The sequence below is a fragment of the Ectopseudomonas chengduensis genome, from assembly GCF_900102635.1.
Lineage (GTDB): Bacteria > Pseudomonadota > Gammaproteobacteria > Pseudomonadales > Pseudomonadaceae > Aquipseudomonas > Aquipseudomonas chengduensis.
On the sequence record NZ_FMZQ01000004.1, the window covers coordinates 55,562 to 110,972 of the forward strand.

A 55,411-nucleotide genomic window follows, 5' to 3' on the forward strand; every position below is an offset into this window, starting at 1 on the left:
GCACGAATGCTGAGGCGCTGCTTGGAGTTGCCATCGCCGAGCAGCCGATTGAGCAGCGGCAGGACGAAAGCGGCGGTCTTGCCACTGCCGGTCTGGGCGATCACCCGCAAGTCCTTGCCCTCCAGCGCAGGCGGAATCGCTGCCGCCTGCACCGGAGTCGGCTCGACGAAATTAAGCTCGGCCACGGCTTTGAGCAGGCGTTCATGCAGGGCGAATTGGGCAAACACGGGGGCACTACCTCAAAGAAATCGACAAAACGATGCATAGCCTAACGGTTTCCGCCGTCGGGGCCGAATTTCTTTGCATGAAACTCGCATTCAGGCGACGACGGACGGCTGTCTGGAGTCGCTATCCGGCAGGAGCGGGCCGGAATCGGGAGCGCGCGCCGGATATCCAATTCGCATCACTACCCGAGAGCGCTGCCCATGCCCATCAAACCCCAGACCACTCTCAGTATCGGCCTGTGCGTCCTGTTGGCCGCATCGCCAGTGCTTGCCAACCCGCCTCCCGGCAAAGGCAAACCGGGCCAGCATGATGGCGTCCAGATCGATCTGCGCGGCCCGACCGTGGATGTTGAAAGGGTGCGCATCATCCTCGGCGACAATCGCCAATTGATCGGCCCAACCTCCTCCCTGCCACCGGGCATCGCCAAGAACCTGGCTCGCGGCAAGCCGCTGCCACCGGGTATCGACAAGAACTTCGACAGCCGCCTGATCTCGCGCCTGCCCTATTACGAGGGCTACGAATGGAAGCAGATCGGCCGTGACGTGGTGCTGCTCGCCATCGCGACGGGGATCGTCTAGGAAATTCTGCGCAACGTTCTCGAATGAGAGACTATCGCGCAGCCATCCGACAAGCGGTACGGCGCACGACGAACTTGTCTCGGCGGCGCCACTCCAATGTTCAGATGGCCCGCCCGAGGTGCAATGATGAACCCGTCACTGATCTATCACGTCACTTCGAGCCTCGATGGCTACATCGCTCGCCCCGATGGGCGCATCGACTGGTTCGACTCACTACGCCAGGCCGATGAAGAATATGCCTTTCAGTACTTCTACTCCGGCATCAACGCACTGCTGATGGGCCGAGGCACTTACGAGGCCCTCCTCAAGCGCGGCGGCCCATGGCCCTACCCCGGCAAACCCTGCGTGGTGCTGACTCGCCTCGCCCTGCCGTGCGCGGCTGACGAAATCCAGCTGATCCACTGCACGCCTGCTCAAGCCGTGGCGGCATTGAACGAAGCCGGCTTCCAGCGTATCTGGCTGGTCGGCGGCAGCCTGCTGGCGGGTAACTGCTACACCGCCGGGCTGATCGACGAGGTGGTGATCAACCTGGTGCCGCACCTGCTCGGCGCCGGCATCCCGCTGCTGGCCACGGGCATGGAACGCAGCCTGACCCTGAGCGACCAACGCCGCTTCAACAGTGGCACCCTGCAGGTGCATTATCGGGTGCAGAAGCAGGCCAATATGCGCACGCAGATCCCCGCGCCGCGTATCAACGTGGCCTGATGCTCTCGCGCTGCTGCTTGCGCAGCAGCCGAGCGCTGTCCCAGCCAACCAGCAGCACAGCTCCCCAGATCGGCAGATAGGTCAGCCATTGCCCGCTATCGAAGCGCTCGCCCAGCACCAGCAGCGCCACGGCGAACAACAGCACCGGCTCGACGTAACTGAGAATGCCGAACAACCCCAAGGGCAACAACCGGCTCGATGCCATGTAGGCGGCGAACGCCAGGGTGCCGATCAACGCCATCACCGGTACCAGCAGCCACAGCAAGGGACGATCGCTGAACGCCCCCACCGGCCCGTAAGCGATGATCAGCCAGATCGCCAACGGTGCCAGCACCAGCATCTCCAGCACGAAACCGGACAACGCATCCAGACGCATCCAGCGGCGCAGCATGAAATAAGGCGGGTAACCCAGCGCGGTGATCAGCGTCAGCCAGGAAAACGCCTGGGTACGCCACAACTCGTGCAGCACGCCGAGCATGGCGCAGGTCACCGCCAACTGCTGCAGCGGGCGCAGGCGCTCGCCGTAGAACAGTCGGCCGGTCAGCACCATCGCCAACGGCAGCAGGAAGTAGCCCATGGACACTTCCAGCATGTGCCCGGCCAATGGCGCGCAGAGAAACAGCCCCCACTGCACGCCGATCAGCGCCACTGCCAGCGGGCAGGCGGCCAACAACAGCGGCTCGCGACGCAGACGCACGAAGCTCTCGCGCAGCAAGCTGGTCTGCCGCGCCAGCAGTACCAACAGCAAGACCAGGGGAATCGACCAGAGCACGCGCTGAGCGAATATCTGCACGCCATCGAGCGGCGTCAGCCACTGCACGTAGCCAGGCAACACGGCAAACAGCATCGACGCGCCAACCGATAGCGCCACACCCCGCCCGGACAGTTGCATCAGTGCACCTCGGCAGGCGTACGACGCGTGCGCCCCAGATTGACCAGCGGTAGCGAAGCGGCGATCACCACACCGCCCAGGGCCAGGCGCAGCAGGTCAGCGTCGTGATTCCAGATCAGCAGATTGACCAGCAAGCCGGCAGGCACCAGTGCATTGTTCATCACTGCCAGGGTGCCGCCATCGACCAGGCTGGCGCCTTTGTTCCACCAGTACAGTCCCAATCCGGACGCCGCCACACCAAGCCAGACCAGCACGCTCCACTGCAGTGCGGTGCTCGGCAGTCGCTCGCCGTTGCCCAGCAGCAGGAAGGCCGGCAGCGCGATCAACAGCGCGCCCAGGTAGAAGAAACCAAAGCGCTTGTATTGCGGCTCGGTGGAGGGGTGTTTGAGCAGCAGATGCTTGTACAGCACCTGCCCGGCGGCGAAGGTGAAGTTGGCCACCTGCAGCAACAGGAAACCGAGCAAAAAGCCGCTGCTGATACCGTCATAGCGGATGATCCCGGCGCCCAGCACCGCGACCAGAGCGGCGACCAGCGCCCAGGGGTTGAATCTGCGGTTCAGCGCATCCTCGATCAGCGTCACATGCAGCGGCGTGAGGATGGTGAATAGCAGCACCTCCGGCACCGTGAGCACCGAGAAGCTCAGATACAGGCAGACGTAGGTGATGCCGAACTGCAGGGCGCCGATCAGCAGCATGCCGCGCACGAACGCCGGAGCATGACCGCGCCAACGGGTCAGCGGCACGAACAGCAAGCCGGCAATGACGATGCGCGTCAGCACCGCAAAATAGCTGTCGACCCGACCGGCCAGGTACTCACCGATCAGGCTGAAGGAAAACGCCCACAGCAGGGTCACGATCAACAGATAGCGCATGGTCACCTCAGGAACAGGCGGCGACCTTAGCGCGTTCATCGCGGACGTACAATCGACAGCAGGCGAACCCCACCGGCCTCACGTGCAAGCCGTCGCCACCGGGCAAGAGCGTGTCGCCAGGCCCACGTAAAAAAGCCGGTCATTGCTTGCGCAATGCCCGGCAGAAGCGCCCAGGAGCCCAGGCGCCAGGAGAGTCTCGGATCAGGCCACTTCAGCCAGCTTGGCTTTGGCCTGGGCCAGGCCTTTTTCGCTGAACTCGGCGCCCAGGTTCAGGCCTTCGGCATGGATGAACTGCACGTCATGGATACCGATGAAGGCCAGTGCCTGGCGCAAGTAGGGCTCCTGATGATCCAGCGCGCTCCCGGCGTAGATACCACCACGGGCGGTGAGCACGAAGGCACGCTTGCCGGTCAGCAGGCCCTGGGGGCCGGTTTCGGTGTACTTGAAGGTGACGCCGGCGCGCAGCACGTGATCCAGCCAGGCCTTGAGGGTACTGGGGATGGCGAAGTTGTACATCGGCGCAGCCAGCACCAGCACATCGGCAGCCAGCAACTCATCGGTGAGTTGATTGGAGCGGGCCAGGGCAGCCTTCTCGGCATCGTTCTGCTGCTCGCTCGGAGTCATCCAGCCACCCAGCAGCGTGGCGTCGAGATGCGGTACCGGCTCGGCCGCCAGATCACGCACCTGGACCTGATCAGCCGGGTGCGCAGCCTGCCAGTTGGCGATGAATTGCTGGGTCAGTTCGCGGGAGACCGAACCTTGCTGGCGGGCGCTGCTTTCGATTACGAGAATACGGGACATGTCAGAGGCTCCATCGAGGTGGTTACGAGTCGATGGAACACAGAGTAGAGATACGACTTTCGATTAAAAAGCGCAAATATCCGCTTAAATATATCGACTAAATTGATTTATCGAGCCATCGCATCTAGGCTTTCATCACTTCAGGTTGCAGGTCAGGTTGATCCGCAGGCGAATCACGCTACGGGTGAACTTGACCGTCATGTTGCTGCTGGCGCCAGGCGCCAACACGGTACGCCGGGTACGTGGCGCTTCGGGGCCATTGCGGAACACCGCGCTGCACTCGGCCTCGCTCTGGCCATAGTTGTAGAGCATCAGCGCCGCCATGTTGTGGTCGATTTCCTGAGTGGTCGCGGAGACCTCGGCACCGTTGAACTGTTTTTCCACCTCGATGGGATAGGCATGGGCAGCCAACGGTAGAAAGGCGAACAGCAAGCAGATTATTTTTTTCATCGGTGCTCTCCAACATGGGATCGCCAGTGTAGGTGGAGATCGTCGGCGATAACAGCCGACTCAAGCAGGATGATGTGATGAAAGCTCCTCGTGTAACCCTGGATCAATGGCGCACGCTGCAGGCCGTGGTGGATCAGGGCGGTTTCGCCCAGGCTGCCGACGTACTGCACCGCTCGCAATCCTCGGTCAGCTATACCGTGGCGCGCATGCAGGAACAGCTCGGCGTACCGCTGCTGCGCATCGATGGCCGCAAGGCCGTGCTCACCGAGGCCGGCGACGTGCTGCTGCGCCGCTCGCGGCAACTGGTCAAGCAGGCCAGCCAGCTGGAAGATCTGGCTCACCACATGGAACAGGGCTGGGAAGCCGAGGTGCGCCTGGTGGTGGATGCCGCCTACCCCACCGCCAACCTCGTCCGCGCCCTGACCGCCTTCATGCCGCAGAGCCGCGGCTGCCGTGTGCGCCTGCGTGAGGAGGTGCTGTCCGGGGTCGAGGAAGTGCTGCTCGAAGGCACCGCCGACTTGGCCATCAGCGCGCTGAACATCACTGGCCACCTCGGCATCGAACTGGGTGAAGTGGAATTCGTCGCCGTCGCCAACCCGGAACACCCACTGCACCGCCTGCAACGTGAGCTGAGCTTCCAGGATCTGGAAGGCCAGATGCAGGTGGTCACCCGCGACAGTGGCCGACTGCAGCCGCGCGACGCCGGCTGGCTCGGCGCGGAGCAGCGCTGGACGGTAGGTAGCCTGCCGACCGCACGCACCTTCGTCAGCAGCGGCCTGGGCTTCGCCTGGCTGCCGCGCCATCTGATCGTCCGTGAACTGCAGGATGGTCTGCTGAAACCTCTGCCCCTGACTCAGGGTGCTATCCGCAAACCGCGCTTCTTTCTCTACAGCAACAAGGAACGCGTGCTCGGCCCGGCCACGCAGATTCTCATTGAGCTGATCAAGAACTTCGATGCCGCCCCTCTGGACGCGCCCTTCGCCGCACCACAGTCGACCAACTGAGAGCCCCGCCATGCCCTACTTCGACAACGACGGCTGCCAGCTGCATTACGAGGACTATGGCCACGGCGCGCCGCTGCTGCTGGTGCATGGCCTGGGTTCGAGCACGCGCGACTGGGAATACCAGATTCCCGTGCTCGCCCAGCATTACCGGGTTCTGGCACTGGACGTGCGCGGCCATGGCCGCTCGGACAAACCACGCGAGGCTTATCGCATCGCCGACTTCGCCGAGGATGTCGCCGCCCTGATCGAACACCTGCAACTGCCCCCGGTGCATCTGGTGGGCATCTCCATGGGCGGCATGATCGGCTTCCAGCTTGGCGTCGACCGCCCCGAGCTGTTGCGCAGCCTGACCATCGTCAACAGCGGCCCGGAGGTGAAGGCCAAGAGTGCGCGGGACTGGCTGGAAATTGGCAAGCGCTGGACGCTGTCGCGCCTGCTCAGCCTGGATACCATCGCCAAGGCGCTGGGCAAGTTGCTGTTCCCCAAGCCCGAGCAGGCCGAATTGCGGCGCAAGATCGAAGAACGCTGGCCGCAGAACGACAAGCGTGCCTACCTCGCCAGCCTCGACGCGATCATCGGCTGGGGCGTGCGGGAACGCCTCGATCGCATCACCTGTCCTACCCTGGTGATCAGCGCCGACCACGACTACACGCCTGTTGAACGCAAGCGCGAGTACGTGGCAGAAATGCCCAACGCGCGCCTGCTGGTGATCGAAAATTCGCGCCATGCCACACCACTGGATCAACCGGAACGCTTTAATAACGCCCTGCTCGCCTTTCTCGGCGAGACTGCCAACAAGGAAAACTGACCATCATGCTCAAGCAACTCGTTCTCGCCACCGGCGCCCTGCTGCTGTCGACCAGTCTGCTCGCCGCGGAAAACCCCAAGGTGTTGCTGACCACCAGCCTCGGCGAAGTGGAAATCGAACTGGCCGCCGACAAGGCGCCGATCAGCACGCAGAACTTCCTCAAGTACGTCGACAGTGGCTTCTATGCCGGTACCCAGTTCCATCGGGTAATTCCAGGTTTCATGGTCCAGGGCGGCGGTTTCGATGCCGACATGCGCCAGAAGGACACCGACGCACCGATCAAGAACGAGGCCGACAATGGCCTGCACAACGTCCGTGGCACCCTGGCCATGGCTCGCACGCAGGTACGCGATTCGGCCACCAGCCAGTTCTTCATCAACCACAAGGACAACGCCTTCCTCGACCACGGCTCGCGCGACTTCGGTTACGCAGTGTTCGGCAAGGTGACCCGTGGCATGGACGTGGTGGACAAGATCGCCCAGGTCCCCACCGGCAACCGCGGCATGCACCAGAACGTACCGCGCGAGCCAGTGCTGATCATCGACGCCAAGCGTCTTTAAGACACCGATGTAACCCGTAGCCCGGATGCAATCAGGGAGATTGCTATACGCCCTCCCCGGATTGCATCCGGGCTACGAGCCCCACGAACGACAAAGCCGCCCAATTGGGCGGCTTTTCATTCGATCTCGCGAGCTAGAGTCATGCAATACCGATGGCGGCCCCACAAAAACAGGCGAGAAAGCGGAGTGTGCTGTAGCACATGAGCATGACTCGCTTCGCTCGCCCCTACGGGGCCGCACTAAAGTGCGTTGGCCGCAAGCGGCCTGCCGAGCCTGTTTTTAACGCAGCAGGGCCGACGCGCAGCAGATCGACGGCTTACTTCTCGACGAAGGCACGCTCGATCAGGTAATCCCCCGGCTCACGCATGCGCGGGGAGATCTTAAGACCGAAGCTGTCGAGCACTTCGCTGGTTTCGTCGAGCATGCTCGGGCTGCCACAGATCATGGCGCGGTCGTCCTGCGGGTTGATCGGCGGCAGGCCGATATCGGCGAACAGTTTGCCGCTGCGCATCAGGTCGGTCAGACGGCCCTGGTTCTCGAATGGCTCGCGGGTCACGGTCGGGTAGTAGATCAGCTTGTCCTTCAGGGCATCACCGAAGAATTCGTTCTGCGGCAGGTGCTCAGTGATGAACTCGCGGTAGGCCACTTCGTTCACGTAGCGCACGCCGTGAACCAGGATCACCTTCTCGAAGCGCTCGTAGGTTTCCGGGTCCTGGATCACGCTCATGAACGGTGCCAGACCGGTGCCGGTGCTGAGCAGATAGAGGTGCTTGCCGGGGTTGAGATCATCGAGCACCAGCGTGCCGGTGGGCTTCTTGCTGATGATGATCTCGTCGCCTTCCTTCAGGTGCTGCAGCTGCGAGGTCAGCGGACCGTCCGGCACCTTGATGCTGAAGAATTCCAGATGCTCTTCCCAGTTCGGGCTGGCGATGGAGTAGGCGCGCATCAGCGGGCGGCCATTGTCCTGCTGCAGACCGATCATCACGAACTGACCATTCTCGAAGCGCAGGCCCGGATCACGGGTGCACTTGAAGCTGAACAGCGTATCGTTCCAGTGGTGGACGCTGAGCACGCGCTCGACGTTCATATTGCTCATGATGATTTCCTCGAAGAACTTCAGCGCCAAAGGCGCGATTGCGCGGCATTCTATTCGCGGCAACAATATCTGTTAAGTGGATTATCAAGATATAGGTTATCGGTTATATCGATATGCGATTTACTCTCAGACAACTTCAGGTATTCGTCGCCGTGGCGCAGCATGAAAGCGTCTCGCGCGCCGCGCAATCGCTCGCATTGTCGCAGTCTGCGACCAGCACTTCGCTGACCGAACTGGAACGCCAATCCGACTGCCAGCTGTTCGATCGCGCCGGCAAGCGTCTGGCGCTCAATGCCCTGGGCCGACAGCTACTGCCCGAGGCCGTGGCCCTGATCGACCAGGCGCGCGAAATCGAACGCCTGCTGGGTGGCAAGAGCGGTTATGGCTCGCTGCACGTCGGCGCCACCCTGACCGTGGGCAACTATCTGGCCACCCTGCTGATTGGCAGTTTCATGCAGCACCACCCCGAATGCCGGGTGAAGCTACAGGTGCATAACACCGCTCATGTGGTGCAACAGATAGCTCACTACGAGCTGGACCTGGGCTTGATCGAAGGCGACTGCCAGCACCCGGATATCGAGGTGCAGCCCTGGGTCGAGGACGAACTGGTGGTGTTCTGCGCGCCACAACACCCACTGGCCCAGCGCGGCAGTGCCAGCCTGGAAGAGCTGACGCATGAAGCCTGGATTCTGCGTGAACAGGGCTCGGGCACGCGGCTGACCTTCGACCAAGCCATGCGTCATCACCCGCGCAACCTGAATATCCGCCTGGAGCTGGAACACACCGAGGCGATCAAGCGCGCCGTGGAATCCGGCCTGGGCATCGGCTGCATCTCACGCCTGGCGCTGCGCGATGCCTTTCGTCGCGGCAGCCTGATGCCGGTGGAAACTCCGGAACTGGACCTGCGCCGGCAGTTCTACTTCATCTGGCACAAGCAGAAGTACCAGACAGCAGCGATGCGCGAGTTTCTCGAACAGTGTCGCGCACTGACGGCCGGAGTCAGTCGCAGCGATCAGATCGTCCTACCACCGATCATCTGAGCGTCAGTTCAAGAGGATGATTGCCCACACCGAGGCGATCATGCCCAACGCGACGAACTGCGCGGCGCTGCCCATGTCCTTGGCGTTCTTCGACAGCGGGTGGCGCTCCAGGGAAATGCGATCGATGGCTGCCTCGATGGCCGAATTGAGCAGCTCGACGATCAGTGCCAGCAGACACACGGCCACCATCAACGCGCGCTCGCCACGACTGACGTCGAGCAGGAAAGCCGATGGAATCAGCACCAGATTGAGCAACACCAGCTGGCGAAAGGCTGCCTCGCCGAAGAACGCAGCGCGCAGGCCATCGAGCGAATAGCTGGCGGCATTGAGGATACGTTTCAGGCCGGTTTGGCCCTTGAATGGCGACATGCGCCTCACCCCTACTGGAAGAGGCGCGCAGCTTACTGCATCCGCTGCGCGAGAACCTATCTACGAGATCGCGAGCTAGAGGGATACAAGGCGAGAGCAAGTGAGGCTGCGCAGTTTACTGGCTGCAAATGAGCAAGCCGAGCTTGCTTTCAACGCAGCGCAGCTCACTGCGCGGGGATCGATTCCATCTGCTGCAACAGCAACGCCGCCTGGGTGCGGGTGCGCACGCCCAGCTTGCGGAAAATCGCCGTCACATGCGCCTTGACCGTCGCCTCGGAGACGCTCAACTCGTAGGCAATCTGCTTGTTCAACAGCCCTTCGCAGACCATGGTCAACACACGAAACTGCTGCGGTGTCAGGCTGGCCAGGCCGGCACTGGCCGCCTTGGCCTCGGCGGAAACCGGCGCGCCCTCCTCGGCCAACGGTGGCCACCAGGTGTCACCATCGAGTACATGTCGCACCGCTTGCTGCAAGGTTTCCAGCGGGCTGGATTTGGGGATGAAGCCACTGGCGCCGAACTCACGGGAGCGGTTGACCACGGACGCCTCTTCCTGAGCGGAGATCATCACCACAGGAATCTGCGGGTACTGCCCGCGCAGCAGCACGAGGCCGGAGAAACCATAGGCACCGGGCATGTTGAGATCGAGCAGGACCAGGTCCCAATCACTCTTGGCGGCCAGGTGGCCTTCAAGCTCGGCGATGCTGGCAGCTTCTACCAGACGCACTTCAGGTCCCAAGCCCAGGGTCAATGCTTGTTGTAGCGCGCTGCGAAACAGCGGATGGTCGTCGGCAATCAGGATTTCGTAGGCGGCCATTGGCAGATCCTGTTCTTGTTATAAGTGGCACTGAGGTGAGTATGGCAGTGCTTTTCGCCTGACGACCCGCTCAAGCCTGCTCATTGAGCATCACAGACTCCCCACTCGGACCGACGGCGGCGCTCAGCATGCCGAGCTGTGGCGGGGTGGTCAAGCTCAATGCTTTGCGGCACGATGCGCAGCTTTCCTGCCGAGACGCCCTGATGCGAAGCCAAGCCCTGCGCGCTGACCTGTTGATGCTGATTACCGCGATGATCTGGGGCAGCGCCTTCGTCGCCCAGCGTCTGGGCATGGATAACATCGGCCCCTTCCTTTATACCGGCCTGCGCTTCGCCCTCGCCTGCCTGGTTCTGTTGCCGGTGCTGGCTTTTCTGCAACGTCGCCAGCAGCGCCCCGCTGCACCGCTGAATCGCAACCTGCTGGTGGGTGGCGTGATCATGGGCCTGGCGCTATCGCTAGGGATCAATCTGCAGCAGGTCGGCCTGCTGTTCACAACGGTGACCAACTCAGGCTTCATCACCGGGTTGTACGTGATCGTGGTACCGATTCTCGGCCTGCTGATCGGCCAGCGCAGCAGCGCCGGCATCTGGTTGGGCGCCAGCCTGGCAGTGGTCGGCATGTTCCTGCTCAGCGTCGGCGAAGGCTTCACCGTAGCCTCCGGCGACTGGCTGCAACTGACCGGCGCCTTCGTCTGGGGTATTCACGTATTGCTGGTGGGATTCTTCGCCAGCCGTCACGACCCGCTGCGCCTGGCTTTCATCCAGTTCGCCACCTGCGCGGTGATCAGCCTGATCCTGGCGCTGGTATTCGAGACCGCGACACTGGACGGCATCATTGCCGCCGGGCCGGCCATCCTCTACGGCGGAGTGTTCGGCGTGGCGATCGGTTTCACCCTGCAGGTGGTGGCGCAGCAGCATGCCATCGCCTCGCATGCGGCGATCATCCTCTCGCTGGAAGCCGTGTTCGCCGCCATCGCCGGCGCCCTGTTGCTGAGCGAAGTGCTGGCACCGCGCGGCTATCTGGGTTGTGCGCTGATGTTCGGCGGCATGCTGCTGGCGCAGCTGTGGCCCAAGCCGCTGCCCACCGAACTCAGCGGTACGTCTGCAAACGCTGGTGCAGAGCGTCGTTGAGATCCAGCGGCAGACGCCGTTTGGCAGCCAGGTAGTGCTGGCTGAACACATCGAGATAATCGTCCAGCGCCTCACCGGCACGCAGGTCGCCAGCCAGCTCCAGGCACATGGCGGCCACCTCGGCGGTGCACAGGTGCTCGCCACGAGTGGAGCGACGCAGGCGATAGCGCGATAGTTGCGCCGGCGTCAGGCTCAGCACCGGCAGCGCATCCAGATAGGGGCTCTTGCGAAACATCTTGCGCGCCTCGGTCCAGGTGGCATCGAGCAGCACGAACAGCGGCCGCTTGCCGGGCGCAAGCTGCACCTCCTCCACCACGCGCTGCGGCGCCACGTACTCACCGGGAAACACCAGATAAGGCTGCCACTGCGGATCGGCCAGCAACTCCAGCAGCGCCGGGTCGACGGCAGTACGCGTCCAGCCGAAGGCGTGGGTTTCAGGCACCACATCAGCAATAAGCCAGCCGGTATTGCTCGGTTTCAACGCCTCGATGTCATGCATCACCAGGCACATGGCGGCATTGGCCTCGACCTGCGGGCGCCAGGCGCACAGGCAATGGGTCGGCTGCACCCGGCAGTGCGGGCAGCGCTCGGCGCGCGAACCACGGGCGACGAAGGGTTTGAGGCTACGCGCCAGGCGCTCTGTGCGCAGGCGGGCGACGGCATGTGGGGCTGGACGGGTCATGGCGGGAGCAACAGCGAATGGGGGCGGGATTCTACCACCCCCGTTCGCCGCTCAGATGGATCAGAAGGTATGGTTCAACGCCAGGCCGATGAAGTGGATGTGGGTGTTGTACTCCCCGGTGTAATTGCCACCGTTGCCGGTGCAGCGCACGCCGCTGTCCTGGTACAGCCCGCCGGCGCCCGGCACCCAGCCGGCCGGGGAGCAGCCGTCCTGGTAGTCCATCTTGCCGCTGGAGAACTGCACGTAGCTGTAGGCGAAGTCCAGCGAGGTGTCGCGGGTCACCTTGTAGTTGGCGCCGAGCGAAAGCCAGTAGCGATCCGCATCGGGAAACGCCGGATGACGTAGCTGCGGCGAGTTGACCGGAGAGCGGTCGTAGGCCACGCCGGTACGCAGCAGCAGGTCATCGCTGTACTGGTAGTTCATGCCCAGGGAGATCTTGTAGCTGTCCTTCCAGTCCTGCTTGACGCTCAGGTCGCCCTCGGTAACGCCATTGAAGTAGGGATAGCCGGCCACCTGATCGATGCCGATACGCACTTCGTCGAGCCGCGAGTGACGGGTGAAGGTCAGATCCGCCATCAACGCCACCTTGTCGTTGAGCTGATGAAAGGCGTTGAATGAGAGCATCTCCGGTGTATCGATAGCGGTCTTGGCCTTGGAGTTGGGGTGCAGCCTGGAGCCAGCGAAATCGCCGGGATTGACCCAGTTGCTCGGGTCCAGCACCTGCCCCAATGCATCGGCTGGCGGCAGGGTGATGATGCCGAGATCGATGCCACCGCTCAGATCGGTATCGGGTGAAGGCACGCTGCCGGACACGCCGGCGAAGCTCCACTTGGTCTCACCCTCGAGGGTGTGGCGAATGTTGGAACGATACGACACGCCAAAGCGCGTCGACTCGGTCGGCTCCCACATGTAGCCGATATTCCAGCCAAACCCCCAGTCATCGCCCTTGACCCGGAAGTAACCGTCGCCCTGGACGTTGTCGGCGAAGTTCTTCGCCACACAGTCGACGAAAGCATCATCGGCCTGACCGTCGCAACTGCTGATCTCACTGGGCACATCGATGCCATAGAGCAAGGGAATGGCGAACTGACCAAGCGGTGATGCGGCCAGCTCGGTCAGGTCCTGATTGGCGGTGACAAACTGCCCAGCCAATTGCCGCGAAGCACCTTTGACATCCGCCGCCCCGCGCTGCACCGATTTGATGTACTGCGCCGAAACGCCGAAGCCGATGCTGTGGTGTTCGTTGAAGCGAAAGGCAATGCTCGGGTTGAAGGTCACCGTCTCCAGGCTGGCCGACTGGATGCCGTAGCGCCCGGCCCAGTCCTCCTTGTAGTCGAGCTTGGCGCCGAACGGGGTGAAGATGCCCAGACCGACCGTCACCCGGTCGTTGATCTCGTGGGAAAAATAGAAGTTGGGCGCAGCGGCGGCATCTGGCAGAAACTCGCCGGCATCGCCCGACACCGGATTGCCGAACACATCGCGGCTACCCTTGTCCTCGTAATCGCCATCCGGCAGCAGAATGCTCAGACCGGAAGTCACCTGGGTACCCTTGAGCCGGGCCAGGCCTGCGGGGTTGTAGAAAATGGTCGAAGGGTCGGCCGCCTCGGCACCGTTGGCATGTGCCGAACCCTGCGCCGCCACCGATTGCGAACCGAAGTGATAACCGGATGCCTGCACCTGCGCAACGGGCAAAACCAGTAAACTGCCGACCATCACCCGCGATGGCCAGCGCCGAAAGAGCATTGTCATTGTTATTCTCCTGCACGCTGCTTGAACACCGCGCAGTCCTTCCTGCACCAGCGGCAGACTTCAGGCAGGTCTGTACTGGCGACGTCCGACTGCGACGGCGGCTCAATGTCTGTGACGTGCAGGTTTGGCCGATGATCCCCGGCCTTTGGTCGTGGTGACGGGCGGCGGCCAAAGGCCAGCATGTCCCCATCGGTAACACTTTGTTTCACACGGGCAAATGGCCAGCGGCGCGAACATTCGCTGCGAGGCCCTGTCCAACCCCTCGTCCACGCTTTCAGGAGTCACATGACATGCTGCGTTACATCCTCCCCGCTCTCGCGCTCAGCCTGATGCTTCCCACTGCCCAGGCAGCTTCGCTGAAGGAGATGGAGCTGACTCGCACCCTGGAGCAGGTCGCCCGGCAAAGCAGCGAAGGCACGCCGCGGGCGATCAACGAGGACATTCTCGATCAGGGCTATACCGTGGAAGGTCACACGCTGATCAACCACCTCAGCGTGCGCGAAGCGCATGCCGCGCAGATGCGCGGCAACCCCGATACGGTGCGCAGCCAGCTGGCGGCCAGCGTCTGCCGCAACCCGGGTTATCGCAGCCTGCTGGCGCAGGGCGCGCAGCTGCGTTATCAGTTCAGCGAGTACCGCAGCAACCGTCCGGTTACCGTCGAAGTGTTCGACAAGAGCGACTGCGGCCTCTGATCCACGACCGTCGTCAGCCCCTTTCCGCTCGACGCTGCGCATCATCGGCGCGCAGCTCGGCGAGCAAGGCCTCCATATAGCGTGAACGCCGCGCGCCGCCCTCCAGGCGGCGCAGGCACTCGTCCTCGATGCTCATGTGATTGGTACGCGCAGCCTGTTGCAGCATGCGGTACAGCTCCGTGTTTATCTCCAGCGTCAACCTGGGCATACCTGCCCCTCCCTTCCCGTTGCTCCACTTCGTGGGCTCAACGCAGACAGCGAGGGTCCCCCCTGCCTGCCAGAGCCGCGCGTTCCTCAGCGCTCAACCAGCCATCGGGCGATACGCCCAGCACTTCGGCCACGCTTTGCAGCACATGCGCCCAACTGCAGCCATTGGCGAACAGCATGCCGGCCTCGTCGAAGGTGCCGCCGCGGTTGCGGTAGCCCAACGCCCGACAACTGGCGGCGTCGCCAAGCAGCGGCCAAAGATGGCCCGCGGCTACCTCCGGGCGCATGTGCGTCAGCAGCACGCGACGGCGGCACGCCGCCGGAAACAGCGCTTCACGCTGCTCGGCGCTGGCTACGCTGGCGGCCTCCCAGGCATCGCGCGGTGCCCGAAAACGCCCCGGTTCCTGCAAGTAAATCAGACGCCAGGCCACACCCTTCACGCTCAGACGAACGGCGGCGCGGCGCATCTCGCTCAACTGATAGCTGCCACTGGCGATCAGCAGCACAGGCTCGCCGTCGCCACCTTCATCGACCTGCAGGGCACCGTCGCGCGCCAGCTGCTGTGCCTGTTCGACCGTGAAGAAACAGGGTCGTTCACGCTTGGCCGCCACCAGGCAGGCCAGTTGGCCACGCGCTTGGTAGATCTCCGGCAGCAGGGCCAGCAGCGAGTTGTGATCGGCCGGCAACAGCACGCGCATGACATCGTGCATTTCGCCCAGCAGTGCCTCGCAGAAGGTGGTGTCCTGGTGCGATTGCTGGTTCTTGCCGTTCTCCCAGGTGTGCGAAGTGGCCACCAGCGGCCAGCCCAGCCAGCCGGCTGGACGTCCCGCCTCCTTCTGCTGACGTGCGAAGATCAGACTCTGGCGCACGGCGCCGAGCATCTTCACGCAAAACGCCTCGTAGCTGGCTACCAGATTCAGGCCGCCCTGATTGGCCAGACAGGCAGACACCACGGCCTCCTCGTTGAGTGCGGTGATCACCGCGCCGTGCAGCGACTCCAGCTCGCTCTCGGGTTGGCTGACGCGATGCCTGAGCGCTGCCAGTACCCCACCCAGGCGGTTGCTGGCCAGTTCGTCCGGGTTGCCGACACGCGGCCGCAGTTGCGGGTTGGCGCGCACCAGATCGACGAAATAACGATCCAGCGCACTCATGGGCGAACAGGGCCGATCATGAAAATGCAGCACCGGCTGTACCGGCTGAGGCGGCTGACGCAAGGCCAGCGGGTTGTCCCGCTCCAGCGCGTGCCCCTTGCGACTGGCGAACAGATTGCAGGCGTCGGACAATGTCTGCGGCTCTACCCACAAGGCAGCCGCATGCTGGTTGAACAGCTCGCGCGCCTGCGCGTCGAGAGCCGGGCTGGCCGGTAGCGGCAGGTTATGAGCGGCGTTGCTGCCAGCGCCGAAGAAACCATAGCCCTTGGTGGTTTCGGCAATGCCGTAGGGCATCGGCAAGGGATAACCGATCAGCTCGCGATTGAGTTCATCCACTCGATGCGCCAGGCGCTGCTCCATCTCCCACAACGCACAGACGAAGGCTGCCGGATCACGCCCATCGAAACTCAGGGGATCGAAGCCGCAACCGCGCAGGTGCCGACGAAACCCTTCCAGGCCCTCCAACGTGCCCAACTCGGTACGCTGCTCGATACGCCGGCCATTGGCTATCATCACCGGCAGCGCCACGCCACAATCCTCGGCGCGCCACCAGCGCGGCATCCAGTCACTGCCGCGCTGCTCCTCGGCGGCGCCGTCGGAGAGAAAGGCCACCAGCTTCTCCCCCGGCAATGGCAGATGCGCGTACTGCAGCTCGGCAAAGCCCAGGTAGCCGCCCTCGGCGATACCGCCGGCGGTGTGCGGGTTGACGTGACTGCCCAGCGGCACGCCTGGGCTGCCGTCAACGGACTGGACGTAGCTGTAGAAATCCGCCGCCAGGCGACTCATGCCCGCCTCGTCGCGAGCGTAACGGGCGGCCTGCTCGGGGTGCTGATTGCCGGTCAGCAGGTTCAGCGCCTCGATTGCTGCCACGCAATGACCCTGCCCCATCAGCCAGCCACGCGTCTCGGCGGTCAGGGCATTGAGTGCCAGGTAACCGGCGTAGGCCGGCACCATGTTCAGCGCGCCACCAGTATGACCTTCCGGCACCGGCTTAAAGTCCTCGGCCTGCAGCGGCTGGCCATCTAGCCTCACGCGCTGCGCGTAGGTCATGTGCACCACCAGCCAGAGGCCGGCTGCGGTCAGCGAATCCAGGGCGCGAAACAGGCGGTAGACGCTCGGCAAGTCGGGCTGCAGGCCGCTCTGCACCAGCTGATGGGCCAGACGAAACACGGCGGCGCTGGTCTGCGGGCTATGCTGGATAGGTCCGTGACCGGCTTGCCAGCGGGCAAAGTCGGGGTATTGCTGAGCGTGCTGAGCCAAGGCGACAGCGTCGGGCAATAGCTGGGTCATGAGTGCTCTCCTGAATGTTTCCTGCAGTTTAGGTATCGCTACGCGGCACCCGCTGACCTGCATCAAGACTCGCTCCGGTTCGAAGCGGCAGACTCGTCTCAAGATCACGACAAGGAAAAAACCATGGCCCTGCTCACTTTTCTCGGTGCGATTCAACAGGTCACCGGCTCCTGCTACCTGGTGGAAAGCCGCGATGGCGCCAAGGTGCTGCTCGAATGCGGCATGCATCAGGGACGCCGCCAGGAAGAGGACCTGAACCGCAGTGCGTTTCCTTTCGACCCGAGCAGCCTGGATGCGGTGGTGATCTCCCACGCCCACCTCGATCACAGCGGGCTGCTGCCGCGCCTGGTCGCCGAAGGCTATCGCGGCCCGATCCACGCCACCGAGGCCAGCTGCGAACTGCTCGAGCTGATGCTGCTGGATTCGGCCTTCCTGCAGGAGAAGGACGCCGAATGGGAAAACCGCTGGCGCGCACGCCAGGGCAAGCCGGCGGTTAAACCGCTATACACCATCGCCAATGCCGAGCAGGCGCTCAGCCAGCGCCGCGCGCATGCCTACGGCGTAGCGGTCGAGGTGGCCAAGGGCGTGCAGGTCACCTTCCACAATGCAGGCCATATCCTCGGCTCGGCGATCATCGAAATGCAGGTAGAGGATCACCACCTGCACCGTCATCTGGTGTTCTCCGGCGACCTGGGCAATACCTGCTCGCCACTGATGCAGGCGCCGACCCAACTGAATCAGGCAGACGTGTTGCTGATGGAGTCGACCTACGGCGACCGTGACCATCGCCCCAGCGATGAAACCCTGGAAGAGCTGGCCGACATCCTGCAGCAGGCTCACAAGGAAGGCGGCAACGTGCTGATCCCGTCGTTCGCCGTCGGCCGCACCCAGGACCTGATCTATTACCTTGGCCGCTTCTATCAGGAAGGCCGCCTGCCACAACAGGCGGTGTTCCTCGACAGTCCCATGGCAATCCGCGCCAACGCCATCTACAGCCGCTTTCATGACCAGTTCGCGGCTACCGATCGCGCGGCGCTGGCAGCCAAGGGTATCAAGCGAGTCGAGGACTGGCTGCCAGTGTTGCGCTGCACGCCAACAGCCGAAGAATCGATGGCCATCAACCGGATCAAGAGCGGCGCGATCATCATCGCAGGTGCCGGCATGTGCAATGGCGGGCGTATTGTTCATCACTTCAAGCACAACCTCTGGCGCGAGAACTGCCATCTGGTGTTCCCCGGCTTCCAGGCCAAGGGCACGCTGGGGCGTTTGATCGTCGACGGCGCCGAGACGGTCAAGGTGCTGCACCAGCGCATCGCGGTGAAGGCCAAGGTGCATACCCTGGGCGGTTTCTCCGCGCACGCCGGGCAAACGCAATTGCTCGACTGGGCCAGCCGGTTCGAGCATCACCCCGAGCTGTACCTGGTGCACGGCGAGCTGGAGAAGATGCAGGCCCTGCAAGCCACCCTGCGCGAACGCCTGAACTGGATCGCCAACATTCCCGAACCCGGTGAACAGATCGCCCTGTAACCGGCGCTTACGAAAAGATGGCAACGAAACGGCAGACTGCCTGTGGCAAGCTGCTCAACACTCCATAATCAAGGAACCGGCCACCGCGAGAGGCTACTCGCCTCTCACAGGCCAAGAAGAGGAGAGTTTCCATGCCCTTTGAAGCGGACGACTATCTGTCGCGCCACGTGCAAACCAGCGAGGTCGACCTGAGCAGCAAGGTGGAGGAGCTGGTCGCTCTGGCAACCCCGAGCAACAGCCCCAACCTGGCGTTGTACCGCGAAATGCTCACCACGGTGATCCATATGGCCCAGGCGGATCGTAACCGCTGGGACGCCAAGATCATGATGCAGACCCTGCGTGAGATGGAGCATGCCTTCGGCGTACTGGAACAACTGAAACGGCGGCGCAAGGTCACGGTGTTCGGTTCGGCACGAACGCCACCCGATCATCCCCTGTACAGGCAGGCTCGCGAGCTCGGCGCATTACTGGCACACCGCGATCTGATGGTGGTCACGGGTGCCGGTGGCGGCATCATGGCGGCAGCCCATGAAGGCGCCGGTGCGGAAAGCAGCCTGGGCTTCAATATCACCCTGCCCTTCGAGCAAACCGCCAACGCGACCATGCGCGGCAGCCATCACCTGCTGTCGTTCCACTTCTTCTTTCTACGCAAGCTGTTCTTCGTCAAGGAGGCCGACGGCCTGGTGCTGTGCCCCGGCGGTTTCGGCACCCTCGACGAAGCGCTGGAAGTGCTGACCCTGATCCAGACCGGCAAGAGCCCACTGGTGCCCGTGGTACTGCTCGACCAACCGGGCGGTAGCTACTGGGAAGATGCATTGGGCTTCATCCGTCGTCAGCTTGGCGATAACGGCTATATCCTGCCTACCGATCTCAATCTGATGCACCTGGTCTATAGCGCCGAAGAGGCGGTGGATGAGATCGCCCGCTTCTACCGCAACTTCCACTCCAGCCGCTGGCTCAAGGATCGCTTCGTGATTCGCCTCAATCATCCGCTCAACGAGGCGGCTCTGGCCAAGCTGGACAGCGACTTCGCCAGCCTGTGCAAGGAAGGTGGCTTTACCCAGCAACCCTACTGCGAGCAGGAGCGCGACGAACCGGAACTGTGCCACTTGACCCGTCTGGCCTTCGCCTTCAACGGTCGCGACTATGGCCGCCTGCGCGCGCTGCTCAATGTGGTCAACGAACCGGAGAATTGGGCAACCTGAGCTGATCAGTTGCCGTAGCCCGGATGCAATCCGGGGATATTGGCCTCTCACCATTCCCGGATTGCATCCGGGCTACGTAAAGCAAGAAGCCCAGCATTGGCTGGGCTTCTTTTTACTGCATGCCTATCAGGCGTTACCGGCGACCTTCATCCGCGCCGCCTGGGTGAAATCGAGCATGCGCTTGAGCGGCTTGATCGCTTTGGGAATCAGCGCCGGGTCGACATGAATCTCGCCGGAGCCCTGACGCAAGCCGGTCAGCACGCGCTCCAGGGTGTTCATCGCCATCCACGGGCAGTGCGCGCAGCTGCGGCATGCCGCGCCGTTGCCGGCTGTGGGCGCCTCGATGAAGGTCTTGTCCGGGCACAGCTGCTGCATCTTGTAGAAGATGCCGCGGTCGGTGGCGACGATGAAGGTGGAATTCGGCAGGGTCTGCGCCGCCTTGATCAGCTGGCTGGTGGAGCCCACGGCGTCAGCCAGCTCGACCACGTTCTGCGGCGATTCCGGGTGCACCAGAATGGCAGCGTCTGGGTAAAGCGCCTTCATGTCCAGCAGCTGCTTGGACTTGAACTCCTCGTGCACGATGCAGGCGCCGTCCCACAGCAGCATGTCGGCGCCGGTCTCGCGCTGGATGTAGTTGCCCAGATGCTTGTCCGGCGCCCAGATGATGGTCTCGCCGTTGTCCATCAGGCTCTCGACGATCTCCAGCGCGCAGCTGGAGGTCACCACCCAGTCGGCACGCGCCTTCACCGCCGCCGAGGTGTTGGCATACACCACCACGGTGCGCTCGAGGTGCTGATCGCAAAAGGCCGAGAACTCATCCACCGGGCAGCCCAGATCCAGCGAACAGGTCGCCTCCAGCGTCGGCATCAGCACGCGCTTTTCCGGATTGAGGATCTTCGCCGTCTCGCCCATGAACTTGACCCCGGCCACCACCACGGTCTGCGCCGGGTGTTGATTGCCGAAGCGGGCCATTTCCAGGGAGTCGGAAACGCAACCGCCGGTTTCCTCGGCCAGCGCCTGGATCACCGGATCGCAGTAGTAGTGCGCCACCAGCACCGCGTTCTGCTTCTTCAGCTCAGCGGCGATTTCGCGGCGATAGAAGGCCTCCTCCTCGGCGGTCAGCGGCTTGGGCTGCTTGGCATCGAGGTGGGCTTGAACCAGAAGGCGTTCGGAAATCTGCGTCATATCATCGAACCTGCGGCGCTCTTGAGCGAGCTGCGAGTATACCCTCTGGCTGCCCATCGCCACAGGCAGGGCAGCATCGGGCCAGAGGGCTTTTCCGAGAGCAAAAAAAAGCCAGTCTCACGACTGGCTTTTGCGATCTGGTGGGTCGTGTAGGATTCGAACCTACGACCAATTGGTTAAAAGCCAACTGCTCTACCAACTGAGCTAACGACCCAACGCGAGGCGCATGATACTGATTTAATTCAGGAAATCAACACTTCGCGAAAACTTTTTCAGCAGTAGCGCGTCGCATCAGGCACACCGGCAGCGGCGAAACCGGCTGCACGCAGGCGGCAGCTGTCGCACTTGCCACAGGCGCGGCCGTCATCATCGGCCTGGTAGCAGGAGACAGTGAGTGCGTAATCCACGCCCAGGCGCATACCGGCCTGGATGATCTCGCCCTTGCTCATCTGCTGTAGCGGTGCGCGGATAACAAAGCCCTGCCCCTCCACACCCGCCTTGGTCGCCAGGTTAGCCATACGCTCGAAGGCGGCGACGAACTCGGGACGGCAATCCGGGTAGCCCGAGTAATCCACCGCGTTGACGCCAATGAAGATATCGCGCGCCCCCAGCACCTCGGCCCAGCCCAAGGCCAGCGCCAGAAACACCGTGTTGCGTGCTGGCACGTAGGTGGCGGGAATACCTTCAGTGGGCGATTCGGGCACGGCGATGCTGCTGTCGGTCAACGCCGAACCGCCGATGCCGTTGAGGTTCAGGCCAATCACCTTGTGCTCGACCACGCCCAGTTGCCGGGCGACGCGCTCGGCCGCCTGCAGCTCGGCGCGATGGCGCTGGCCATAATCGAAACTCATGCTGTAGCAGGCGTAGCCCTCTGCCTTGGCCATGGCCACCACAGTGGCCGAGTCCAGGCCGCCGGAAAGGAGGATGACCGCTTTATTGTCGTTCATGTTCAGTGTCCCGGCTCGTCGTTCCAGAGAATCTTGTGCAACTGCAATTGCAGACGTACGGGCAGGTTGTCGGCCACGATCCAGTCGGCCAGGGCACGTGCATCGACCTGTTTGTGACTGGGCGAGAACAGCACTTCGCCGGCTCGAGCAGCCAGGTCATATTCGATCAATTTGGATACTGCCCAGTCGTAGTCTTCACGCGAGCAGATGACGAACTTGACCTGATCGTTGCGTGTCAGCCACTGGACGTTCTCGTAGCGATTGCGCTGCACTTCGGCAGATCCAGGCGTCTTCAGATCGAGCACCTTGCTGACCCGTGCATCAACCGCTGAGACGTCGAGCGCACCACTGGTTTCCAGCGACACCTCGTAACCGGCATCGCACAGACGCGCAAGCAGAGGGATGCAGTTGGGTTGAGCCAGCGGCTCGCCGCCGGTGACGCAGACGTAGCGCGGCCGATAGGCGGCCACCTGGTCGAGGATACTGTCCAGCGTGACGATCTCGCCGCCACTGAAGGCATAGGCGGTGTCACAGTACTGACAGCGCAGGGGGCAGCCGGTAAGGCGCACAAATATCGTCGGCAAGCCGGCGGTACGCGTCTCCCCCTGCAACGAGTAGAAAATCTCGGTGATACGCAGAGTTTCTTGCATGGTAGCCACGAGCGTGATGACGAAACAGGCCATCCGCTTCCGTTGCGTGAAAAGACAGGAACGCCGGCAGTGGCCGACATTCGACAAGGCATGGCGACAAGGACATCAGCCGAGCTGAAACCCCGCCTCGCATGCGAGCGCTCATTCTAATGGATCACGCGAGGCCAGATAAGAAAAACCCGCGACGAGCGCGGGTTTTCGTCAATTGCTGGCTTACAGCCGCTGCAGATCGCGCTGGGCCAGTTGGGCGGCCGAGCTACCCGGGTACTGCGCGATGACTTGCTGAAGGATGCCACGGGCCTTGTCGTTGTGACCCAGGCGACGTTCGACATCGGCCAGCTTGAACAGCGAATCCGGCACCTTGGGGTGACTCGGGTAGGCCTGGCTGACCTTGGCAAAGGCTTGACCGGCTGCTTGCAGATCACCCTTGGCCAGATTCACTTCGCCCAGCCAATACTGCGCGTTACCCGCGTACTGGCTGTTGGGATAACGATTGAGAAAGGCGCTGAACGCCTGCGACGCCTTGTCGAAGTCCTTGGCCTTGATCAGGTCGAAGGCAGCGTCGTAATAGAGTTTTTCCTTGGCCGGATCACCCGGCTCGGCGCTGGCCTGCTGCTGTGCGGCAGGTGGCGTCGGGGTGCCATTGGCGTTTACCGCGCCATCGGCTGAATTCTGTGCGGGAGCTCCACCGGCAGCGGCGCCAGAGGAAATGCGTTGGTCCAGATCCTGGTAACGCTCCAGGCCTTCCTGCTTGAGGCGCTGGATTTCATTCTGCTGCTCTTCGACCATGCCCCGCAGTTGCGCAATTTCCTGCTGCATCTGCTCGAGCTGATTGAACAGCATACCCTGCGCAGAAGCGGGTGCTTGCGCACCCGCTCCGGCGTAGGTGCCGGCCGTACCATAACCCGCCGGTGGATAGCTGCTGCCCTGTTGCATGGAGCTGCTTTCCAGTACGGGAACCTCCGCCATCGCCGCAAGCGGCAAGGCGAGTGCCAGAAGGGTCAGGATACGGCGGCAATCTCGCATGGCAGCTTACTTACGCAGCTCTACGCGACGGTTCTGAGCCCAGGACTGCTCGTCGTTGCCAGTGGCAACCGGACGCTCTTCGCCGTAGGAAACCAGTTCCAGCTGAGCCGGGGAGACGCCCTGCAGAACCAGGTAGCGTTGAACGGCCTTGGCACGACGCTCGCCCAGAGCCATGTTGTACTCACGGGTACCGCGCTCGTCAGCGTGGCCTTCCAGAACGACGCGAGCGCCGTTGCCTTTCAGGTCCTTGGCGTGTACGTCAAGAGCGCGCATGGCTTCGGCCTTCAGGTCGGAGCTGTCGTACTCGAAGTAGAAGGTGGTGATAGCGCGCAGAGCAGCTTCTTCGCTCAGGCTGCCATCAACAGCGCCAGTGTTGGCACCGTAGCCAGCGTTCGGGTCAACTGCGCCTTCACCAGCAGCGTCGCCGCCTTTGGAGGAGCAACCTACAGCAACGGCGAGAGCCAGGGACAGTGCAGCGAACTTACCGAATTTCAGCATTTCCATCATGTAACTCCTAATGAACCCCAGTTGTGTTAAGCAAAAAGGTGTAGCACCGCATCAGTTCAGGTAAGGGGACCAAGAAGGCTCTCGAACTTCGCCTTGAGCGGTAGGAAGAGGGAGCCTCACGCGTCCATTGGTGGACGCCAACATCAAGACTCCCCGGCCCTGCTGGCGGGTGGCGTAGATTAGCATGGTGCCATTGGGCGCAACAGTGGGCGACTCATCCAAACTTGTGTCTGAAAGTATGCGCAAACGGTTGGTTTCCAGATCCTGTGCAGCCACCTTGAACACGGTGAAGCCATCCTGACGATGAATCATCACCAGGGTCTTCTCATCAGCCGACAATTTCGGGTTGGCGTTGTAGTTACCGACGAAGGTCACTCGCTCCACAGCCCCGCTATTGATGTTGGTCTTGTAGATCTGCGGACGACCCGCACGATCCGAGGTGAAGTAAAGGGTCTGACCATCCTTACCCCAGAAGGGTTCGGTATCGATGGCGTAATGGTTGGTAATGCGCCGCATCTGCCGGCTGCCCATGTCCATCACGTAGATTTCCGGGTTGCCATCGCGCGACAGCACGAAGGCCAGACGGTTGCCATCCGGCGACCAGGCCGGCGCGCCATTGAGGCCTTCGAAGTTGGTGATCTGCTCGCGACGCCCGGTGTCGATGTGCTGCACGAAGATGCGCGGGCGACGCTGCTCGAACGACACGTAAGCGATACGGCGGCCATCCGGCGCGAACGACGGCGACAGGATCGGCTCGCGCGATTGCAGCAAGGTCACCGCACGGGCACCGTCGTAGTCGGAGCGCTGCAGGGTGTAACGGGTGTTGCTGGTGCCCATGCGCTCGGCAGTGACATACAGCAGGCGCGTAGAGAATGCCCCCTTGACGCCGGTGAGCTTCTCGAACGACTGGTCGGCGATATGGTGAGCCATGTCGCGCAACTGATCGGTGCCACCACCGACATTGCCGGTCATGACCTGCTGCTCGGTACTGACGTTGAACAGCGCGTACTGAATCTGCAAGCGGCCACCATTGGGCACGATGTTGCCGACCAGCACGTACTGCGCGCCGAGCGCTTTCCAGTCGCGGTAGATGACTTCGCTGGCCTGGGTCGGCAGGCTGATCATGTTCTGCCGCGGGATCGGTTCGAAGTAGCCGGAGTTGCGCAGGTCGTTGCCGATGATCTGCGACATGTCTTCAGGCAGTATCGAACCACCCTGCCAGCCGAACGGCACGACAGCAATGGGTGTGGCGCGGTCAGCGCCCTGGGAGATCACCAGCGGGTCGGCCGCCTGGACGCTACCGACCAGCATGACCAGCCCCAACAGGGCGATACGAATCAGGTTGTTCACAGAGCTCAATCCTCCGGTTTGAAAATAACGCGTCGCTGCCTGTACATACGGTCGAAGGTAGCGCGATCCAATTGTTGCATCTCGGGAATACGCCCGACGTTACGTACAGCTGCAACGGCCGAGTTGTCGAACGGTGCATCGCCACTGGAGCGCGATACGCTGGCGTTGGTCACGGTGCCATCGGGCAGCATCTGAATCAGCAACTCGACGCTCATGCCTCGACGCGCCGACATCGGCCGCTGCCAGTTCTCGGTAATCAGCTTGATGATCAGATCATCGAGGTTGCCGGCAACCTGGTCACCATGGGTCTCGGCCAGCGCCTGCTGGTTCTGCACATTGTCCGACAGCAGTTCGGCCAGCGCTGCCGCCTTCTGATCCTCGGCGGCCTTGCGCCGTGCATCCTCGGCGGCTTTCTTCTTCGCAGCTTCGGCGGCTGCCGCTTTTTTCTTGGCCTCTTCTGCAGCGGCCTTCTTCTTGGCCTCTTCAGCGGCTTTCTTCTTCGCCTCTTCCTCGGCGCGCTTCTTGGCGATATCCGCCTGACGTTTCTGCTCGGCGGCCTTATCGGCCTCGGCTTTCTTCGCCGCCTCGGCCTTTCGAGCCTCTTCGGCCTGCTTTTGTTCCTCGGCTTTCTTGGCTGCGGCTACCTTCTGCGCTTCGGCCTGGGCCTGCTTCTGCTCCTCGGCTTTCTTCTGTTCCAGCCTTTCGGTCTCGAACTGTGGCGCCGAGGTCTTCTGCGCCTCGCCTGCAACCTTTTGCGTAGTCTGCGTAGTGGCCTGGCTCTGTGACTGCAACTGATACAGCGTAGCCTGCACCACTGGACGCGCCGGTGGCAGCTCCGGGGTGAAGGCGAAGCTGACGAACAGCATGGCGAACATCAGGACATGCAGACCCACCGCCCAAACCACGGGCCAGAAGTAGCTTTCCGATTGCGAACGCTCGGTTTGCTGCATCAGGGAGCCTCGGTAATCAGTCCGACGTTACCCACGTCGGCCTGCTGCAGACCGCCCATGGCCGACATCACGGTGCCGTAATCGACCGTGCGATCACCGCGCACGAACACCTGCACCTGCTTACCCTGACGACGGTTCTCGGCAATGATCGCCGACACGGCCTGAGTCATCTGCTCGAGGGTCGAGGCCCGCTCCTGCTCGGTGTCGACGTCGACCTCGCTGCCCATGTTCCAGTAGTAGGTCTTGTCGGCCTTGATGGAGATGGTCAGTACCTGCGCGTCGTTGTCCTGCGGCAGCGCTTCACTGCTGACCTTGGGCAGATCGACCTTGACGCCCTGATTGAGCATCGGCGCGGTGACCATGAAGATGACCAGCAGTACCAACATCACGTCGATGTAGGGCACCACGTTCATCTCGGCGACCGGTTTGCGTCTGTTGCGAATTCTCGCCATGGTTAAAACCTGTCCTCTTCGCTCGCCTTAGTCTTCCGAGGTGTGCACTTTGCGGTGCAGGATGGCCTGGAACTCGTCGGCGAAGGTGTAGTAACGACCGATCAGCATCTCGCTGCGGGCAGAGAAACGGTTGTAGGCGATGACCGCCGGAATCGCCGCAAACAGGCCGATGGCAGTAGCGATCAGCGCTTCGGCAATACCCGGTGCCACGGTAGCCAGCGTGGCTTGCTGCACCTGGGCCAAGCCGCGGAAGGAGTTCATGATGCCCCATACGGTACCGAACAGGCCGATGTACGGGCTGGTGGAGCCGACGGTGGCGAGAAACGGCAGCGCGGTTTCCAGCTTCTCTTCCTCGCGGGAAATGGCCACGCGCATGGCACGCGCCACGCCGTCCATCACCGCATCCGGGTCGACGCCCTGCTGCTGACGCAGACGGGAGAATTCCTTGAAGCCGGCACGGAAGATCTGCTCCAGACCGGAATCCGGATCGGGGTTGCTGCCGGCCTGGCGATACAGTTTGGACAGGTCGATGCCGGACCAGAAGCGATCTTCGAAGTTGTCCAGCGCACGCTTGGCGGCGCGAATGGCATTGCTGCGCTGGAAGATCATCACCCAGGAAATGACCGAGGCGGCCACCAGGGTCAGCATCACCAACTGAACCAACAGACTGGCGCTACTGATCAGACTCCACATCGACATATGGTCAACGGCGTTAGCTTCCACGCTTACTCTCCTGCTGCAATTAGACCCGGCGCCTGCGTCCCAGCGAACGCGTGTCGCAGGGTTTCGGGGATAGCCCGGGGTTTCAAGTTGTCGGCGCGCACACAGGCCACCAGAAACTGCCCTTCGCAGAGCAGCACATCATCCGTAGCCCGCCTGACCTGTTGACGAAAGCGCAGGCTGGCACGGTTCAATTCGATCACATCGGCGCTGATCACCAGTTCGTCATCCAGGCGCGCCGGCGCGTGATAACGCGCCTCAGCAGAATGCACGACGAACAACAGGCCCTCACCGGCAAGCGTCGACTGGGCATAACCCAGCTCACGCAGACGCTCGGTGCGAGCCCGCTCCATGAATTTGAGGTAGTTGACGTAGTAGACGATGCCGCCCGCATCGGTATCTTCGTAATAGACCCGGCAGTGGTGGCTGAACGGCTGGACTCCGTTTTGCGCGCGCATACTCTAGTCCCCGGCCTGCTGCTTGCCAATCCGGGCTGGTAACAATTTTTTCGTCATTCGTCACCTGCCGCGAAAAGATCGCCAGCGACCTGCTCGCCAGCGCGCTTGGGAATATTCAGCCCGAAGTGCAGGTAGGCATGGCGAGTGACCACACGTCCGCGCGGCGTGCGCATCATGTAACCCTGCTGAATCAGATACGGCTCGAGCACATCCTCGATGGTATGGCGCTCCTCACCTATCGCCGCCGCCAGGCTGTCGAGCCCTACCGGGCCGCCATCAAACTTCTCGATCATGGCTAGCAGCAGGCGGCGGTCGGAATGATCGAAACCGCGCTCGTCGACATCCAGCAGATTCAACGCCTGATCGGCGGTCAGCTGCGTGATATGGCCGTTACCGCGCACTTCGGCAAAGTCGCGCACACGACGCAACAGGCGGTTGGCAATACGCGGCGTACCACGCGCACGACGGGCAATCTCAAAAGCACCCTTGGCCTCGATGGGCAGGCCGAGAATCCCAGCTGAGCGCGAGACGATGGTGGCCAGGTCGTCGATACCGTAGAACTCCAGGCGCTGGACGATACCGAAGCGGTCGCGCAGCGGATTGGTCAGCATGCCGGCACGGGTGGTGGCGCCAACCAGGGTGAAGGGTGGCAGATCCAGCTTGATCGAGCGGGCCGCCGGGCCCTCGCCGATCATGATGTCGAGCTGGAAGTCTTCCATGGCCGGATACAGGACTTCCTCGACTACCGGCGAAAGACGGTGAATTTCGTCGATGAACAGTACATCGCCGCTTTCCAGGTTGGTCAGCAGCGCAGCCAGATCACCCGGTCGCTCAAGCACCGGGCCGGAAGTGCTCTTGATCGAGCTGCCCATTTCTTCGGCGATGATATGGGCCAGGGTGGTCTTACCCAGGCCCGGTGGGCCGAAGATCAGCGTATGGTCGAGTGCTTCCACCCTGCCCCGCGCAGCCTGGATGAACAGCGCCATCTGTTCGCGCACGACGGGCTGACCGATGTAGTCGGCCAGCCGCAACGGGCGAATGGCCCGGTCCTGCTGCTCGTCGCGCTCACGTGGGCTGGCGGTAATCAGGCGATCGGCTTCGATCATCAATAAGGTTCCACTAAACCATGCCGCGCAGCGCGCGTCGGATCAAATCTTCACTGCTCATACCATCCTCCTTGACGGCGGCAACTGCTCGGCTGGCCTCCTGCGGCTTGTAGCCAAGGGATATCAGGGCACTGACGGCATCATTCTCCGCGCTTGAGACTGCCTGAGCCAGTTGAGGTTCCACCACCAAAGGCGCAATGGACGGTATCGACTCCCAGGCCTTGAAACGATCCTTGAGCTCGACCAGCAGACGCTCGGCGGTTTTCTTGCCCACTCCAGGTACCTTGACCAGCGCCGCCGTGTCCTGGGCCTGCACGCAGCGCACCAGCTCATCGACCTCCAGCCCCGACATCAGCGCCAACGCCAGCTTGGGGCCGACGCCATTGAGGCGAATCAGCTCGCGAAACAGTTCACGCTCGCGCTTTTCGAAGAAGCCATACAGCAGATGCGCATCTTCACGCACCACCAAGTGAGCGTGCAGGGTTACCGGTTCGCCCACCGCAGGCAGACGATAAAGGGTCGTCATCGGTACTTCCAGCTCATAACCGACGCCATTCACATCCAGAAGCAAATGCGGCGGCTGCTTCTCCGCCAGAGTGCCGCGCAAACGTCCGATCACCACTGTTTTCCTTTAATCCGATTACAAACGAAGACGGCCGCCACGCCGCTTGGCGCCGGCAAGCCCGTGGGGAATGAGACTCTGCCTGTGATGGGCATGACACAGAGCGATGCCCAGGGCGTCGGAGGCGTCGATCTGCGGTTTCTGCACCAGCTTGAGCAGATGCATGACCATCATCTGTACCTGCTGCTTGTCCGCCGCACCGGTGCCGACCACGGCCTGCTTGACCTGGGTCGCGGTGTACTCGCTGACTTCCAGCCCCGCCTCCACCGCTGCGACGATGGCCGCGCCACGCGCCTGCCCCAGCTTGAGCGCCGAATCGGCATTGCGCGCCATGAACACCTGCTCGATACCCATGGTCACCGGACCATGGGTGCGAATCACCTCGCTGACTCCGCGAAAGACGATTTGCAGACGCTCGGCCAAAGGACCGTTGCCGGTACGAATGCAGCCCGAGGCCACGTACTCGCAACCGCGCCCGGTATCACGCACCACGCCATAGCCGGTAATACGCGAACCCGGGTCGATGCCTAGAATCAGGGTCATATCAGCAACTGTCTATTTATCCAGTTGGCGAGTATACGGGGCGCCCTCGTCGACGTCATCCGCCAGCCGGTCAGCCTGACGAAAAAAGCCGGAAGCGCTGTGCAGCGCTTCCGGCCTTCTCATTCGTAGGGCAGGTGCAACCCGCCATCATAAGCTTGGCGGGGTTCCCCCGCCCTACAAAACCGCCCCATATTGGATGGGGCTACAGCCTCAGCCGAGCTGTTCCATGATCTCGTCAGCGACTTCAGCGTTGTGATAGACGTTCTGCACGTCATCCAGGTCTTCGAGCATATCGATCAGTTTGAACACCTTCTGCGCCGTTTCCAGATCGGCAATCGGCGCGCTGATCGAGGGGATCATGGCGATTTCCGCTTCCTCGGCCTTGAAACCAGCAGCGCTCAGTGCTTCGTTGACGGCATGGAACTCGGTGAAGCTGGTCGACACCAGGGCCGAACCGTCCTCTCCCATTTCCACATCGTCGGCACCGGCTTCCAGCGCTGCCTCCATCAGGGCATCTTCATCGACACCCGGCGCGAAGCTGATCTGCCCCTTGCGCTCGAACATGTAGGCAACCGAACCATCGGTGCCGAGGTTGCCGCCGCACTTGGTGAAGGCATGACGCACTTCGGCTGCGGTACGGTTGCGGTTGTCGGTCATCACCTCGACGATGATCGCCACGCCGCTCGGCGCATAGCCTTCGTAGCTGAACTCGACGACGTTGTCGGCTTCGTTGTTGCCGGCGCCGCGGGCGATGGCGCGGTCGATCACGTCACGCGACATGTTGTTGGTCAGTGCCTTGTCCACGGCCAGGCGCAGACGCGGGTTGTCCGCCGAAACCGGACCACCATGCTTGGCCGCGACCGTCAGCTCACGGATCAGCTTGGTGAAGATCTTGCCGCGCTTGGCGTCCTGACGCCCCTTGCGGTGCTTGATGTTGGCCCATTTGGAATGACCAGCCATAACTCACTCCATCTATAAGGTTTCACAATTGCAGGGGCGTAAGCACTTGAGTCTCTCCACCCCATAACGAAGAAGCCTGGGATCTCCAGGCTTCTTTTGCAGGCTTATTCGGCCTTGGGTTGCTCGCGCAGGCGGATGTGCAGCTCGCGCAGCGACTTGGCGTCCACCACACCCGGCGCCTGAGTCATGACGCAGGCCGCGCTCTGGGTTTTCGGGAAGGCGATCACTTCTCGGATCGACGAAGCACCGGTCATCAGCATCACCAGACGATCGAGGCCGAAGGCCAGGCCACCATGGGGCGGCGCGCCGTATTTCAGCGCATCGAGCAGGAAGCCGAACTTCTCCTGCTGCTCTTCTTCGCTGATGCCGAGCACACGGAAAACGGTCTGCTGCATGGCCTTGTCGTGAATACGGATCGAACCGCCACCCAGTTCGGTGCCGTTGAGCACCATGTCATAGGCGCGCGACAGCGCGGCAGCCGGGTTGGCCTCCAGCTCTTCGGGGCTGCAGCTCGGCGAAGTGAACGGGTGGTGCATGGCGGTCAGGCTGCCGTCGTCGTTCTCCTCGAACATCGGGAAGTCGACGACCCACAGCGGTGCCCACTCGCAAGTCAGCAGGTTGAGGTCATGGCCCAGCTTGATGCGCAGCGCGCCCAGGGCCTCGCTGACGATCTTGGCCTTGTCGGCGCCGAAGAACACGATATCGCCGTCGACAGCGCCAACGCGGTCGAGGATGACGTTGATGTTGTCCAGCGGGATGTTCTTGACGATCGGCGACTGCAAACCATCAACGCCGGCAGCACGCTCGTTGACCTTGATATAGGCCAGGCCCTTGGCACCGTAGATGCCGACGAACTTGGTGTAGTCGTCGATCTGCTTGCGCGGCATGCTCGCCCCGCCCGGCACGCGCAGCGCGGTCACGCGGCATTTCGGGTCGTTGGCAGGTCCCGCGAAGACCTTGAATTCGACGTCCTTGAGCTGATCTTCCACATCGACCAGCTCCAGCGGGATACGCAGGTCCGGCTTGTCCGAACCGAAGCGGCGCATGGCTTCGGCCAGGGTCATGTGCGGCAGTTCGCCGAACTCGACATCGAGCACTTCCTTGAACAGGTTGCGCACCATGGTCTCGGTGATGTCCATGATGTCTTTTTCATCGAGGAAGCTGGTCTCGATGTCGATCTGGGTGAACTCCGGCTGACGGTCGGCGCGCAGGTCCTCGTCGCGGAAGCACTTGGCGATCTGGTAGTAGCGGTCGAAGCCGGCGACCATCAGCAGTTGCTTGAACAGCTGCGGCGACTGCGGCAGGGCGAAGAAGCTGCCAGCGTGGGTGCGGCTCGGCACCAGATAGTCGCGCGCACCTTCCGGGGTGGCGCGGGTCAGGATTGGGGTTTCCACGTCGAGGAAACCGTTGTCGTCGAGGTAGCGACGGATACTGCTGGTGATGCGCGAACGCAGTTTCAGCTTCTCGGCCATTTCCGGGCGACGCAGGTCGATGAAGCGATAGCGCAGGCGGGTTTCTTCACCAACGTCGGTGTATTCATTGAGCGGGAACGGTGGGGTTTCCGCTTCGTTGAGCACTTCCAGTTCATAGCCCAGCACTTCGATGGCACCGGACGCCATGTTCGGGTTGACCGCACCGGCCGGACGCAGGCGAACCTTGCCGGTGATCTTCACCACGTATTCGCTGCGCACGCGGTCGGCCTTGGCGAAGGTCTCGGCACGATCAGGATCGAATACCACCTGGGCCAGGCCTTCACGATCACGGATATCGAGGAAGATCACCCCGCCATGGTCACGGCGACGATGTACCCAGCCGCAAAGGGTGATTTCCTGGCCATCCAGGCTCTCGTTCAACTGGCCGCAATAGTGGCTGCGCATCATGATCGTGTTTCGCTTCTCTAAGGTCTTGGATAGGTCAGGCAGCCCCCAACGCCCTGGGCAGGAGCCACACCACAGCGAACGTCCAACCGTACGCCGCGCTTCGATAAAGAGCGGGATTATATAGCGTAAATCGTCATGACGCAGCCGCTCGGCAGATGCCTTCTATAATGAACAGCGCCTCCTGCCTGGAGAACGACCATGGCCCAACCCCATCGCAGCGACCTGTCCAGCGATCTGCTGGAAGATTTCCGCCTCGACGCCGCCGAGCAGTTTCCCCGCTGCGAGCAACTGCTGATCGAACTGGAACGAGCGCCAAAGAGCTCGGAACGGCTGCGCGAGCTGTTTCGCCTGATCCATACGCTCAAGGGCAATCTTAGTTACGTCGGGCTCAACGAACTGATGCCGTTGCCACAAGCCATGGAGGACGTACTCGACGCCCTGCGCTCGGGGCACCTGACCTTCGACAGCCTGCTCGGAGACATACTGCTGCTCAGCCTCGACCATCTGCGCGCCCAGATCGCTCAGGCACTGGGTGGCGCCGACCCAGCCCCGGATAGCACGCAGGTCAGCCAGCTGTGCAACGCGCTGCAGGCGCTGGCCATAACGCCGAATGAGCGACAGACCAAGGTACGACTCGAGCTGCTGCAGCAGATGGACCCCAGCACTCGCCTGCAACTCACCGAAGAAGCGCAACCAAGCCGCATCGAAGCGCTGCTGGCACGCCACGCGATCGTGGTCCAGCCCGATCTGCAGTTCTTTTGTGCACTGACCGAGGCCGCCGAACAGCGCTCCCCCTACTGGCGAGGCCGCAACCTGCGCCTGCTGGAACTGGCACTGAGCATCAATGCAGCGGGCGGCTACGCGGAACAGCCGGAGCAACTGGCGGCCGCAGTCTGCCTGCATGACCTCGGCATGGCCTTCCTGCCGCTGGAGCTTCTGCACAAGCAAAGCCATTTCAGCCGCGAAGAACGCCGCATGATGCAAGGCCACCCGCGCCTGGCCAGCGACCTGCTCAAACGCATGCCTGACTGGTCGGCGGCGATGGAGATCATCATGCAGCACCAGGAACATGCCGATGGCTCTGGCTACCCCAAAGGCCTGAGCGAAAGGGAGATAGCCCCAGGCGCACTGATCCTGCATATCGTCGACACCTTTGACGCAAGGACCCATGAACGCGCGCATCAGACATTGAGCAAACGCCCATTGCTACGCGCCATCCTTGAAATCAACAACCTTGCCGGCCAGCAATTCAGCGCCCATTGGGTGGAGGTATTCAATCGCACCCTGCAGCAGCAGCCGGGACTGGCGCACGGCTGAGCGGGCATTGCACCACGCACCGGACTGACGCCGCGCCAGGGCCGGGATTTATTGGCCGCAAATGAACCGTCCGCTATCAATAGCCTCTAAACATCGCTTTCATTGATATAAGCCAGGATCATCCCGACGCCCTGCGTGTTAGGCTCTCACCAACACTGCGGGATAAACACCCTGGGCTCACCTGAAAGGAGAAAAACCATGGAAATCAATATCGGAATCGCCGAACAGGATCGCGCCACCATCGCCGAAGGCCTCTCGCGCCTTCTGGCCGACACCTACACCCTGTACCTGAAGACCCATAACTTCCACTGGAACGTCACCGGTCCGATGTTCAACACCCTGCACCTGATGTTCGAAGGCCAGTACACCGAACTGGCGCTGGCGGTTGATGCAATCGCCGAACGAATCCGTGCACTGGGCTTCCCGGCGCCAGGCACCTACGCCGCCTACGCCCGCCTGTCCTCGATCAAGGAAGAGGAAGGCGTACCCAGCGCCGACGAAATGATCAAACTACTGGTGCAAGGCCAAGAGGCCGTCGTACGCACTGCGCGCGGTATTTTCCCGCTGCTGGACAAGGTCAGCGACGAGCCGACTGCCGACCTGCTGACCCAACGCATGCAGGTGCACGAGAAAACCGCCTGGATGCTGCGTAGCCTGCTCGCTGTTTGAGACGCTCAGAGGCCCGGTGATCCGGGCCTTTCCATTAGGCATGCAGCCTCGCCCTGATCTATGCTCTGGCCATTCGCCATTGAGTTTCCGACACCCATGAGTCAGCCAGCCAAACCGCCCAGCATCATCGACCTGTACCCGGAGGAAACCCGCGAGGCGGCCGAGCTCCTGAAGCAAGCCGTGCCACTGATGATGCGTCACGATATCCCACCAAACCCGGTGCACTATGCACTCTGGTACACCTACAGCAGAGGCAGCGAACCAGAGCTCAACCGCCGCCTGGACAAGGTGGTCGAGGACTTTGACGTATTCCCGCTGGAAACCGCCAGCCGGCTGTTTCGCGATTACATCATCCGCGGCGAGCTGGAAGAAGCTCGCGCCGGCCAGCAGCAGGTAATCGAGCTGGTCGATGATATCGAAGGCGACGTCTCACGCAGCGTGATTGGCGGCCAGTACTACCAGCAGAGCCTGAGCCAGGGTCTCAGCGCACTGCAGGAACCCATCGTCGACGATCTACCCAGCGTGCTCAGCGATCTGCAGGAAAGCACCCAGCTGATGCAGGATCAGCAGGAAAAATTCCTTTACCGCCTGCGCGCCGCGCAGCAAGAGATCACGCACCTGCGCAGCCAGTTGGAGCGTGCACATCTGGCAGCAACGCTCGACAGCCTGACCCGCGTATTCAACCGCCATGCCTTTACCCGTTTGCTGGAGCGCGCCCTGAACGAGTCACAACAGGGCCTGGCGCTGGTGATTCTGGATATCGACCACTTCAAGCAGTTCAACGACCAATACGGCCATCCACTGGGTGACCGCGTACTGCAACACGTCGGGCAACTATTGCGTGACCTGCTGCCACCGGAGGCCTTTGCTGCGCGCTACGGCGGCGAAGAGTTCTGTGTGGTACTGCGTAACTGCGCCAACCTCAACGGAGTCCTCGATTTCGCCGAACAACTGCGCCACAAGATCCAGTCACTGAGGGTCAAGGTAAGGCGCACGGACCAGATTCTGGACAGCATTACCGCGTCCTTCGGCTGCGCCATGGCCGAAGAAGGCGACACATTCGAATCTCTGCTCACGCGGGCTGATGACGCGCTTTATCAAGCCAAACGCGCCGGGCGCAATCAGGTCCACCCCATTACCAGCGAAACGATGCTAAGCGCTTGATTTGAGAAGCCCCCGCCTTTGCTGTTAAATAGTCTCGCACGCCGCATTACCATTCTGCGGCGTCGCCAACCTTGTATACCGGCGCGCGTCGTTGCCGTTCAACTGGCAACCCTTGAAGCGCGCTCTCTCCGCAACACCTTGAGTCATCATTCAATCAGTGAGTTCATCGAAGATGTTGAAGATTGCCCATCTCGTGACAGGGTTTGCCGCCCTGCTGCTGTCTGCCGTACCCGGTTTTTCCACTTCGTTCCTGACCACCCCGGATGCCATTTATCTGGCCCTGATCGGCCTGTTCAACCTGCTTGCCGCAGCGCAACAACAGAACGCCCACCCCGCGCGCCAACAACTGCTGGGGCTGTCATCGGCTCTATTGATACTGGCTGCCGTGGTACAGAGCCTGATCCTGCTTGCCCCGCTGCCCAGCATCGGTAGCCAACCCGCCATCTGGTTACCGCTTCTGGCCTTGGTCGTTGCCGTGGCGCTGAGCCTCGCAGCACAGCTGGGCACGCAGCCGCGCAGCGCAGATCGACGCCCGCCCGTACAACAAGCCAGTGCCAGCACCAGCGTGACTCCAGATGATCGCGAGACTGGTACGGTCAAGTGGTTCAATACGTCCAAGGGGTTCGGCTTCATTTCCCGCGACTCGGGTGACGATATCTTCGTGCACTTTCGCGCCATTCGCGGCGAGGGCCACCGCGTACTGATCGAAGGTCAACGCGTGGAGTTCTCGGTCATGCAGCGTGACAAAGGCCTGCAGGCGGAGGACGTGATCGCAGCAGCCCCTTCACGGCGCTGAGCAGCACGTAAAGAAAAGCCCGGGAACCCGGGCTTTTTCATATCAGTAATGAGGTGGCGGCGCTTCGTCTTCGGCAATACCCGCCTGACCGCTCAACTCCTCCTGGCGCCGCGCCAGAACCGTCAATTGCAGCTGCATCCGCTCGATGCGCCTGTTCTGTTCGACCAGCTCATCGCTGAGCGCCTGAATGGTGTCATCCTGAAAAGCCAGGCGGCTTTCCAGCTCCATGATCCGCGACTCGAGGCTCATGCTGGCTCTCCGGCAAACTGAAAATCCTCGGTCAGCACCAGGCGCAGCTTGTCGATGACCTGTCCCACCTGCTGCCGTGCGTAAGGCTGCGCCGGATGCCGCCCCCAGACCGGTGCGGGCCAGGCGACATCGTCACGTCGGCGCACGATCACATGCATATGCAGCTGACTGACGACATTGCCGAGCGTGGCCACGTTCATCTTGTCGGCGGCAAAAGTGTCCTTGAGGATCTCGGCCAGCAGCGTGGTCTCCTGCCACAGTTGACGCTGATCGTCAGCGTCGAGCTGGAACAACTCGCTGACCTCCTCACGCCGAGGCACGAGGATGAACCAGGGGTAATTGGAGTCATTCATCAGCAGCAAACGACACAGGGGAAAATCCCCGACCAGCAGGCAGTCCTGCTGCAGACGCGAATCCAGAGCGAACATGACGGCTCTCCTCCTTATAAAGGGATCAATCAAGCGTAGCCCCCAGCAAGGGCCAAACGATGGCGCGCAGCATACGCTGGCTCAGTCGAGACTTCATCCGGCGGCTACGCACCAACGCAAGGCAGCCAGGACGCACACGCACCGCAGACGTGCACCATTTTGTTTCTTCCCGTAATAGACAGTGCCAAGCGTTACCGGAGCAGCGATATGAACGCAGGCGATATCGCCTGCCGCTGGCCAGACACGAAGAACTTACCTCGCTCAGGCAAACCCGCGCCGCACGCGGCATCAGCGTCGCTACTCGACGCACCGCATGCCAGAAAATCAAGGTTTTAGCGGTGCATCCAGGTTTTGAGCACGACTTTTGCTATCTGTGAAAGCAATGCTCGGCGAGCCGTGCAGTCGATCAATAACAGTGGCCCCAGGCACCTCAGAGCCGCGAAAGCGTTGGCATAACGAAACGCAAGGACAGAGCTACAGATTTGCGACATTCCTCCTAATGCGATGCGACACCAGCATGAACGAGGTCGTAATGAATAGACTGCAACTATCGCCAATATTGGCTGCGTGCTATAAGTTACCGCCGACACAAAAAGAAAGAGCCGCCCATATAACAAAACAGTGGGCAGCGCAACTCTTCTAAACCAAAGGAGCAATCACGATGCAAGTGATGAAGTGGAGCGTAATCGCCCTGGCAGTAGCCGCGGGCACCAGCCAAATGGCAGTGGCTTCCAGCCAGTCCGAGTCCAACGGCTTTATCGAAGACAGCAGTTTCAATATCTTCAATCGCGTTCTGTACATGAACCGCGATTTCAAGAATGGTGCCTCGAACGGCGCAAGCACCTCCGCCAACCCGGCTGGCTACCGTGAAGAAACTGGCCTGGGTATCCGCCTGCTGTACGAATCCGGCTTCACCCAAGGTACCGTTGGTGTCGGCTTTGACGCGCACTCCCTGAGCAGCATCAAGCTCGACAGCGGTCGTGGCCGCTACGGCACAGGTCAGTTCGCACAGACCGATGACGGTCGTGGCGACGACACTCAGACCGAAGTTGGTGGCGCTGTCAAGCTCCGTATTTCCGACACTGTTCTGAAGTATGGCAGTCAGTTCACCGCCAGCCCGGTGTTCTCCACCGACGATAGCCGCATCCTGCCAGAGGTCACCACCGGTACTTACTTGGTAAGTAACGAAATCGAAGGTCTGGAACTGAGCGCCGGTCGCTTCACCGCCATGAGCAGCCAAACTGGCACCAGCCGTGATGACATCAACGGCAAAGGTGAAGCTGGCCTGAAGTACGCCAATATCGTGGGTGCTTCCTACTCGTTCACCGATGACCTGAGTACAGCATTCCACGCCTCCGATGTAGAAGACTACTGGAAGAAGTACTACGGCAACGTCAACTACAACCTGTCGCTGGCCGAAGAGCAGGCTCTGAACTTCGATTTCAACGTCTACAAGACCGACTACGACAAGACCTACACCAATACTGTTAGTGACGAAGACAACACCATCTGGAGTCTTGCAGTTGCCTACTCGCTGGGCGCTCACACTTTCACCCTGGCCCACCAACGCTCGAGCGGTGATCGTGGCTATGAATACGGTGTAGACGGCGGCGGTACCGTCTGGCTGGCCAACTCCGTGCAATACTCCGACTTCAATGGCAAGGACGAACGCTCCTGGCAGGCTCGCTACGACCTGAACATGGCCGAGTATGGCGTACCGGGTCTGAGCTTCATGACTCGCTACATCTATGGCGACAATATCGACGTTGCAGGTTTCGCTGAGGAAGGTAAAGAACACGAGTTCAACTTCGAAACCAAATACGTCGTTCAGGATGGTGCCGCCAAAGACCTGTCGTTCCGCCTTCGTAGCGCCATCTGGCGTGCCAACAGTGCGTACAACTCGGTAAACGGTTCAGACAACAACGACCTGCGCCTGATCGTCGAATACCCGCTGAGCGTTCTGTAACTTCAGCGCTACTCGATAGCGGTATAAAAGAAACCCGGCCTTGGCCGGGTTTCTCTATTTCTGGCTCAGTGCTCTAAAGGGGCAAAGCATAAGTCCCCGTCACATGCGCCACCAATTCATTCTCATTCCCAGCCGAATATAACGAAACCTCACAAACTGCCTGACGCCGACTCAAGCGTAATATGTGCGCCTCGGCCAACAAGTCCACCGGCTTGGGTTTGACCAGAAAGTTGATATTGAGATTGGACGTCACTGCCATTTCCACCCGGCCGAGACGCCCCAACACCACGGCATACATCGCCGCATCCCCCAGCGCCATGATGGTCGGGCCAGAGAGGGTGCCGCCCGGACGCACCAATTTGGCGTGAAAAGGCACACGCGCCAACACACCTTCTTCATCGAGGCGGTCGATCCGCAGATCGATATCCTCGGCCATCGGTAGCCCAGCTCGAATCAGGCTCTGAACCTCAAGCGCAGTCAATCCCACTCTTTAATCCTCCCGGCACGTGCAGTAGCACTTTTGCGCCTGCACCCGTCCTGTACGCCACTGTATAGGCACCGTACAATGCCGGCCTATTCCAAGCCCTAGCAACCGACAGAACGGCCAAACATGCGTACCAGTCAGTTCCTGCTCTCGACCCTGAAAGAAACCCCTTCCGATGCCGTGGTGATCAGCCACCAGCTGATGCTGCGTGCCGGCATGATCCGCAAGCTGGCCTCCGGCCTGTACACCTGGCTGCCGATGGGCCTGCGCGTGCTGCGCAAGGTCGAGACCGTGGTGCGCGAAGAAATGAATGCCGCAGGAGCACTGGAAGTGCTGATGCCAGCCATTCAGCCGGCCGAGCTGTGGCAGGAGTCCGGTCGCTGGGTGCAATACGGCCCCGAGCTGCTGCGGGTCAAGGACCGTCATGATCGCGAATTCTGCGTCGGCCCGACTCATGAAGAAGTGATCACCGATCTGGCCCGCAACGAGCTGAACAGCTACAAGCAGCTACCGATCAACATGTATCAGATCCAGACCAAGTTCCGTGACGAGATCCGTCCGCGCTTCGGTTTGATGCGTGGCCGCGAGTTCATCATGAAGGACGCCTATTCCTTCCATGCCGACCAGGCGTCCCTGCAGGAAACCTATGACCGCATGCACCAGGCCTACTGCAACGTGTTCAGTCGCCTGGGCCTGAACTTCCGCCCGGTGCAGGCCGATACCGGCTCCATCGGCGGCACCGGCTCGCACGAATTCCACGTGCTGGCCGATTCCGGTGAAGACGATATCGCCTTCAGCAATGTCTCCGACTACGCCGCCAATATCGAGAAGGCCGAAGCCATTCCTCGCGAGAAAGAGCGCCTTGCAGCGACCGAAGCGATGCGCCTGGTCGATACGCCCGACACCAAGACCATCGACGCACTGGTGCAGGGTTTCGGCCTGGCCATCGAGAAGACCATCAAGACCCTGGTGGTGCACGCTGCCGAGGAAGGCAAGCTGATCGCCCTGATCGTCCGTGGCGACCACGAGCTGAACGAGATCAAGGCTGCTAACCTGGAGCTGGTTGCCAGCCCGCTGCAGATGGCCAATGAAGCCGAGATTCGCGCTGCCATCGGCGCAGGCCCCGGCTCACTGGGCCCGGTCAACCTGCCGATCCCCTGCATCATCGACCGCAGCGTGGCGCTGATGAGCGATTTCGCTGCCGGTGCCAACATCGAGGACAAACACTATTTCGGCGTCAACTGGGAGCGCGACCTGCCGCTGCCAGAGGTTGCCGACCTGCGCAATGTCGTCGCCGGCGACCCCAGTCCGGATGGCCAGGGCACCCTGGAAATCAAACGCGGCATCGAAGTCGGCCACATCTTCCAGCTCGGCACCAAGTACAGCGAGGCGATGAACTGCCAGGTGCTCGGTGAGAACGGCAAGCCGGTCACCCTGACCATGGGCTGCTACGGCATCGGCGTATCGCGCGTGGTGGCTGCGGCCATCGAGCAGAACTTCGACGAGCGCGGCATCCGCTGGAACGACGCCCTGGCACCGTTCCAGATCGCCCTGGTACCGCTACGCTACGAAACCGAGCAGGTGCGCGAGGCCACCGACAAGCTGTATGCCGAGCTGACCGCCGCTGGTTACGAAGTACTGCTGGATGACCGTGACAAGAAAACCAGTCCCGGCATCAAGTTCGCCGACATGGAGCTGATAGGCATTCCGCATCGCGTGGTCGTCAGCGACCGTGGCCTGGCCGAGGGTAACCTCGAGTACAAGAGCCGTGCCGAAACCGATGCGCAAGCCGTGCCGCTGGCCGATATCCTGTCCTTCCTGCAAGCCCGTATCAGCCGCTGATCGCGCCCTACCGAGACATCATGCACACGAGCAACAACCTTCGCCTGACCGGCGCCGCCTTGTGCGGCGCCCTCTTGATCAGCGGCTGCGCCAATCAGCTGCCGCAACGCAGCGAGCATGAGGAGCGCATCGAACGCAAACTGCTGGATCACCAGCTGCAGATCGATGCTGGCGAACCCAAGGTGCTGGAGCTACCGCAACGCCGCGTGCGCGTGCATGACCAGAAAAGCTACGAGGTCACCGCTTTCGAGGTGACTCGTCGCTACGACCGCTACACCCCCTACCAGCCCTGGCGCGAGATCTATGAAGTACCGATGGGCGCGGTCGCGGTGGTAGCCGGCGTGGGCGCCAACGTACTCAACGTCGTACTGCTCGGCAGCCTGCCGGAAACCGCTACCCGTGGCTGGATCAGTTACGGCATGGCCGGCCTGAACCCCTTCATGAACGTCGAGTCGAACGGCCGCGCCGAGCAGAACCTGGCCAGTATCGAGGAACTGCAGCGCGACCGTCGCATGGAGTACACCAATCTGCCCTGGTCCGAGCGCCCGGTACAGGTCAAGGCTGGCGACCAGCAATTCGAACTGCTCACCGACAGCAGCGGTGTGCTGCGCCTCAACCTGCTCGACAGCCCGTTCAGCGAACAGGACATCGCGCGCCTGAACATGCTGCAACTGAGCGTCGAAGATCGCCTGGGCGACGATGTCGCGCGTGCGGAAACGACCCTCATGGTCAGCCATACCCTACGCGGCAAGCTGCGTGAAGCGCATGACCTGATCTTCGACGACCTCGAAGGTGGCGATGTTGACCAGTGGGTACACCGGGTCAAACGCCTTTCCGATCTAGGTCTGGAAGAAGAGGCAAGCGAGCTGGAGCAGAGCCTGATCGAGCTGACCCGCAACGATCCCGAACTGCAGGATGCCTTCCTCAAGGCACTGCTCAAGGATGCCGGACGCCTGGCTGCCGATCCGGCCAACTGACCTTATTTGCCGTTTTCTCGCGGTACCGATATGGCGCGGTATCGGAGGTCCGGCGCAGCCGGTTGCACGTGTCGCACCCACCCTAAGCCGGGCAATGCAGGCTAAACCATCTCCAGCGGCCGCTTGTTCTGCGGCGGAGCAAAGGCCGTGTCCAGCAAAGCCAGATCATCCGCACTCAAGGCAATGGAAGTTGCCGCAGCGTTATCGCGCAGATGCGCGCTGCTCACGGCCTTGGGGATGGCAATCACACCCTCCTGCCTGAGCACCCAAGCAAGTGCGACCTGAGCCGGCTTGACCCCATGACGTTGGGCCACCTCGAGCAATGCCGGCTCGTGCAGCAGCGCACCAGCCTGGCTAAGTGGACAGTAGGCCATCAGCGGCATACCGGCGCGCTGATGCCAGGGCAGCAGGTCATACTCGATGCCTCGTGCCTGCAGGTTGTACAACACCTGATTGGTCCGGCAAGCCGGCTGATCCAGTTCGAGTAGATCGCCCAGATCGAAGTTGGAGACGCCCCAGGCGCCAATCTTGCCCTGCTCGCGCAGCCGCTCGAAGCCTTCGACGGTCTCCTCCAGCGGATAGCGCCCGCGCCAATGCAGCAAGTAGAGATCGATACGCTCGCAACCCAGTCTCTTCAGACTGCGCTCACAGGCCGCCTGAACGCCATCCCGACTGGCGTTGTGCGGATACACCTTGCTGACCAGAAACACCTCGTCGCGGCGCCCGGCGATGGCCTCGCCCACCACCAGTTCTGCACCACCCTCGCCGTACATCTCGGCGGTATCGATCAGACTCAGGCCCAGATCCAGCCCCTCACGCAGCGCCGCAACCTCACGCGAGCGTTGGCGATCATCTTCCCCCATGCGCCAGGTTCCCTGGCCTATCACCGGTACCTGCACGCCGGCCAATTCAATTCTGCGCATCGATTTCTCCCGTGTGGGTGGTGACCAGGTCGTACCCCTCTCCGAGCCACTGCACGAAGCACAGCCCGTGGCCAAAGGGATCGCTCAGCGTTACCAGGCGTCCCCAGTCATATTCGTGGATGTCACCTTCCTGCCGAGCGCCGGCAGCGACTGCCCGCTCCAATGCAGCATCCAAATCATCGACGACCATATCCAGATGCAGCGGCATCCAGTGGCGGCGGTAATCACGTTGCACGCCCGCCTCGGGGCAGGGTCGAGTGGCCGCAGCCTTGTGCAGCAGATAGAGCGGTATAGCCGCGCCGAGCATCTCGACAACCGTACCGTCGAACAGCACACGCCCGACACTGAACCCGAGCGCTTGCTGGTAGAACTCAACCGCCGCCGCCAGATCGGGAACGTCGAGATTGAGCAGCAGTTGCATGATCAGAGCGGCTTGAGCAACAGCAGCAGGGACACCGGCTGAACACTCTCGGGATGCAGCGGCTCCTGCAGCCACTCCAGGCGCCAGCCGGTTTCACCGATGAGCGTCAGCCAGGATTGCAGGGTGCGGAAGAACCAGGGCATCGGTGCCTGGAAACCCTCGCCGAAACCGACGAAATCCTCGACCCGCCAACCGTCCTGATAAGGCTCGCCATGACTGGCCCGCCAGGGATGCAGGGTCTGGATCAGCAGACTGCCCCCAGGTGCCAGCAAGCCGTGTAGGCTGCGCAGAATCGGCTGCAAAGGTTCTTCAAGCAGGGCGAAGTTGCAGACCAGCACCTCGAAACGCCCGAGTTGCTCGGCATGCTCCTCTAGCTCGGCATAGCCACAGACCCGATACTGACTGCGCCCGTCGCACGCGGCGCGAGCCGCCTCGATCAGCGGCGCGGAGGCATCCACCCCGACCGGTTCGATACCGTGCTCGGCCAGGCCCCGACACAGCCAGCCCTCGCCGCAGCCGATGTCCAGGACCCGCTTGGGTTGCAGCGCCAAGACGGCCTGGATGATCGCGGCATCGGTGACCAGGCGCCGACTTTCGATGCGCTGCTCACGCACCGCAGCAGCCCAGGCGTCGGCATTGGCCTGCCAGCTTTGCTGAAGCTGTTCTCGGTGGTCGCGCTGCATGCTGATTCCCTGCATTTGTGCGTTGCAGCGAGTCTAGCGCCAATGAGCCAGCCCGACACGCTTTGCGTCAAAAGCGCCAGCCAGCCCCGTTCACAGCAGCTAAGCTGATAATAAGCAGACGAGGCGCCAGCGGCCGTCTCGTGTTTTCCGTGGAGCAGATAGGCCAAGCCGGTGGACTATGGGCGCGTTATGGCAATCGGATCCTCAGCACCGCGAACTTGCGTCGAACGTCTTGCCGGCGGTCGACGACAAGCCAGCCCCGCGGCCACGCCGCTGGCGCCTGGTGCTTTACCTGCTACTGGCATCAGCGGTGGCAACTGCAACCGCGCTGCTGTTTTTCGAACTGCGCAGCGCGCACTTCCAGGCCCGCGAATTGAGCCGCTATGCCGCTACCCTCACTTACCGCGTCGAGCCTGGGCCCAGCCCGGATATTCTCTACCCGGCTGACGGCCCCTTCGACAAACGTCAGGGTTACGCCTACCTGCCACTGATGCTGGAGCGCCTGCAGCAACGCGACTTCCTGATCAGCGAGCAGGCCCGCTTCTCTCCGGCACTGATGGCCTACAGCCGTCGCGGCCTGTTCCCGCCCTTCATCGAGAAAAGCCAAACCGGCCTCAGCATCAGCGATTGCCGTGGCACGCCCTTCTATGAGTTCCGCTATCCACAACAGGGTTATGCCGATTTCGCCAGCATTCCGCCGCTGGTAGTCAGCAGCCTGCTGTTCATCGAGAACCGTCACCTGCTGGATAGCGATCAGCCACTGGCCAACCCCGCGGTAGACTGGCCACGATTCACCATGGCCGCGCTGTCGCAGATCGGCAAGCTGCTCGATGTGCAAGATCAGTCCGCCGGTGGCAGCACCCTGGCGACCCAGCTGGAGAAATACCGGCACTCTCCCGATGGCCTGACGCTGTCGGCGAAAGAAAAGCTGCGGCAGATGATCTCCGCCAGCGTGCGTGCCTACCAGCAGGGACCGCAGACCCTGGAAGCACGCCAGACCATCGTGCGCGACTACCTCAACAGCGTACCGCTGTCAGCCGCCCCGGGACATGGCGAGGTCCATGGCCTGGCTGACGGCCTGCGCATCTGGTACGGCGCGGATTTCGAGCGCAGCAATGCGCTGCTCGACCCAACCCGCACGCCCGACGCCAGCATGGCTGAGCGTGGCCTGGCTCTGCGCCAGATGCTGTCACTGATGATCGCCCAACGCCGTCCCTCCTACTATCTGGCACAAGGGCGCAAGGAGATGGAAGCACTGACGGAGAGTCATATCCGCCTGCTGGCGGCAGGAGGGTTGATCGACGCAGAGCTGCGTGACGCGGCGCTGACGCAGAAGCTGCAATACCGCGACTGGCAACAGGAGCCCAATCTACGGCCGGTGGAAAACGACAAGGGCATCAGCGTCGCCCGTTCACGCCTGTCCAACCTGCTGGGCATGCCCCTGTATGATCTGGACCGCCTCGATCTGGCCGCACGCAGCACCCTGCAACGCGATCTGCAGCAGGAGACCAGCCTCTACCTGCAACGCCTGGCCGACCCGGAATTCGCCGGCAAGATCGGCCTGTTCGGCGAGCGCCTGCTGTCCCCGGAAAAGACCGCCGAGGTGCGCTACAGCTTCACCCTGTTCGAGCGCACGGCCACCGGTAGTCGGGTACGCGTGCAGACCGACAGCACCGACCAGCCTTTCGACATCAACGAAGGCAGCAAGCTGGAACTGGGCTCCACCGCCAAGCTACGGGTGCTGGCGACTTATCTGGAGATCATCGCCGAGCTGCATCAGCGCCACGCCAACAAGAACGCGGCCGAGCTGCGTAACGTCGATATCGCCGAGCAGGACTACCTCAGCCGCTGGGCAGTCGCCTATCTGCTGGCCAACCCCGGCGCCGATCTGGCCAGCATGCTGGAAGCTGCGCTGGAACGACGCTATTCGGCCAGCCCGCACGAACGCTTCTTTACCGGCGGCGGCCTGCATACCTTCGGTAACTTCCGCCGCGAGGACAACGGCCGCAACCCGACCCTGCGTGAATCCCTGCGCGAGTCGATCAACCTGCCCTTCGTCCGCCTGATGCGCGACTTGGTGCGCTACAGCACCTATCAGAACAGCGCCGAACTGCTCAAGGACGACAAGGACCCACGCCGCCAGGAATATCTGCAACGCTTCGCTGACCAGGAGGGGCGCACCTTCCTGCTGCGCTTCTGGCGCAAGTACCAGGGCCAGCCGCAGCAGCAGCGCCTGGAGACCTTCATCAGCGGCTTGCGCCAGACCTCTGTGCGCCTGGGCGCCGTGCACCGCTACCTGCTGCCGCAGGCCGATGAAGAAACCTTCGCCGCTTTTCTGCGGACGCAACTGCCACAGGAAAAACTCACCGATCAACGCATCGCGCGTCTGTACAAGGACTACGGCCCTGGCGCCTACAGCCTGCCGGATCAGGGCTATATCGCTCGCGTGCATCCGCTGGAACTGTGGTTGCTGGGCTATCTGATCGACAACCCGCAGGCCACCTTCAGCGACGCCGTGGCAGCCAGCGTCGACGAGCGCCAGGAAGTCTATGGCTGGCTGCTGCGCACCCGGCACAAGAGTGCCCGCGACAGCCGCATCCGCATCATGCTGGAGGTGGAGGCCTTCTCCGACATTCACCGACGCTGGAAGAACCTCGGCTATCCCTTCCAGCACCTGGTGCCCTCCCTGGCCACTGCCCTGGGCAGTTCCGGTGACCGGCCGGCAGCGCTGGCCGAGCTGATGGGCATCATCCAGAACGACGGCATTCGCCAGCCGGTACTGCGCATCGACGAACTGCACTTCGCCGCCGATACGCCCTACGAGACACGGGTCGAGCGCAATACCCGCGGCGCCAAGCGGGTAATGCCCTCGGAAGTTGCGGCCGCACTGCGCAATGCACTTTCCCAAGTGGTCGAAGGCGGTACCGCAAGGCGCTTGCAGGGCACCTTCCAGCTGCAGGACGGGCGTGATCTGACCCTGGGCGGCAAGACCGGTACCGGCGACAACCGCATGGAAAGCGTCGGTGCAGGCGGACGGGTGATCAGTTCACGGGCGATGAACCGCACGGCCACCTTCGTGTTCTTCCTCGGCCCGCGTCACTACGGCACACTGACCGCATTCGTACCAGGACGCGAGGCAGAACGCTTCACCTTCACCTCGGCCCTGCCGGTACAGGTGCTCAAGGGCATGGCGCCGATACTTACGCCCTACCTGGAACCCGGTAGCGTCACCCTTTGCCAAGCGCCTCAGAGCGCGCCGCAGATCAGTTGGCGGTAACACGCGGTAACCACGGCGACCAGTGACTGGCGAAACCCGGCACCGGATATGCAGTCCATGGCAGCATCATCCGTTGCCGTTCATGAGTATCGCCAATGCCCTCATCCTGGTTTGCCCTGCTCCGCCGCCGTCGCCTGAGCCTGATTGTGATGGCCTGCCTGCTGGTGCTGCTACCGATTGGCTGCGCCAAACTGGAGCAGACCGAGCGCGAGCTGGTGTTTCGCATCGAACCCGGCACTGCCCGCTGGTTCAGCGGCCTGCCCGCAGGCATCGAGGACGTGCAACTGCAGTCACCGGACCTGACGGCCGATGAAAGCCTGCATGCCTGGTGGTGGCCAGCCGCGCGCAAGGATGCCCCGGCACTGCTCTACCTGCACGGCTCACGCTGGAACCTGACAGGCCAGCTGTTTCGCATCGAACAACTGCATGCCATGGGCTTCTCGGTACTGGCGGTGGACTACCGCGGCTTTGGCGAAAGCCGTGGCGCCCTGCCCTCCGAGCGCAGCGTCTATCAGGACGCCCTGATCGCCTGGCAGCATCTGGTGCGCCTGCAGCCAGAGGCGGACAAGCGCTTCATCTACGGTCATTCCCTGGGCGGCGCCGTGGCGGTCAACCTGGCGCACGAGCTGGCGGGCGAAGATGAAGCAGCGCAGGCCGCCGGTCTGATCGTCGAGTCCAGCTTCACCAACCTGGGTGATGTGGCGGCCGCGGTGACCAATACCTCGTTACCGGTGCGCTGGCTGCTGTCGCAGGAGTTCGATTCGCTGGGCAAGATCGGTGAGGTGGGTATCCCTGTATTGATCGCCCACGGGCGCGACGACCGCTACGTGCCGTCACGCTTCAGCGAGGCGCTGTTCGCCGCCGCCAACGAACCCAAGCAATTGCTGCTGATCGACGGAGCTAACCACAACAACGGCCTGCGCATGGCGGGCAACAGCTATCGGCAGGCGTTGCAGGCGCTGGGGCTCGAACTCAACTGATGGGGGTGAACGACCTCAGGACTTGAACTGCTGCAGATAGAGTTCCTCGACCTTGGCCCGCGCCCAGGGCGTCTTGCGCAGAAAGGTCAGGCTCGATTTGATGCTCGGCTCGTGCTTGAAACAGCGAACATCGACCTGACGGGCCAACCCCTCCCAGCCGATGCGCTCCACCAGAGCGGTGAGAATCGCCTGCAGGGTCAGGCCGTGGAGCGGGTCGTTGCTGGTCATGGAAGCATCCGTCGAAAAAGGGTGGGCATATCTTAGGGCTCCAACAACGAAAAAGGCGATGACTGCCAAGCAGTCATCGCCTTTGGGTCAGGCAGGCACGGTTATGCCGACTTGTATTCGCTCTCGGCCTTGTCGAAGCGGCTCAGCATCGACTGGCTCGGAGCCTGACCGATACGGCTGAAGATGACGATGGCCAGGGTAGCGAGGATGAAGCCCGGAATGATCTCGTACAGACCCAGACCAATCCAGTTTTTCCACACGATCACGGTGGCGGCACCAACCAGCATGCCAGCCAGGGCGCCATTGCGGGTCATGCCCTTCCACAGCAGAGACAGAATGACCACCGGACCGAACGCAGCGCCGAAGCCGGCCCAGGCATAGGACACCAGACCCAGTACGCGGTTTTCCGGGTTGGCCGCCAGGGCGATGGCGATGAACGCGACCAGCAGCACCATGGCGCGACCGACCCAGACCAGCTCGGTCTGCGAGGCGTCCTTACGCAGGAAAGCCTTGTAGAAGTCTTCGGTCAGCGCACTAGAGCACACCAGCAGCTGGCAGCTCAGGGTGCTCATCACCGCAGCCAGGATGGCGGACAGCAGGATACCGGCGATCCAGGGGTTGAACAGCAGCTTGGCCAGCTCGATGAACACGCGCTCCGGGTTCTCGGCGACCGGGCCCGCCACTTCTGGGTGTGCCGCGAAGTAGGCGATACCGAAGAAACCTACGGCAACGGCACCCGCCAGGGTCAGGATCATCCAGGTCATGGAGATACGGCGGGCAGCCGGGATCGACTTGACCGAATCGGCGGCCATGAAGCGCGCCAGAATGTGCGGCTGGCCGAAGTAGCCCAGCCCCCAGGCCATCAGCGAGATCACACCAACGAAGGTAACGCCCTTGAGCATATCGAAGTTGGTGGCGTCGACCGCCTCGATGGCGACCATGGCCGGGTCGAAGCCACCGGTGGCGATCATCACCACGATCGGGGTCAGGATCAGCGCGAAGATCATCAGCGTGGCCTGCACGGTGTCGGTCCAGCTCACTGCCAGGAAGCCACCGATGAAGGTGTAGGCGATGGTCGCCGCGGCGCCGGCCCACAGCGCGGTCTCGTAGGACATGCCGAAGGTGCTTTCGAACAGGCGAGCACCGGCCACCACGCCAGAAGCGCAGTAGATGGTGAAGAACACCAGGATCACCAGTGCCGAGAAGATGCGCAGGATGCGGCTGTTGTCTTCGAAGCGATTGGTGAAGTAGTCAGGCAGGGTCAGGGCGTTGCCGTTGTGCTCGGTCTGCACGCGCAGACGGCCGGCGACGAACAACCAGTTGAGGTAGGCGCCGATCACCAGACCGATGGCGATCCAGCTTTCCGAGATGCCGGCGACGAAGATCGCGCCCGGCAAGCCCATGAGCAGCCAGCCACTCATGTCGGAGGCGCCGGCGGACAATGCGGTAACGAAGCTACCGAGGCTACGGCCACCGAGGATGTAGTCGGAAAGGTTCTTGGTACGAAGATAGGCGATCAGGCCGATCAGCACCATGGCTGCGATGTACACCACGAAGGTGACGAGCATTGGAGTATTAGCTGTCATTTTGGGGGGCTCCCCTCTCGTTTGTTGTTCTCGGGCACCGTGCCCTGATTGGCAAAGTGCACCCGCTTTTGCGGATGCGGGGCTCCGGTCTCTTCCTCGTCACACCGATATCGAGTGGGCACGATCAAGGCAGATACCGGTGCAGTGAAACCTCCACCACCTCGTCACTGCATCGGCAAGTGCCTGGGCACTTTCCCTGACCTCCCTGGCTTGCGCCTGCGGCCACCGAATCGCGTTACCATCACAGTTCGACTGCATGAACCTCTCTTATCGGTCTAGCCCAGCAATGCTGGTCTGACCAATAGACGCAGACAAAAACGGTCGTAACGAAAGTGAAGGGCGGAATTTAGTGGCAGAAGCGAGCGGGCTTCTTGCTGAAAGCTCTGGAGTTTTTACAGAAATCTCCGACTTGGGGAACTTCCGGCAAACAGCTGTTTCGGCCCTTCGCCGATAACCTGATCGCTCGATCAGCCGTTGTCAGGCTGGCGAAAAGGCAGATAGCTCCGCGCCTCTTGCGCGTAAACCCGCACGCCAGAGCGCTCCTGCTCGAGAAAGTCGGCAACGGCAGCATGCAGTCCCGGGTGACGGAGATAGTGCCAAGAGCGGGTGAGAACCGGCTCGAAGCCTCGGATCAGTTTGTGCTCGCCCTGCGCCCCGGCATCGAAGCGCTGCAGACCTTCGGAGATGGCCAGCTCCATGCCCTGATAGAAGCAGGTTTCGAAATGCAGCCGATCGAATTCGGCCAGACAACCCCAGTAGCGGCCATAGAAGGTATCGCCATCGACCAGGCTGAAGGCCATGGCCAGCGCGCGGCCATGCTGCGTCGCGAACACCACCCGAATCATCTCGGGCATACGCTCAGCCAGCAGGCTGAAAAAGTCCCGCGTCAGATAGGGCGCCTGGCCACGCACGTGGTAGGTGTTGGCGTAGCAGTGATAGACGAAATCCCAGTCCGCCTCGCTCAATTCGCGGCCCAGACGCCTGTCGAACTCGATGCCCTGCCCCGCCACCTGTTCACGTTCCTTGCGCATCTGCTTACGTTTGCGCGAGCTGAGCGCATCGAGAAAGTCCTGGAAATCCCGGTAACCCCGATTGTGCCAATGGAACTGGCAACCCAAGCGCTCCAGCCACCCCGGTCGTCGCATCATGACGGCATCACAGGCCGGACTGGTGAAGTTGATATGCAGGCTCGACAACTCTTCCTCGCTCAAACCGGCCGTCAGCGCGTCGAGCAACTGCCCGGCCGCATGGGCATCCCCCAGCAAGCGCGCCCCGCTCACCGGCGAGAACGGCACGGCGCCCAACAGCTTGGGGTAGTAACCGATTCCGGCACGGCGACAGGCGTCAGCCCAGCCGTGATCGAACACGTATTCGCCGTAGGAGTGCTGCTTCAGATAAGCCGGTAGCGCCGCCTGCACGTTGTCGTGCTCATCGCACCAAAGCCGGTGTGAGGGCTGCCAACCACTGCGGCCGCCAACGCTGCCGCTGTCCTCCAGCGCACTGAGAAAGGCATGACGCAGAAAGGGTTGTGGCTGCGCCAGCAGTCCGTCCCATACGTCCGCGGATACAGCATGAAGCGAGTCGATGATGGTGAGGGGCATGACCTGAGTCCCAGAAGCCAGACTGCAATATATCTCTAACAATGCACCCGCAATATGAGGAGGCCAACCCTTATAACCTTGAGCTCTGTATAGGAGTTATCCATGCAAAAGTCCCTTCTCGCCCTCGGAGTCGCGTTGTTGCTCGGCAGTGGCACTGCCCTCGCCCAGAAGTCGATCACTCATCCCTTTCACGCGAGTCAGGCAGAAGACGCACCGAACAACGTTCACATGGCGGTGGAAATCCCGGCAGGCAGCTTCATCAAATATGAAATCAACGAAGAAGGTCTGGTCTTCGTCGATCGCTTCCAGTCCATGCCTGTTGTCTACCCTGCCAACTACGGCTCGCTGTCTCGCACACTAGGCGGCGACAACGACCCATTGGACGGTCTGGTGCTAACTCGCGAGCCTCTTCATCCAGGCGTCCTCATCAAGTTCCGTCCGATCGGCTATCTGAAGATGATCGACGGCGGTGAAGCGGACGAGAAAATCATTGGCGTGCCCAGCAGTGATATCGATCCGACTTACGACAACATCAAGGATATTGATGACCTGCCCTTGATCGAGCGCCAGCGCATCGAGGCTTTCTTCCGCGTTTACAAGCAACTGCCAGAAGGCCGCAAGAAAGTCGAACTCAATGGCTATGGCAACGCCGCCGAAGCCCGCCAGATGATCCAGAAGGCGCTGGACAACTACAAGAACAACTGAGTAACCGCTAAAAAAGGCCCGGCCAAGTGCTGGGCCTTTTCAATTACAGCCTTCAACTTTCCCCGGCTAGAGCCTTCTTGTAGCTGGTGGCATAGTTCAGCTTGCGACCGGCTACTTTGTTCAGCTCCTTGCGATCCATCGACGAATAACCACCCAGTTCACGGGCCTTGAATCCACTGTTGCCGACTTCGTCTTCCGGCGCGAGCGCCACCATCTTCTTCGCAGCAATTTCGACCGCATCGCGGTAATCGCCACGGTCACTTAGGTCATATGTATCCAGCGACATCACCGAACGCAGCCAGTTGCCCCAATAGAACTCCAGAAACTCAGGGGCCACTTCGCCAGAACGCGGCTTGTCGTAACCCACCTCGCGAGTGAAGTACACCAGCGCTCGATAGGGGTCGTTGGCCAGATGCTGCAAACCGAGCTGGCTCGGTATCTGTTGAGGATCAATGGCCTGGCCGTTGCCGTCCTTGAGCCAGACCTTGCGCGCCTGCGCCATGCGTTGCCAGAAGCTGGCCATGTCAGCGCTGTCACTGAAGTTGTCAGTCACCCGCACCCACATGTTCAGATTTTCACCGCCCTTGGGATGCTCCATAAGCACGGTGAAAGTGTGATGACCATCGGTAAGGAACAACTTGCCTTCGGGGCCGATGACCACGGTTTTCATCTCGCTGCTACGAGCACCGACCTTATCCTGGCAGGTGAAACTTTCCGGTTTCCGCAGGTCGGCGTCACCCGGCACATTGGCACTCTCGCCCTGCCCGTTGGCCTCGCAATATTCGTCGAACAGTTTATTGCGCTCTTGCGCGAAGCGGCCGAGCTTGTAGTAGATCTGGTCATACCCAACCGCAGCCTGGGTCGGGTGCAACGCTTGCAGCGGCACCTGAAGCAACTCACCGGGCTTGGCTGCACTGTAATCCTGGGCCAGGACGGTCGAACTCAGGCCGAGCGCAACCAGTATCAAAGTGATTTGACGCATCGAAACATCTCCAAAGGACTTGGCGATAAAAAAGCCCCGCCATTGGCGGGGCTCAATCAGGAGCAACGGATGAAGGTATTGCTTAGAACACGTACTGCAGGCGACCTACGATTGCCTTGCCGTCATCCTGCACGCTCTTGCCACCGACCTGGTTGGAGGTGTTGATGTTGTCCACCTGGTAATCGACGTAGTTCAGGCTGGTACGGACGGACGGGGTAACGAAGTAGTTCACACCCACCACCATGGCCTTGGTCTCGAACTCATCGTTCACGTCGTCAGCCACGATACCGGCCAGACCCAGGTTGCCCGGAATGGCGCCCGCATCGGAATCGATTGTGGTGCTTTCGTAACGGGCGAAGACTTCCCAGGAACCTTTCATGTTGTCCGGCTTGTCCCACTTACCGTCAGCAGCCTTGTACTGGCGCACGCCGTTGAACATGTAGGAAACCTGAGCGTAGTAACCGCTGAGGTCGACGTCGGATTTCGCACCGGCCAGAGTTTCACCACTGATCTGACGCTGGAAGTACTCAGCCTGCGCACGGAAAGAGCCGAACTGAGCACCGGACTCCAGCACCCATTCAACGTCCTTGTCAGCCACGCGCACGTCGCCAAAGGTCAGGCGGAAGTCGTTGTCGCTACGGATACCCATGCGGGTGCGAGCGCGAGCACGGTTATCGTCGGACTCGCTGTTGTGGTAGTTGGCAGCGAGGTGAATGACGTCAGTGCCATTGAGGTACGGAGCCCAGTGAGCGCGAAGGGTATAGCCGTACAGCTCGTCGTTGTCCTCGCTCTTGTAGTTGTTGTCACCTTCGTAGGTGGCAACCTGAGCCATCAGGCCGTAGTTGTCACCGGAGTGTTTGAAGTTGACGCCGAACTGAGTGTCCTCATCACCATTGAGGAAGTCGTACATGAACGGACGTTCGATGGCG

Annotated in this window: 58 protein-coding genes and 1 tRNA gene (2 of these 59 cut by a window edge); 20 read left to right on the forward strand and 39 right to left on the reverse strand. The window is 61.8% G+C overall.

The genetic code is table 11. The features are described 5' to 3' along the window. Positions 1-227 carry the start of a DEAD/DEAH box helicase gene (locus BLS08_RS08525; protein ID WP_004423534.1) on the reverse strand. The gene continues 1,099 nt to the left of window position 1, outside the view, so the window shows 227 of its 1,326 coding nt (coding positions 1-227); it begins with the start codon at positions 225-227; the stop codon falls past the left edge of the window. Between the two features lie 198 nt (positions 228-425). On the opposite strand from BLS08_RS08525, the gene BLS08_RS08530 reads away from it, so the two are divergent. Both BLS08_RS08530 and BLS08_RS08535 read left to right on the forward strand, forming a co-directional pair. Beyond that, positions 426-803: an anti-virulence regulator CigR family protein gene (locus tag BLS08_RS08530; protein WP_090336371.1), complete on the forward strand. Its 378-nt coding sequence runs from the start codon at positions 426-428 to the stop codon at positions 801-803. Between the two features lie 126 nt (positions 804-929). Next, positions 930-1,508: a dihydrofolate reductase family protein gene (locus BLS08_RS08535; RefSeq protein ID WP_090336445.1), complete on the forward strand. Its 579-nt coding sequence runs from the start codon at positions 930-932 to the stop codon at positions 1,506-1,508. Here the strand turns inward: BLS08_RS08535 and rarD are convergent. The 4 genes from rarD to BLS08_RS08555 all read right to left on the reverse strand — a co-directional run bounded on the left by rarD (position 1,495) and on the right by BLS08_RS08555 (position 4,523). Further along, on the reverse strand, positions 1,495-2,400 hold the full coding sequence (gene rarD, locus BLS08_RS08540) for an EamA family transporter RarD (RefSeq protein WP_090336373.1): 906 nt from the start codon (positions 2,398-2,400) through the stop codon (positions 1,495-1,497). The genes BLS08_RS08535 and rarD overlap by 14 nt on opposite strands. After that, positions 2,400-3,272, reverse strand: a complete 873-nt coding sequence (locus tag BLS08_RS08545) for a carboxylate/amino acid/amine transporter (RefSeq protein ID WP_075746037.1) — start codon at positions 3,270-3,272, stop codon at positions 2,400-2,402. Before BLS08_RS08545 ends, rarD begins: the two co-directional genes overlap by 1 nt. Before the next feature lie 201 nt (positions 3,273-3,473). Further along, positions 3,474-4,073: an FMN-dependent NADH-azoreductase gene (locus BLS08_RS08550; RefSeq protein ID WP_017677933.1), complete on the reverse strand. Its 600-nt coding sequence runs from the start codon at positions 4,071-4,073 to the stop codon at positions 3,474-3,476. A 135-nt stretch (positions 4,074-4,208) separates the two neighbouring features. Beyond that, positions 4,209-4,523 (reverse strand): 3-phosphoglycerate kinase, encoded by a 315-nt coding sequence (locus BLS08_RS08555; protein ID WP_090336375.1) that lies wholly within the window; start codon positions 4,521-4,523, stop codon positions 4,209-4,211. Positions 4,524-4,600: 77 nt separating this feature from the next. Here BLS08_RS08555 and BLS08_RS08560 point away from each other — a divergent pair, with 77 nt between their 5' ends. The 3 genes from BLS08_RS08560 to BLS08_RS08570 are packed head-to-tail and all read left to right on the forward strand — an operon-like array spanning position 4,601 to position 6,895. Next, positions 4,601-5,527, forward strand: coding sequence for a LysR family transcriptional regulator (locus BLS08_RS08560; protein ID WP_017677935.1), 927 nt, complete (start codon positions 4,601-4,603; stop codon positions 5,525-5,527). Positions 5,528-5,537: 10 nt separating this feature from the next. Next, positions 5,538-6,335, forward strand: coding sequence for an alpha/beta fold hydrolase (locus tag BLS08_RS08565; protein WP_017677936.1), 798 nt, complete (start codon positions 5,538-5,540; stop codon positions 6,333-6,335). Positions 6,336-6,340: 5 nt separating this feature from the next. After that, positions 6,341-6,895 (forward strand): peptidylprolyl isomerase A, encoded by a 555-nt coding sequence (locus tag BLS08_RS08570; RefSeq protein WP_017677937.1) that lies wholly within the window; start codon positions 6,341-6,343, stop codon positions 6,893-6,895. A 316-nt stretch (positions 6,896-7,211) separates the two neighbouring features. Here the strand turns inward: BLS08_RS08570 and fpr are convergent, their stop codons facing one another. Further along, complete coding sequence (gene fpr, locus BLS08_RS08575) at positions 7,212-7,991, reverse strand: ferredoxin-NADP reductase (protein WP_026041990.1); 780 nt, start codon at positions 7,989-7,991, stop codon at positions 7,212-7,214. A 113-nt stretch (positions 7,992-8,104) separates the two neighbouring features. Between fpr and BLS08_RS08580 the strand changes: the two genes are divergently transcribed. Next, positions 8,105-9,031: a LysR family transcriptional regulator gene (locus BLS08_RS08580; RefSeq protein ID WP_026088664.1), complete on the forward strand. Its 927-nt coding sequence runs from the start codon at positions 8,105-8,107 to the stop codon at positions 9,029-9,031. Positions 9,032-9,034: 3 nt separating this feature from the next. On the opposite strand, the gene BLS08_RS08585 is transcribed toward BLS08_RS08580, so the two are convergent. Beyond that, the gene (locus tag BLS08_RS08585; protein WP_017677939.1) at positions 9,035-9,400 is read right to left on the reverse strand and encodes a diacylglycerol kinase; all 366 of its coding nucleotides are present in this window, start codon (positions 9,398-9,400) and stop codon (positions 9,035-9,037) included. 164 nt (positions 9,401-9,564) lie between these two features. After that, the gene (gene erdR, locus BLS08_RS08590) at positions 9,565-10,215 is read right to left on the reverse strand and encodes a response regulator transcription factor ErdR (RefSeq protein WP_017677940.1); all 651 of its coding nucleotides are present in this window, start codon (positions 10,213-10,215) and stop codon (positions 9,565-9,567) included. 203 nt (positions 10,216-10,418) lie between these two features. On the opposite strand from erdR, the gene BLS08_RS08595 reads away from it, so the two are divergent. Then, on the forward strand, positions 10,419-11,345 hold the full coding sequence (locus BLS08_RS08595; RefSeq protein ID WP_090336446.1) for a DMT family transporter: 927 nt from the start codon (positions 10,419-10,421) through the stop codon (positions 11,343-11,345). On the opposite strand, the gene BLS08_RS08600 is transcribed toward BLS08_RS08595, so the two are convergent. Together BLS08_RS08600 and BLS08_RS08605 are read right to left on the reverse strand one after the other, a co-directional pair. Next, positions 11,305-12,027, reverse strand: a complete 723-nt coding sequence (locus BLS08_RS08600; protein WP_021488360.1) for a tRNA-uridine aminocarboxypropyltransferase — start codon at positions 12,025-12,027, stop codon at positions 11,305-11,307. The genes BLS08_RS08595 and BLS08_RS08600 overlap by 41 nt on opposite strands. Before the next feature lie 60 nt (positions 12,028-12,087). Beyond that, entirely contained in the window at positions 12,088-13,776 is a 1,689-nt protein-coding gene (locus BLS08_RS08605) for an OmpP1/FadL family transporter (RefSeq protein WP_031306454.1), read from the reverse strand. A 290-nt stretch (positions 13,777-14,066) separates the two neighbouring features. On the opposite strand from BLS08_RS08605, the gene BLS08_RS08610 reads away from it, so the two are divergent. After that, positions 14,067-14,468: a quorum-sensing-regulated virulence factor family protein gene (locus BLS08_RS08610; RefSeq protein WP_021488358.1), complete on the forward strand. Its 402-nt coding sequence runs from the start codon at positions 14,067-14,069 to the stop codon at positions 14,466-14,468. A gap of 13 nt (positions 14,469-14,481) precedes the next feature. On the opposite strand, the gene BLS08_RS08615 is transcribed toward BLS08_RS08610, so the two are convergent. After that, complete coding sequence (locus tag BLS08_RS08615) at positions 14,482-14,676, reverse strand: hypothetical protein (protein WP_021488357.1); 195 nt, start codon at positions 14,674-14,676, stop codon at positions 14,482-14,484. A 37-nt stretch (positions 14,677-14,713) separates the two neighbouring features. After that, positions 14,714-17,116: a phosphoketolase family protein gene (locus tag BLS08_RS08620; protein WP_090336377.1), complete on the reverse strand. Its 2,403-nt coding sequence runs from the start codon at positions 17,114-17,116 to the stop codon at positions 14,714-14,716. 123 nt (positions 17,117-17,239) lie between these two features. On the opposite strand from BLS08_RS08620, the gene BLS08_RS08625 reads away from it, so the two are divergent. Next, entirely contained in the window at positions 17,240-18,643 is a 1,404-nt protein-coding gene (locus tag BLS08_RS08625) for an MBL fold metallo-hydrolase RNA specificity domain-containing protein (RefSeq protein WP_055985458.1), read from the forward strand. A gap of 131 nt (positions 18,644-18,774) precedes the next feature. Beyond that, positions 18,775-19,848 carry an LOG family protein gene (locus BLS08_RS08630; RefSeq protein ID WP_055985455.1) on the forward strand — a complete coding sequence of 358 codons (1,074 nt, stop codon included), beginning with the start codon at positions 18,775-18,777 and terminating at the stop codon, positions 19,846-19,848. A 126-nt stretch (positions 19,849-19,974) separates the two neighbouring features. Here the strand turns inward: BLS08_RS08630 and nadA are convergent, their stop codons facing one another. The 16 genes from nadA to aspS form a co-directional block, all read right to left on the reverse strand. Next, positions 19,975-21,033 (reverse strand): quinolinate synthase NadA, encoded by a 1,059-nt coding sequence (nadA, locus tag BLS08_RS08635; protein WP_090336379.1) that lies wholly within the window; start codon positions 21,031-21,033, stop codon positions 19,975-19,977. Positions 21,034-21,171: 138 nt separating this feature from the next. After that, positions 21,172-21,247, reverse strand: a tRNA-Lys gene (locus BLS08_RS08640). Between the two features lie 58 nt (positions 21,248-21,305). Further along, positions 21,306-21,980, reverse strand: coding sequence for a 7-cyano-7-deazaguanine synthase QueC (queC, locus tag BLS08_RS08645; RefSeq protein ID WP_055983683.1), 675 nt, complete (start codon positions 21,978-21,980; stop codon positions 21,306-21,308). 2 nt (positions 21,981-21,982) lie between these two features. Continuing rightward, positions 21,983-22,630 (reverse strand): 7-carboxy-7-deazaguanine synthase QueE, encoded by a 648-nt coding sequence (gene queE / locus BLS08_RS08650; protein WP_055984706.1) that lies wholly within the window; start codon positions 22,628-22,630, stop codon positions 21,983-21,985. A 213-nt stretch (positions 22,631-22,843) separates the two neighbouring features. Then, positions 22,844-23,656: a tol-pal system protein YbgF gene (gene ybgF / locus BLS08_RS08655; RefSeq protein ID WP_031306452.1), complete on the reverse strand. Its 813-nt coding sequence runs from the start codon at positions 23,654-23,656 to the stop codon at positions 22,844-22,846. Positions 23,657-23,662: 6 nt separating this feature from the next. Beyond that, complete coding sequence (gene pal / locus BLS08_RS08660; protein WP_003241687.1) at positions 23,663-24,160, reverse strand: peptidoglycan-associated lipoprotein Pal; 498 nt, start codon at positions 24,158-24,160, stop codon at positions 23,663-23,665. A gap of 54 nt (positions 24,161-24,214) precedes the next feature. Beyond that, positions 24,215-25,513: a Tol-Pal system beta propeller repeat protein TolB gene (gene tolB, locus BLS08_RS08665; RefSeq protein ID WP_055983686.1), complete on the reverse strand. Its 1,299-nt coding sequence runs from the start codon at positions 25,511-25,513 to the stop codon at positions 24,215-24,217. A 5-nt stretch (positions 25,514-25,518) separates the two neighbouring features. Beyond that, the gene (gene tolA / locus BLS08_RS08670) at positions 25,519-26,466 is read right to left on the reverse strand and encodes a cell envelope integrity protein TolA (RefSeq protein ID WP_031306451.1); all 948 of its coding nucleotides are present in this window, start codon (positions 26,464-26,466) and stop codon (positions 25,519-25,521) included. After that, positions 26,463-26,915, reverse strand: coding sequence for a protein TolR (gene tolR / locus BLS08_RS08675; protein WP_021488348.1), 453 nt, complete (start codon positions 26,913-26,915; stop codon positions 26,463-26,465). Before tolR ends, tolA begins: the two co-directional genes overlap by 4 nt. A gap of 27 nt (positions 26,916-26,942) precedes the next feature. Then, positions 26,943-27,638 (reverse strand): protein TolQ, encoded by a 696-nt coding sequence (gene tolQ, locus BLS08_RS08680; RefSeq protein ID WP_021488347.1) that lies wholly within the window; start codon positions 27,636-27,638, stop codon positions 26,943-26,945. A gap of 2 nt (positions 27,639-27,640) precedes the next feature. Next, positions 27,641-28,093, reverse strand: coding sequence for a tol-pal system-associated acyl-CoA thioesterase (gene ybgC / locus BLS08_RS08685; RefSeq protein ID WP_055983695.1), 453 nt, complete (start codon positions 28,091-28,093; stop codon positions 27,641-27,643). A 53-nt stretch (positions 28,094-28,146) separates the two neighbouring features. After that, a complete protein-coding gene (gene ruvB / locus BLS08_RS08690; protein ID WP_017677958.1) occupies positions 28,147-29,199 on the reverse strand; it encodes a Holliday junction branch migration DNA helicase RuvB in 1,053 nt (350 codons plus the stop codon). 13 nt (positions 29,200-29,212) lie between these two features. Beyond that, entirely contained in the window at positions 29,213-29,818 is a 606-nt protein-coding gene (ruvA, locus tag BLS08_RS08695; RefSeq protein WP_017677959.1) for a Holliday junction branch migration protein RuvA, read from the reverse strand. A 21-nt stretch (positions 29,819-29,839) separates the two neighbouring features. Then, positions 29,840-30,364, reverse strand: a complete 525-nt coding sequence (gene ruvC, locus BLS08_RS08700) for a crossover junction endodeoxyribonuclease RuvC (RefSeq protein WP_017361755.1) — start codon at positions 30,362-30,364, stop codon at positions 29,840-29,842. Positions 30,365-30,574: 210 nt separating this feature from the next. Then, the gene (locus tag BLS08_RS08705; RefSeq protein WP_017677960.1) at positions 30,575-31,324 is read right to left on the reverse strand and encodes a YebC/PmpR family DNA-binding transcriptional regulator; all 750 of its coding nucleotides are present in this window, start codon (positions 31,322-31,324) and stop codon (positions 30,575-30,577) included. 104 nt (positions 31,325-31,428) lie between these two features. Further along, positions 31,429-33,204, reverse strand: coding sequence for an aspartate--tRNA ligase (aspS, locus tag BLS08_RS08710; RefSeq protein WP_017677961.1), 1,776 nt, complete (start codon positions 33,202-33,204; stop codon positions 31,429-31,431). 198 nt (positions 33,205-33,402) lie between these two features. Here aspS and BLS08_RS08715 point away from each other — a divergent pair, with 198 nt between their 5' ends. The 4 genes from BLS08_RS08715 to BLS08_RS26800 all read left to right on the forward strand — a co-directional run bounded on the left by BLS08_RS08715 (position 33,403) and on the right by BLS08_RS26800 (position 37,150). Beyond that, positions 33,403-34,521 carry an HD domain-containing phosphohydrolase gene (locus BLS08_RS08715; protein ID WP_017677962.1) on the forward strand — a complete coding sequence of 373 codons (1,119 nt, stop codon included), beginning with the start codon at positions 33,403-33,405 and terminating at the stop codon, positions 34,519-34,521. Between the two features lie 198 nt (positions 34,522-34,719). Further along, positions 34,720-35,190, forward strand: coding sequence for a Dps family protein (locus BLS08_RS08720; RefSeq protein WP_017677963.1), 471 nt, complete (start codon positions 34,720-34,722; stop codon positions 35,188-35,190). Between the two features lie 96 nt (positions 35,191-35,286). After that, positions 35,287-36,354, forward strand: coding sequence for a GGDEF domain-containing protein (locus BLS08_RS08725; RefSeq protein WP_017677964.1), 1,068 nt, complete (start codon positions 35,287-35,289; stop codon positions 36,352-36,354). Between the two features lie 172 nt (positions 36,355-36,526). Beyond that, a complete protein-coding gene (locus BLS08_RS26800) occupies positions 36,527-37,150 on the forward strand; it encodes a cold-shock protein (RefSeq protein WP_017677965.1) in 624 nt (207 codons plus the stop codon). Between the two features lie 42 nt (positions 37,151-37,192). Here the strand turns inward: BLS08_RS26800 and BLS08_RS08735 are convergent, their stop codons facing one another. Beyond that, the gene (locus tag BLS08_RS08735) at positions 37,193-37,399 is read right to left on the reverse strand and encodes a SlyX family protein (RefSeq protein WP_004423461.1); all 207 of its coding nucleotides are present in this window, start codon (positions 37,397-37,399) and stop codon (positions 37,193-37,195) included. Continuing rightward, entirely contained in the window at positions 37,396-37,827 is a 432-nt protein-coding gene (locus tag BLS08_RS08740) for an HIT family protein (protein ID WP_017677966.1), read from the reverse strand. The genes BLS08_RS08735 and BLS08_RS08740 overlap by 4 nt, the downstream gene beginning before the upstream one ends. A 661-nt stretch (positions 37,828-38,488) precedes the next feature. On the opposite strand from BLS08_RS08740, the gene BLS08_RS08745 reads away from it, so the two are divergent. Beyond that, positions 38,489-39,793: an OprD family porin gene (locus tag BLS08_RS08745; RefSeq protein WP_017677967.1), complete on the forward strand. Its 1,305-nt coding sequence runs from the start codon at positions 38,489-38,491 to the stop codon at positions 39,791-39,793. A 73-nt stretch (positions 39,794-39,866) separates the two neighbouring features. On the opposite strand, the gene BLS08_RS08750 is transcribed toward BLS08_RS08745, so the two are convergent. After that, a complete protein-coding gene (locus BLS08_RS08750; protein WP_017677968.1) occupies positions 39,867-40,274 on the reverse strand; it encodes a PaaI family thioesterase in 408 nt (135 codons plus the stop codon). A 129-nt stretch (positions 40,275-40,403) separates the two neighbouring features. On the opposite strand from BLS08_RS08750, the gene BLS08_RS08755 reads away from it, so the two are divergent. Next, on the forward strand, positions 40,404-42,119 hold the full coding sequence (locus tag BLS08_RS08755) for a proline--tRNA ligase (RefSeq protein ID WP_017677969.1): 1,716 nt from the start codon (positions 40,404-40,406) through the stop codon (positions 42,117-42,119). 20 nt (positions 42,120-42,139) lie between these two features. Beyond that, a complete protein-coding gene (locus tag BLS08_RS08760; protein WP_017677970.1) occupies positions 42,140-43,096 on the forward strand; it encodes a hypothetical protein in 957 nt (318 codons plus the stop codon). A 101-nt stretch (positions 43,097-43,197) separates the two neighbouring features. Here BLS08_RS08760 and BLS08_RS08765 read toward each other — a convergent pair whose 3' ends face one another. The 3 genes from BLS08_RS08765 to BLS08_RS08775 are packed head-to-tail and all read right to left on the reverse strand — an operon-like array spanning position 43,198 to position 45,123. Continuing rightward, positions 43,198-44,019, reverse strand: coding sequence for an aldo/keto reductase (locus tag BLS08_RS08765; RefSeq protein WP_017677971.1), 822 nt, complete (start codon positions 44,017-44,019; stop codon positions 43,198-43,200). Beyond that, entirely contained in the window at positions 44,006-44,440 is a 435-nt protein-coding gene (locus tag BLS08_RS08770; protein WP_017677972.1) for a VOC family protein, read from the reverse strand. Before BLS08_RS08770 ends, BLS08_RS08765 begins: the two co-directional genes overlap by 14 nt. A gap of 2 nt (positions 44,441-44,442) precedes the next feature. Next, a complete protein-coding gene (locus BLS08_RS08775) occupies positions 44,443-45,123 on the reverse strand; it encodes a class I SAM-dependent methyltransferase (protein ID WP_004423451.1) in 681 nt (226 codons plus the stop codon). Positions 45,124-45,301: 178 nt separating this feature from the next. Here BLS08_RS08775 and BLS08_RS08780 point away from each other — a divergent pair, with 178 nt between their 5' ends. Next, positions 45,302-48,400, forward strand: coding sequence for a transglycosylase domain-containing protein (locus BLS08_RS08780; RefSeq protein WP_017677973.1), 3,099 nt, complete (start codon positions 45,302-45,304; stop codon positions 48,398-48,400). A gap of 95 nt (positions 48,401-48,495) precedes the next feature. Further along, positions 48,496-49,380 (forward strand): alpha/beta hydrolase, encoded by an 885-nt coding sequence (locus tag BLS08_RS08785; protein ID WP_017677974.1) that lies wholly within the window; start codon positions 48,496-48,498, stop codon positions 49,378-49,380. Positions 49,381-49,395: 15 nt separating this feature from the next. Here the strand turns inward: BLS08_RS08785 and BLS08_RS08790 are convergent, their stop codons facing one another. The 3 genes from BLS08_RS08790 to BLS08_RS08800 all read right to left on the reverse strand — a co-directional run bounded on the left by BLS08_RS08790 (position 49,396) and on the right by BLS08_RS08800 (position 52,795). Further along, positions 49,396-49,608, reverse strand: a complete 213-nt coding sequence (locus tag BLS08_RS08790; protein WP_017677975.1) for a VF530 family protein — start codon at positions 49,606-49,608, stop codon at positions 49,396-49,398. 101 nt (positions 49,609-49,709) lie between these two features. Beyond that, positions 49,710-51,194 (reverse strand): sodium/proline symporter PutP, encoded by a 1,485-nt coding sequence (gene putP / locus BLS08_RS08795; RefSeq protein ID WP_026088669.1) that lies wholly within the window; start codon positions 51,192-51,194, stop codon positions 49,710-49,712. 467 nt (positions 51,195-51,661) lie between these two features. Next, the gene (locus tag BLS08_RS08800) at positions 51,662-52,795 is read right to left on the reverse strand and encodes a GNAT family N-acetyltransferase (protein ID WP_017677977.1); all 1,134 of its coding nucleotides are present in this window, start codon (positions 52,793-52,795) and stop codon (positions 51,662-51,664) included. A gap of 102 nt (positions 52,796-52,897) precedes the next feature. Here BLS08_RS08800 and BLS08_RS08805 point away from each other — a divergent pair, with 102 nt between their 5' ends. Next, complete coding sequence (locus BLS08_RS08805; RefSeq protein WP_017677978.1) at positions 52,898-53,500, forward strand: inorganic diphosphatase; 603 nt, start codon at positions 52,898-52,900, stop codon at positions 53,498-53,500. A 52-nt stretch (positions 53,501-53,552) separates the two neighbouring features. On the opposite strand, the gene BLS08_RS08810 is transcribed toward BLS08_RS08805, so the two are convergent. Together BLS08_RS08810 and BLS08_RS08815 are read right to left on the reverse strand one after the other, a co-directional pair. Further along, positions 53,553-54,482, reverse strand: coding sequence for a ParB/Srx family N-terminal domain-containing protein (locus BLS08_RS08810; RefSeq protein WP_017677979.1), 930 nt, complete (start codon positions 54,480-54,482; stop codon positions 53,553-53,555). An 82-nt stretch (positions 54,483-54,564) separates the two neighbouring features. After that, positions 54,565-55,411 carry the 3' portion of an OprO/OprP family phosphate-selective porin gene (locus tag BLS08_RS08815; protein WP_017677980.1) on the reverse strand. It continues 458 nt past the right edge of the window, so 847 of the gene's 1,305 nt are visible here — the last part of the coding sequence; the start codon falls outside the window, past its right edge; it ends in the stop codon at positions 54,565-54,567.

Bases quoted from the DNA above. Each gene is read 5' to 3' on its own strand.
- BLS08_RS08615 (WP_021488357.1), bottom strand. From the start codon at position 14,676: ATGCCCAGGTTGACGCTGGAGATAAACACGGAGCTGTACCGCATGCTG.
- BLS08_RS08610 (WP_021488358.1), top strand. From the start codon at position 14,067: ATGCTGCGTTACATCCTCCCCGCTCTCGCGCTCAGCCTGATGCTTCCC.
- BLS08_RS08630 (WP_055985455.1), top strand. From the start codon at position 18,775: ATGCCCTTTGAAGCGGACGACTATCTGTCGCGCCACGTGCAAACCAGC.
- BLS08_RS08620 (WP_090336377.1), bottom strand. From the start codon at position 17,116: ATGACCCAGCTATTGCCCGACGCTGTCGCCTTGGCTCAGCACGCTCAG.
- BLS08_RS08535 (WP_090336445.1), top strand. From the start codon at position 930: ATGAACCCGTCACTGATCTATCACGTCACTTCGAGCCTCGATGGCTAC.
- pal (WP_003241687.1), bottom strand. From the start codon at position 24,160: ATGGAAATGCTGAAATTCGGTAAGTTCGCTGCACTGTCCCTGGCTCTC.
- BLS08_RS08715 (WP_017677962.1), top strand. From the start codon at position 33,403: ATGGCCCAACCCCATCGCAGCGACCTGTCCAGCGATCTGCTGGAAGAT.
- BLS08_RS08530 (WP_090336371.1), top strand. From the start codon at position 426: ATGCCCATCAAACCCCAGACCACTCTCAGTATCGGCCTGTGCGTCCTG.
- BLS08_RS08585 (WP_017677939.1), bottom strand. From the start codon at position 9,400: ATGTCGCCATTCAAGGGCCAAACCGGCCTGAAACGTATCCTCAATGCC.
- ruvC (WP_017361755.1), bottom strand. From the start codon at position 30,364: ATGACCCTGATTCTAGGCATCGACCCGGGTTCGCGTATTACCGGCTAT.
- BLS08_RS08755 (WP_017677969.1), top strand. From the start codon at position 40,404: ATGCGTACCAGTCAGTTCCTGCTCTCGACCCTGAAAGAAACCCCTTCC.
- tolR (WP_021488348.1), bottom strand. From the start codon at position 26,915: ATGGCGAGAATTCGCAACAGACGCAAACCGGTCGCCGAGATGAACGTG.
- BLS08_RS08705 (WP_017677960.1), bottom strand. From the start codon at position 31,324: ATGGCTGGTCATTCCAAATGGGCCAACATCAAGCACCGCAAGGGGCGT.
- BLS08_RS08570 (WP_017677937.1), top strand. From the start codon at position 6,341: ATGCTCAAGCAACTCGTTCTCGCCACCGGCGCCCTGCTGCTGTCGACC.
- BLS08_RS08625 (WP_055985458.1), top strand. From the start codon at position 17,240: ATGGCCCTGCTCACTTTTCTCGGTGCGATTCAACAGGTCACCGGCTCC.
- BLS08_RS08560 (WP_017677935.1), top strand. From the start codon at position 4,601: ATGAAAGCTCCTCGTGTAACCCTGGATCAATGGCGCACGCTGCAGGCC.
- BLS08_RS08580 (WP_026088664.1), top strand. From the start codon at position 8,105: ATGCGATTTACTCTCAGACAACTTCAGGTATTCGTCGCCGTGGCGCAG.
- BLS08_RS08735 (WP_004423461.1), bottom strand. From the start codon at position 37,399: ATGAGCCTCGAGTCGCGGATCATGGAGCTGGAAAGCCGCCTGGCTTTT.
- BLS08_RS08565 (WP_017677936.1), top strand. From the start codon at position 5,538: ATGCCCTACTTCGACAACGACGGCTGCCAGCTGCATTACGAGGACTAT.
- ybgC (WP_055983695.1), bottom strand. From the start codon at position 28,093: ATGCGCGCGCAAAACGGAGTCCAGCCGTTCAGCCACCACTGCCGGGTC.
- BLS08_RS08555 (WP_090336375.1), bottom strand. From the start codon at position 4,523: ATGAAAAAAATAATCTGCTTGCTGTTCGCCTTTCTACCGTTGGCTGCC.
- BLS08_RS08600 (WP_021488360.1), bottom strand. From the start codon at position 12,027: ATGACCCGTCCAGCCCCACATGCCGTCGCCCGCCTGCGCACAGAGCGC.
- BLS08_RS08595 (WP_090336446.1), top strand. From the start codon at position 10,419: ATGCGAAGCCAAGCCCTGCGCGCTGACCTGTTGATGCTGATTACCGCG.
- BLS08_RS08725 (WP_017677964.1), top strand. From the start codon at position 35,287: ATGAGTCAGCCAGCCAAACCGCCCAGCATCATCGACCTGTACCCGGAG.
- BLS08_RS08770 (WP_017677972.1), bottom strand. From the start codon at position 44,440: ATGCAACTGCTGCTCAATCTCGACGTTCCCGATCTGGCGGCGGCGGTT.
- BLS08_RS08800 (WP_017677977.1), bottom strand. From the start codon at position 52,795: ATGCCCCTCACCATCATCGACTCGCTTCATGCTGTATCCGCGGACGTA.
- BLS08_RS08805 (WP_017677978.1), top strand. From the start codon at position 52,898: ATGCAAAAGTCCCTTCTCGCCCTCGGAGTCGCGTTGTTGCTCGGCAGT.
- aspS (WP_017677961.1), bottom strand. From the start codon at position 33,204: ATGATGCGCAGCCACTATTGCGGCCAGTTGAACGAGAGCCTGGATGGC.
- BLS08_RS08810 (WP_017677979.1), bottom strand. From the start codon at position 54,482: ATGCGTCAAATCACTTTGATACTGGTTGCGCTCGGCCTGAGTTCGACC.
- BLS08_RS08790 (WP_017677975.1), bottom strand. From the start codon at position 49,608: ATGACCAGCAACGACCCGCTCCACGGCCTGACCCTGCAGGCGATTCTC.
- fpr (WP_026041990.1), bottom strand. From the start codon at position 7,991: ATGAGCAATATGAACGTCGAGCGCGTGCTCAGCGTCCACCACTGGAAC.
- ruvB (WP_017677958.1), bottom strand. From the start codon at position 29,199: ATGATCGAAGCCGATCGCCTGATTACCGCCAGCCCACGTGAGCGCGAC.
- BLS08_RS26800 (WP_017677965.1), top strand. From the start codon at position 36,527: ATGTTGAAGATTGCCCATCTCGTGACAGGGTTTGCCGCCCTGCTGCTG.
- queE (WP_055984706.1), bottom strand. From the start codon at position 22,630: ATGCAAGAAACTCTGCGTATCACCGAGATTTTCTACTCGTTGCAGGGG.
- BLS08_RS08720 (WP_017677963.1), top strand. From the start codon at position 34,720: ATGGAAATCAATATCGGAATCGCCGAACAGGATCGCGCCACCATCGCC.
- erdR (WP_017677940.1), bottom strand. From the start codon at position 10,215: ATGGCCGCCTACGAAATCCTGATTGCCGACGACCATCCGCTGTTTCGC.
- BLS08_RS08785 (WP_017677974.1), top strand. From the start codon at position 48,496: ATGCCCTCATCCTGGTTTGCCCTGCTCCGCCGCCGTCGCCTGAGCCTG.
- BLS08_RS08765 (WP_017677971.1), bottom strand. From the start codon at position 44,019: ATGCGCAGAATTGAATTGGCCGGCGTGCAGGTACCGGTGATAGGCCAG.
- BLS08_RS08605 (WP_031306454.1), bottom strand. From the start codon at position 13,776: ATGACAATGCTCTTTCGGCGCTGGCCATCGCGGGTGATGGTCGGCAGT.
- queC (WP_055983683.1), bottom strand. From the start codon at position 21,980: ATGAACGACAATAAAGCGGTCATCCTCCTTTCCGGCGGCCTGGACTCG.
- BLS08_RS08780 (WP_017677973.1), top strand. From the start codon at position 45,302: ATGGGCGCGTTATGGCAATCGGATCCTCAGCACCGCGAACTTGCGTCG.
- rarD (WP_090336373.1), bottom strand. From the start codon at position 2,400: ATGCAACTGTCCGGGCGGGGTGTGGCGCTATCGGTTGGCGCGTCGATG.
- BLS08_RS08545 (WP_075746037.1), bottom strand. From the start codon at position 3,272: ATGCGCTATCTGTTGATCGTGACCCTGCTGTGGGCGTTTTCCTTCAGC.
- BLS08_RS08745 (WP_017677967.1), top strand. From the start codon at position 38,489: ATGCAAGTGATGAAGTGGAGCGTAATCGCCCTGGCAGTAGCCGCGGGC.
- BLS08_RS08775 (WP_004423451.1), bottom strand. From the start codon at position 45,123: ATGCAGCGCGACCACCGAGAACAGCTTCAGCAAAGCTGGCAGGCCAAT.
- BLS08_RS08760 (WP_017677970.1), top strand. From the start codon at position 42,140: ATGCACACGAGCAACAACCTTCGCCTGACCGGCGCCGCCTTGTGCGGC.
- BLS08_RS08550 (WP_017677933.1), bottom strand. From the start codon at position 4,073: ATGTCCCGTATTCTCGTAATCGAAAGCAGCGCCCGCCAGCAAGGTTCG.
- putP (WP_026088669.1), bottom strand. From the start codon at position 51,194: ATGACAGCTAATACTCCAATGCTCGTCACCTTCGTGGTGTACATCGCA.
- BLS08_RS08740 (WP_017677966.1), bottom strand. From the start codon at position 37,827: ATGTTCGCTCTGGATTCGCGTCTGCAGCAGGACTGCCTGCTGGTCGGG.
- nadA (WP_090336379.1), bottom strand. From the start codon at position 21,033: ATGACGCAGATTTCCGAACGCCTTCTGGTTCAAGCCCACCTCGATGCC.
- ybgF (WP_031306452.1), bottom strand. From the start codon at position 23,656: ATGCGAGATTGCCGCCGTATCCTGACCCTTCTGGCACTCGCCTTGCCG.